This window comes from Tumebacillus flagellatus, assembly GCF_000714935.1.
Lineage (GTDB): Bacteria > Bacillota > Bacilli > Tumebacillales > Tumebacillaceae > Tumebacillus > Tumebacillus flagellatus.
Genome location: NZ_JMIR01000039.1, coordinates 1 through 44,067, shown reverse-complemented (window position 1 = coordinate 44,067; position 44,067 = coordinate 1). Strand labels below are relative to the sequence as shown.

General features: G+C 57.8%; 47 protein-coding genes. 9 read left to right on the top strand and 38 right to left on the bottom strand.

Annotation, left to right across the window (positions count from 1 at the left end; translation table 11 throughout):
* Nucleotides 1–127 precede the first annotated feature (127 nt).
* The 7 genes from EL26_RS20290 to EL26_RS24160 all read right to left on the bottom strand — a co-directional run bounded on the left by EL26_RS20290 (nucleotide 128) and on the right by EL26_RS24160 (nucleotide 6,990).
* On the bottom strand, nucleotides 128–967 hold the full coding sequence (locus EL26_RS20290; RefSeq protein ID WP_038093451.1) for an SDR family oxidoreductase: 840 nt from the start codon (nucleotides 965–967) through the stop codon (nucleotides 128–130).
* Nucleotides 968–974: 7 nt separating this feature from the next.
* Complete coding sequence (gene nadE, locus EL26_RS20285; protein WP_038093448.1) at nucleotides 975–1,805, bottom strand: ammonia-dependent NAD(+) synthetase; 831 nt, start codon at nucleotides 1,803–1,805, stop codon at nucleotides 975–977.
* Nucleotides 1,806–1,852: 47 nt separating this feature from the next.
* Entirely contained in the window at nucleotides 1,853–3,310 is a 1,458-nt protein-coding gene (locus EL26_RS20280) for a nicotinate phosphoribosyltransferase (protein WP_038093444.1), read from the bottom strand.
* Nucleotides 3,307–3,870, bottom strand: a complete 564-nt coding sequence (locus tag EL26_RS20275) for a cysteine hydrolase family protein (RefSeq protein ID WP_038093440.1) — start codon at nucleotides 3,868–3,870, stop codon at nucleotides 3,307–3,309. The genes EL26_RS20280 and EL26_RS20275 overlap by 4 nt, the downstream gene beginning before the upstream one ends.
* Nucleotides 3,871–3,923: 53 nt before the next feature.
* Nucleotides 3,924–4,697 carry an NUDIX hydrolase gene (locus EL26_RS20270; protein ID WP_038093436.1) on the bottom strand — a complete coding sequence of 258 codons (774 nt, stop codon included), beginning with the start codon at nucleotides 4,695–4,697 and terminating at the stop codon, nucleotides 3,924–3,926.
* Nucleotides 4,698–4,826: 129 nt separating this feature from the next.
* Nucleotides 4,827–5,525, bottom strand: a complete 699-nt coding sequence (locus EL26_RS20265; protein ID WP_038093434.1) for a uracil-DNA glycosylase — start codon at nucleotides 5,523–5,525, stop codon at nucleotides 4,827–4,829.
* A gap of 85 nt (nucleotides 5,526–5,610) precedes the next feature.
* Nucleotides 5,611–6,990 (bottom strand): GGDEF domain-containing protein, encoded by a 1,380-nt coding sequence (locus EL26_RS24160; protein ID WP_052036628.1) that lies wholly within the window; start codon nucleotides 6,988–6,990, stop codon nucleotides 5,611–5,613.
* Between the two features lie 137 nt (nucleotides 6,991–7,127).
* Between EL26_RS24160 and fadH the strand changes: the two genes are divergently transcribed.
* The 3 genes from fadH to EL26_RS20245 all read left to right on the top strand — a co-directional run bounded on the left by fadH (nucleotide 7,128) and on the right by EL26_RS20245 (nucleotide 8,990).
* A complete protein-coding gene (gene fadH, locus EL26_RS20255; protein ID WP_038093431.1) occupies nucleotides 7,128–7,895 on the top strand; it encodes a 2,4-dienoyl-CoA reductase in 768 nt (255 codons plus the stop codon).
* A gap of 44 nt (nucleotides 7,896–7,939) precedes the next feature.
* Entirely contained in the window at nucleotides 7,940–8,188 is a 249-nt protein-coding gene (locus EL26_RS20250; protein WP_038093429.1) for a hypothetical protein, read from the top strand.
* 121 nt (nucleotides 8,189–8,309) lie between these two features.
* On the top strand, nucleotides 8,310–8,990 hold the full coding sequence (locus EL26_RS20245) for a hypothetical protein (protein ID WP_038093426.1): 681 nt from the start codon (nucleotides 8,310–8,312) through the stop codon (nucleotides 8,988–8,990).
* A 66-nt stretch (nucleotides 8,991–9,056) separates the two neighbouring features.
* On the opposite strand, the gene EL26_RS20240 is transcribed toward EL26_RS20245, so the two are convergent.
* The 8 genes from EL26_RS20240 to EL26_RS20205 form a co-directional block, all read right to left on the bottom strand.
* Complete coding sequence (locus EL26_RS20240; protein ID WP_038093424.1) at nucleotides 9,057–9,314, bottom strand: HPr family phosphocarrier protein; 258 nt, start codon at nucleotides 9,312–9,314, stop codon at nucleotides 9,057–9,059.
* 70 nt (nucleotides 9,315–9,384) lie between these two features.
* A complete protein-coding gene (gene whiA, locus EL26_RS20235) occupies nucleotides 9,385–10,326 on the bottom strand; it encodes a DNA-binding protein WhiA (RefSeq protein ID WP_038093421.1) in 942 nt (313 codons plus the stop codon).
* A gap of 35 nt (nucleotides 10,327–10,361) precedes the next feature.
* Nucleotides 10,362–11,528 (bottom strand): YvcK family protein, encoded by a 1,167-nt coding sequence (locus tag EL26_RS20230; RefSeq protein ID WP_081857362.1) that lies wholly within the window; start codon nucleotides 11,526–11,528, stop codon nucleotides 10,362–10,364.
* A gap of 7 nt (nucleotides 11,529–11,535) precedes the next feature.
* On the bottom strand, nucleotides 11,536–12,402 hold the full coding sequence (gene rapZ, locus EL26_RS20225; protein ID WP_038093419.1) for an RNase adapter RapZ: 867 nt from the start codon (nucleotides 12,400–12,402) through the stop codon (nucleotides 11,536–11,538).
* A 113-nt stretch (nucleotides 12,403–12,515) separates the two neighbouring features.
* Nucleotides 12,516–14,564: a methyl-accepting chemotaxis protein gene (locus tag EL26_RS20220; RefSeq protein WP_038093416.1), complete on the bottom strand. Its 2,049-nt coding sequence runs from the start codon at nucleotides 14,562–14,564 to the stop codon at nucleotides 12,516–12,518.
* 142 nt (nucleotides 14,565–14,706) lie between these two features.
* Nucleotides 14,707–15,171, bottom strand: coding sequence for an 8-oxo-dGTP diphosphatase (locus EL26_RS20215; protein ID WP_038093413.1), 465 nt, complete (start codon nucleotides 15,169–15,171; stop codon nucleotides 14,707–14,709).
* 268 nt (nucleotides 15,172–15,439) lie between these two features.
* Entirely contained in the window at nucleotides 15,440–16,072 is a 633-nt protein-coding gene (locus EL26_RS20210) for an FMN-dependent NADH-azoreductase (protein ID WP_038093410.1), read from the bottom strand.
* Between the two features lie 43 nt (nucleotides 16,073–16,115).
* Nucleotides 16,116–16,817, bottom strand: coding sequence for a pirin family protein (locus EL26_RS20205; RefSeq protein ID WP_038093408.1), 702 nt, complete (start codon nucleotides 16,815–16,817; stop codon nucleotides 16,116–16,118).
* 160 nt (nucleotides 16,818–16,977) lie between these two features.
* Here EL26_RS20205 and EL26_RS20200 point away from each other — a divergent pair, with 160 nt between their 5' ends.
* On the top strand, nucleotides 16,978–17,307 hold the full coding sequence (locus EL26_RS20200) for a winged helix-turn-helix transcriptional regulator (protein WP_420802079.1): 330 nt from the start codon (nucleotides 16,978–16,980) through the stop codon (nucleotides 17,305–17,307).
* 53 nt (nucleotides 17,308–17,360) lie between these two features.
* Here EL26_RS20200 and selB read toward each other — a convergent pair whose 3' ends face one another.
* The 4 genes from selB to EL26_RS20180 all read right to left on the bottom strand — a co-directional run bounded on the left by selB (nucleotide 17,361) and on the right by EL26_RS20180 (nucleotide 23,062).
* A complete protein-coding gene (gene selB / locus EL26_RS20195) occupies nucleotides 17,361–19,253 on the bottom strand; it encodes a selenocysteine-specific translation elongation factor (RefSeq protein ID WP_052036627.1) in 1,893 nt (630 codons plus the stop codon).
* Nucleotides 19,250–20,194 (bottom strand): thioredoxin-disulfide reductase, encoded by a 945-nt coding sequence (gene trxB / locus EL26_RS20190; protein WP_038093401.1) that lies wholly within the window; start codon nucleotides 20,192–20,194, stop codon nucleotides 19,250–19,252. The genes selB and trxB overlap by 4 nt, the downstream gene beginning before the upstream one ends.
* 126 nt (nucleotides 20,195–20,320) lie before the next feature.
* Nucleotides 20,321–22,030 (bottom strand): tetratricopeptide repeat protein, encoded by a 1,710-nt coding sequence (locus tag EL26_RS20185; protein WP_052036626.1) that lies wholly within the window; start codon nucleotides 22,028–22,030, stop codon nucleotides 20,321–20,323.
* Between the two features lie 48 nt (nucleotides 22,031–22,078).
* Entirely contained in the window at nucleotides 22,079–23,062 is a 984-nt protein-coding gene (locus tag EL26_RS20180; RefSeq protein WP_038093398.1) for a ribose-phosphate diphosphokinase, read from the bottom strand.
* 124 nt (nucleotides 23,063–23,186) lie between these two features.
* On the opposite strand from EL26_RS20180, the gene EL26_RS20175 reads away from it, so the two are divergent.
* The 3 genes from EL26_RS20175 to EL26_RS20165 all read left to right on the top strand — a co-directional run bounded on the left by EL26_RS20175 (nucleotide 23,187) and on the right by EL26_RS20165 (nucleotide 25,268).
* Nucleotides 23,187–23,612, top strand: coding sequence for a rubrerythrin family protein (locus EL26_RS20175; RefSeq protein WP_038093395.1), 426 nt, complete (start codon nucleotides 23,187–23,189; stop codon nucleotides 23,610–23,612).
* Between the two features lie 97 nt (nucleotides 23,613–23,709).
* Nucleotides 23,710–24,297 (top strand): DUF3501 family protein, encoded by a 588-nt coding sequence (locus EL26_RS20170; RefSeq protein WP_038093390.1) that lies wholly within the window; start codon nucleotides 23,710–23,712, stop codon nucleotides 24,295–24,297.
* Between the two features lie 107 nt (nucleotides 24,298–24,404).
* The gene (locus EL26_RS20165; protein WP_152559347.1) at nucleotides 24,405–25,268 is read left to right on the top strand and encodes a hypothetical protein; all 864 of its coding nucleotides are present in this window, start codon (nucleotides 24,405–24,407) and stop codon (nucleotides 25,266–25,268) included.
* Nucleotides 25,269–25,442: 174 nt separating this feature from the next.
* Here EL26_RS20165 and EL26_RS20160 read toward each other — a convergent pair whose 3' ends face one another.
* Nucleotides 25,443–26,234 (bottom strand): histidinol-phosphatase HisJ family protein, encoded by a 792-nt coding sequence (locus tag EL26_RS20160; protein WP_338010868.1) that lies wholly within the window; start codon nucleotides 26,232–26,234, stop codon nucleotides 25,443–25,445.
* A 167-nt stretch (nucleotides 26,235–26,401) separates the two neighbouring features.
* On the opposite strand from EL26_RS20160, the gene EL26_RS20155 reads away from it, so the two are divergent.
* A complete protein-coding gene (locus EL26_RS20155; RefSeq protein WP_038093385.1) occupies nucleotides 26,402–26,695 on the top strand; it encodes an SAV0927 family protein in 294 nt (97 codons plus the stop codon).
* Between the two features lie 32 nt (nucleotides 26,696–26,727).
* Here the strand turns inward: EL26_RS20155 and EL26_RS20150 are convergent, their stop codons facing one another.
* The 4 genes from EL26_RS20150 to EL26_RS20135 form a co-directional block, all read right to left on the bottom strand.
* The gene (locus EL26_RS20150; RefSeq protein ID WP_038093383.1) at nucleotides 26,728–27,009 is read right to left on the bottom strand and encodes a hypothetical protein; all 282 of its coding nucleotides are present in this window, start codon (nucleotides 27,007–27,009) and stop codon (nucleotides 26,728–26,730) included.
* 48 nt (nucleotides 27,010–27,057) lie between these two features.
* The gene (locus EL26_RS20145; protein WP_038093380.1) at nucleotides 27,058–28,239 is read right to left on the bottom strand and encodes a glycosyltransferase family 39 protein; all 1,182 of its coding nucleotides are present in this window, start codon (nucleotides 28,237–28,239) and stop codon (nucleotides 27,058–27,060) included.
* 258 nt (nucleotides 28,240–28,497) lie between these two features.
* A complete protein-coding gene (locus EL26_RS20140; RefSeq protein ID WP_052036625.1) occupies nucleotides 28,498–29,151 on the bottom strand; it encodes a FusB/FusC family EF-G-binding protein in 654 nt (217 codons plus the stop codon).
* 166 nt (nucleotides 29,152–29,317) lie between these two features.
* Nucleotides 29,318–30,214, bottom strand: a complete 897-nt coding sequence (locus EL26_RS20135; protein ID WP_038093374.1) for a LysR family transcriptional regulator — start codon at nucleotides 30,212–30,214, stop codon at nucleotides 29,318–29,320.
* Between the two features lie 109 nt (nucleotides 30,215–30,323).
* On the opposite strand from EL26_RS20135, the gene EL26_RS20130 reads away from it, so the two are divergent.
* A complete protein-coding gene (locus EL26_RS20130) occupies nucleotides 30,324–31,127 on the top strand; it encodes an alpha/beta fold hydrolase (protein ID WP_038093371.1) in 804 nt (267 codons plus the stop codon).
* 64 nt (nucleotides 31,128–31,191) lie between these two features.
* Here EL26_RS20130 and hisIE read toward each other — a convergent pair whose 3' ends face one another.
* The 14 genes from hisIE to EL26_RS20060 all read right to left on the bottom strand — a co-directional run.
* On the bottom strand, nucleotides 31,192–31,854 hold the full coding sequence (gene hisIE / locus EL26_RS20125) for a bifunctional phosphoribosyl-AMP cyclohydrolase/phosphoribosyl-ATP diphosphatase HisIE (RefSeq protein ID WP_038093369.1): 663 nt from the start codon (nucleotides 31,852–31,854) through the stop codon (nucleotides 31,192–31,194).
* The gene (gene hisF / locus EL26_RS20120) at nucleotides 31,851–32,615 is read right to left on the bottom strand and encodes an imidazole glycerol phosphate synthase subunit HisF (protein WP_038093365.1); all 765 of its coding nucleotides are present in this window, start codon (nucleotides 32,613–32,615) and stop codon (nucleotides 31,851–31,853) included. The genes hisIE and hisF overlap by 4 nt, the downstream gene beginning before the upstream one ends.
* A gap of 1 nt (nucleotide 32,616) precedes the next feature.
* The gene (gene hisA / locus EL26_RS20115) at nucleotides 32,617–33,456 is read right to left on the bottom strand and encodes a 1-(5-phosphoribosyl)-5-[(5-phosphoribosylamino)methylideneamino]imidazole-4-carboxamide isomerase (RefSeq protein ID WP_081857359.1); all 840 of its coding nucleotides are present in this window, start codon (nucleotides 33,454–33,456) and stop codon (nucleotides 32,617–32,619) included.
* Nucleotides 33,453–34,073, bottom strand: a complete 621-nt coding sequence (gene hisH, locus EL26_RS20110; RefSeq protein WP_038093364.1) for an imidazole glycerol phosphate synthase subunit HisH — start codon at nucleotides 34,071–34,073, stop codon at nucleotides 33,453–33,455. The genes hisA and hisH overlap by 4 nt, the downstream gene beginning before the upstream one ends.
* 3 nt (nucleotides 34,074–34,076) lie before the next feature.
* On the bottom strand, nucleotides 34,077–34,667 hold the full coding sequence (gene hisB / locus EL26_RS20105) for an imidazoleglycerol-phosphate dehydratase HisB (RefSeq protein WP_038093362.1): 591 nt from the start codon (nucleotides 34,665–34,667) through the stop codon (nucleotides 34,077–34,079).
* Nucleotides 34,664–35,950 (bottom strand): histidinol dehydrogenase, encoded by a 1,287-nt coding sequence (hisD, locus tag EL26_RS20100; protein ID WP_038093467.1) that lies wholly within the window; start codon nucleotides 35,948–35,950, stop codon nucleotides 34,664–34,666. Before hisD ends, hisB begins: the two co-directional genes overlap by 4 nt.
* Complete coding sequence (gene hisG, locus EL26_RS20095) at nucleotides 35,950–36,597, bottom strand: ATP phosphoribosyltransferase (protein WP_038093360.1); 648 nt, start codon at nucleotides 36,595–36,597, stop codon at nucleotides 35,950–35,952. The genes hisD and hisG overlap by 1 nt, the downstream gene beginning before the upstream one ends.
* A gap of 20 nt (nucleotides 36,598–36,617) precedes the next feature.
* Entirely contained in the window at nucleotides 36,618–37,859 is a 1,242-nt protein-coding gene (gene hisZ / locus EL26_RS20090) for an ATP phosphoribosyltransferase regulatory subunit (protein WP_052036624.1), read from the bottom strand.
* 388 nt (nucleotides 37,860–38,247) lie between these two features.
* Complete coding sequence (locus EL26_RS20085; protein WP_038093358.1) at nucleotides 38,248–39,063, bottom strand: zinc ribbon domain-containing protein; 816 nt, start codon at nucleotides 39,061–39,063, stop codon at nucleotides 38,248–38,250.
* 31 nt (nucleotides 39,064–39,094) lie between these two features.
* Complete coding sequence (locus EL26_RS20080) at nucleotides 39,095–40,234, bottom strand: protein kinase domain-containing protein (RefSeq protein WP_052036623.1); 1,140 nt, start codon at nucleotides 40,232–40,234, stop codon at nucleotides 39,095–39,097.
* 13 nt (nucleotides 40,235–40,247) lie between these two features.
* A complete protein-coding gene (locus EL26_RS24155) occupies nucleotides 40,248–40,733 on the bottom strand; it encodes an FHA domain-containing protein (protein WP_052036622.1) in 486 nt (161 codons plus the stop codon).
* 11 nt (nucleotides 40,734–40,744) lie between these two features.
* Nucleotides 40,745–41,602 carry a PP2C family protein-serine/threonine phosphatase gene (locus EL26_RS20070; protein ID WP_052036621.1) on the bottom strand — a complete coding sequence of 286 codons (858 nt, stop codon included), beginning with the start codon at nucleotides 41,600–41,602 and terminating at the stop codon, nucleotides 40,745–40,747.
* Nucleotides 41,603–41,615: 13 nt separating this feature from the next.
* The gene (locus tag EL26_RS20065; protein WP_038093355.1) at nucleotides 41,616–42,686 is read right to left on the bottom strand and encodes a M48 family metallopeptidase; all 1,071 of its coding nucleotides are present in this window, start codon (nucleotides 42,684–42,686) and stop codon (nucleotides 41,616–41,618) included.
* Between the two features lie 489 nt (nucleotides 42,687–43,175).
* Nucleotides 43,176–44,067: copper amine oxidase N-terminal domain-containing protein (locus EL26_RS20060; protein ID WP_038093351.1), on the bottom strand; the 892-nt coding region annotated here is incomplete at its 5' end.

The following is a 44,067-nucleotide window of genomic DNA, read 5'->3' as shown; positions in this document are numbered from 1 at the left end:
GTCCTCCTACGACGACCTCGGCAGCTACGTTTCGCATTAAAACGCATGAAAAAAATCCCCTGCCAGGCACTCAGTTCTATCGCCTGCAGGGGATTTTTTTCAGAGTCGATCTTTAAAATGTATCTCCTTACATCCTCTTCGCCACCATCCGGTCCACCAGCCGTTGCGGCAAAAAACGCAACAGGAACAGAAGCGGCTTCAACCCTTTGCCCACCGGGTAGCGCAACACCGGGCGCGGGTCTTGCAGCACCCGCGAGATCAGCGTGATCACTTCGCGCGGGTCGGAGCCGCGGTCGTTCATGGCGGCGGCGTAGGCGGCCATTTTCGTCAAAGCGGGCGCGTAGGGCGAGTCCGAGTCAATCTCGCCGCCCCGCTCGATGCCCTTCGCCCAAATGTTCGTGCGGTACGACGCCGGTTCGATCAGCACGACGCTCACCCCAAACGGGCGCATCTCATGCCGCAACGATTCGCTGAACCCCTCCAGCGCGTACTTCGACGACGTGTACGGACTCATGCCGGGAAACCCGAACCGCCCGGAGATGGACGAGATCATGAGAATCTTGCCGCTGCGGCGCTCCCGCATCGACGGCAACACCGCTTTGGTCATCGCCACCGCGCCAAAAAAGTTCGTCTCAAACTGCGCCCGATACTCGTCCATCGAAATCTCTTCAATAAAACCGCCGTGCGCATACCCGGCGTTGTTGATCAAAACATCGATGCGCCCAAGCCTCGCCAGCACGTCGTCGACCACGGTTTGCACAGCGGCTTCCTCGGTGACGTCAAGCGCTTGCACCTCCATGTCGGCGAGCGACAACCCGGCTTCGCGCACAGCCTGTTTCAACGCCGCCGCTTTGCCGAGATCGCGCATCGTGGCGACCACATAATACCCTTCCCGAAGCAACGCCACGCTCGACAACAACCCGAACCCGCTGGAGGTCCCCGTGATCAAGACGACTTTGCGATTCATGCCGGGCCTACTTCCACCACGTATCGAACACCGACACCGGCGGACGGCGTTTGTGTTCGGTTGCGAGGTACCGCTTCTCGATGATCTCGACCGCTTCTTCCGCGATCGTCTTGCCTTCCAGATAATCGTCGATCTGGTCGTACGTCACGCCCAGCGCGTCTTCGTCCGGCAGCGACGGACGGTTTTCTTCCAGATCGGCGGTCGGTTTTTTCAGATAGAGATGCTCCGGGCAACCCAGTTCCTGCAGCAACGCCCGGCCTTGGCGCTTGTTCAAGCCGAAAATCGGCGTGATGTCGGCCGCCCCGTCCCCGTGCTTCGTAAAAAATCCAGAGATCGCTTCCGCCGCATGGTCGGTGCCGATCACCAGCGTCCGCGTGTGCGCGCCGACGTCGTACTGCGCCTTCATGCGCTCGCGGGCTTTGATGTTGCCCTTGAGGAAGTCGCTGAGCGTCTCGCCGGTCGCTTCCGTGAACGAGCGGTACGACGCGTCCACCGCCGGTTTGATGTTCACCGTCACCAAACGGGACGGCTCCATCCATTTGATCGCGTCTTGCGCGTCTTGCTCGTCGGCTTGCACGCCGTACGGCAGGCGCATCGCGATGAATTCATACGTGCCCGCGCCGTGCTCCGCGTTCAATTCGTTGATCGCCAACTGCGCCAATTTGCCCGAGAGCGTCGAGTCTTGACCGCCGGAAATTCCGAGCACATAGCCGCGAACACCGGTTTTCAGAGCGTAGTCTTTCAACAGATTCACGCGGCGGCGAATTTCCGCTTGCGGGTCGATCCGCGGTTGCACGCCGAGCGTTTCGATGATCTCCTGCTGCAGGTTCGTGGTCATTCTGGTATCCACTCCTTTTTTTCTCTAGTTTTAGTGTAAATGATTGGTTATTTCTTGTCATCCGCTCCGTGGTGTTCGTGGATCAGGCGCATCTTCATGTCCCACACTTTTTGCGAGAGGTCGACGGGGTAGATTTCCGGGTTCAAGACACGCAGGTATTCCGGCCAGAACAAGTTCTTCTGCTCTTCGTGGTGCTTGCGAATCTCTTGCAGAGACGGCAGCTCATACACTTGCTCCCCGGCCACAAAAATCGGCTTGAGCAGCTCTTGCGCTTCGTACTCCGTCACAAACTTGTGGATGTAGGTGTGCACCGGGTCGAACAGCTTGATGCGGCCGCCCTCGCGCACGTCCGTTTCCGAGACCAGCGCGATGTAGTCCGCTTCCGCTTTGCCGGTTTGCTTGTTGACGATGCGGTAGACCGTTTTAAATCCGGGAGTCGTGATCTTCTCCGGGTTGCCGGAAATCTTGATCGTCGGGACGTACCCGCCGTCTTTCTCACGGGCGACCAGTTTGTAGACGCCGCCGAGCGACGGTTGGTCCGCCGCGGTGATCAACTGCGTGCCCACACCCCACGTGTTGATCTTCGCCCCCTCCGACTTCAGATGCAAAATCGTGTGCTCGTCAAGGTCGTTGGACGCGACGATTCCGACGTAGTTCAAGCCCGCATCGTCGAGCATCTGGCGCGCTTGCTTCGAGAGGTACGCGAGGTCGCCCGAATCCAAACGGATCGAGCCCATGCGCTTGCCCCGCTGCTCCATGTGCTTTGCGACTTTGATCGCGTGCGGAACGCCCGATTTCAGCGTGTCGTACGTGTCGACGAGCAGCGTGACCGTGTCCGGCAGCGCTTCCGCAAACTTTTCAAACGCTTCCTCTTCCGTGTCGTGGTCTTGCACCCACGCATGCGCGTGCGTGCCTTTGGTCGGAATGCCGAACAGCATGCCGGCACGGACGTTCGACGTCGCGTGGAAGCCCGCCACATAGGAAGCGCGCGCGCCCCAGACGGCCGCGTCCGCTTCTTGGGCGCGGCGGGTGCCGAATTCCAGCAGCCCGTCGTTTGGCGCGACTTGCTTGATCCGAGCTGCCTTCGTGGCGATCAGAGTCTGGTAGTTCATGAAATTCAGCAACGCCGTCTCGATCAGTTGCGCTTCAAAAATCCGCGCTTCCACGCGCACCAGCGGCTCGTTGGGAAACACGATCGTGCCTTCTTCCACGCTGTACAAATCCCCGGTGAAGCGGAAGTTGCGCAGGGCGTCGAGGAATTTCGGGTCGTAGTTTTCTTCCTGCTCCGCGAGGTAGGCAATCGACTCCTCGGAGAAGTGCAGGTGCTTGAGGTACTCCACGATGCGCTCCAAGCCCGCGAAGACCGCATAGCCGTTTTTGAAAGGCAGCTTGCGGAAAAACGCTTCAAAGATCGACTTCTGGTTCTCCGTTCCGTGGAACCAGTGCGCGTACATCATGTTGATTTGGTATTTGTCGGTGTGCAGTGCGAGGTCGTGGACGTTCATTTTTTGATCTCCTCCGGACTTTCCATGCCGACCACGCGGGCTCCGAGCGACCCGGCGAAGTGGCCGAGCGCCCAGTCATGGCCCGCCGGGTTGAAGCTGGCGACAGCGTCGGCATGGACGGTGATGTGGAAGCCTTTGTTATACGCGTCGACTGCCGTGTGCAGGACGCAGATGTCGGTGCAGACGCCGACGAGATGCAGTTCGGTGATGCCCCGTTCGCGGAGCTTCAGTTCCAAATCGGTGCCCGCAAACGAGCTGTAGCGGGTCTTATCCATCCAGACGATCCGGTCTCGATGCGCTTGGTACACGTCGTGGAGCTTGCCGTAGAGATCGCGTCCGGCGGTTCCCCGGATGTTGTGCGGCGGAAACAACTTCGTCTCCGGGTGGTACGGGTCGTTTTCGTCGTGCACGTCGACCGCCATCACCACATAATCTCCGTTTTGCACAAACTCCGCCGTCAGTTCAGAGATACGCCCTTCGATGGCGATTCCCGGTTCGCCGACCGGCAGACGGCCCTCAACAAAGTCATACGTATAGTCAATCACAACCAAAGCTTTCATCCCGGTTCCCCTCCCGATGGGTACAGCTGATTGGCAAAGCAATTTGGCACAACTTATTGGTAGATCGAAACTTCCGGCTCAAAGCCTGTAAAGCGGAACAGTTGGGCGTGGCGCTGCGAGTTGCGGTTGGTCGTTTTTTTCTTGCCGTTCTCGTCGAGGACTTCCTCGATCAGCCCTTGGCGGGTCTGCGTCGCCGTCACTTTGCGTTTGAAGTTCGGCTCCTCAAAACCGGGGCAGACCGTCTGGATCACTTGGTAGAGTTCCGCAATCGTAAACTCCTCCGGCAAAAACTCCCGTGCAATCGTGGTGGTCAGCATCTTGTGCCGAACGCGTTGCAGCGCGTCCTGCAAAATCTCGCGGTGGTCAAACGCCAAGTCCATGCTCTGCAACGCTTTCTCCACGGAAACAAGCTTCACATCCGCCGCATCATCCGCCGCCTTGCGCGCGGCGAGAATCTGTTCCTGCACGAGCGCAAAGTAGGCGTGCGAGATGATCCAGCCCCTCGGATCGCGGTTGGGCGTGCTGTAGACGTTGAAGTATTCGAGGTACGGCGACTGCACGCCGGTCTCTTCTTGCAATTCGCGCAGGGCACTTTGGTACAGCGTCTCTTCCGGCGTGGAAAAACCGCCCGGCAACGCCCACTTGCCTTCATCGGGCCACTTCTTGCGCTGGATCAGCAAGACTTGCAATTCGCGGCGCGGCAGGGCTTTTGTCAGCGCCTGCGCCTCTTCGGACACGATGGTAAAAATCACAATGTCACAAGGCGCTCCATCCGGCGTGCGGTATTTTTTTGCGGTATAGTTTGCGGCATTCTCAGGCGTTCCCATGCAACCACCTCAAAGGAATTGATATTGTCGTTTTGATGATATCATTATAACCATATTATCCAAAAACGTGCAACCCAAATTGCGGAAAAAAAAGACCTGCCGCCTCCTGGACGACAGATCTGCCCTTCTCTACTTCTGTTTTGCGGGTTCTCCCAACAACTCCCGGCACTTCTCAAACACTCCGTACCACATCTCCCGCGTCAAAACGCCCGTGCGGGTGTTTTGCTGGCTCGGGTGGTAGGAGACGATCAACTTCGGGACGTCCGCTCCGAAATCGTACACGGCACCGTGGTTGAACTTCAAACCTTTGACATCGTGTCCCTGTTCTTTCAACAGCGAAAGGTACTGTTTGAACGCGAGTTGGCCGAGGGCGAGGACGACTTTTCGGCCCGTGAGCAGTTCCATCTCGCGGACGAAATGCCCCCGGCACGTCCGAATCTCTTCCGTGCTCGGCTTGTTGTCCGGCGGAGCGCAGCGGACGATGTTGTTGATGTACGCCCCGCGCAACTCCAGTCCGTCATCACGGTGTGTGCCCGTCGGCTGGTTCGCAAACCCGTAGCGATGCAGCGCGTCATACAGCCATACGCCCGACTCGTCCCCCGTAAACACGCGGCCTGTCCGGTTGGCGCCGTGCGCGCCCGGTGCGAGTCCCACGATCACCAGCCCCGCTTCCGGGTCGCCGAAGCCCGGCACCGGCTTGCCCCAGTAGTGGAAGTCGAGGTATTGTTTTTTCTTCTTGGCGGCGACGTCCCGACACCAAGTCAGCAGACGCGGGCAGGACTCGCAGGAGATGATCTCCAGACTCACTTGTTCCAACTTTCCTTGCATTCCTCCGCTCTCTCCCTTCGATTCAAGTCTCGTCTCTCTAGTATACGAGATTCGAAGGTTGCGAACTTTGGGATTTTACGGAAAATCAAGAACGTCTGCGGTCGTTTGCGGCGACATCCTCGCTCGCGCTCTCGTACACGCACACTTGGTTGCGCGCTTCCTTGGCGCGGTACATCGCCAAATCCGCATGCTGCACCAAGCTCTCCACATCCAGCCCGTGCAGCGGATAGATCGCCACGCCGATCGACGTGGTCACCATCAACTCGTGCTCTTCGATCAAAAAGGGCCGCTGGATCGCATCGCGAATGGCGTCCGCCAAGCGCGTCGCTTCCTTCGAGTCCGTCACGATGGGCAAAAGCACCACAAATTCATCGCCGCCCAGCCGCGCCACCGTGTGATCCGGCTTCACGCACTCCCGCAGGCGCTGCGCCGCTTCAATCAACAGCAAATCGCCGATCGTGTGCCCCAGCGTGTCGTTGACGAGCTTGAAGCGGTCGAGGTCGAGAAACATCACGGCAAACTGACCGACCGTCGCCAAGGACGTTTCCACCGCTTCATGCATCCGTTCCTTAAACAGCATCCGATTCGGCAGCCCCGTCAACGCATCATGGTACGCTTGGTGCTTGATCGCCGCTTCGTTGGCTTGGATCTCCCGGCGGTGGCGCTCGACGATGCGCGCCACCGACGTCAGAAACGTCACGATGTAAAACGAGTACAACGTCAGCAAAAACGCCGCAATCAACAACAGGGACGTGAAGCGCGCGATCAACAGATTCGACTCCAACGTCGCCACATCAAAATCGACGCCCAAGATCCCGTCCTGACGCCCGTCCGGTCTGTAGACGGGCACATACGCCGAAATCGACTCCCCCCAGAAGTCGGTGTTCGGCTTCGATTGAAACATCCGCCGCCCGTTGAACGACTCGTCCAACTCGGCGATGTTCGGATCATACTCCGCTCCGATCGCCACCCGCTGTTCCCTTGGAGCATCAATGCTCCCATCGCGGTTGTAATCGGTCTCCGGCGCGACGATAAACATCGTTCGTCCATCCGAGGTCTTGCGCATCGTGTACAGCGAATCAATCTGCGGGTTCAACCGCATCCAGTTTTTCATCGTCTCGATCAAAAGCAGATAGTGCGGGTCGTCCGGCGAGGTTCTCGTTGTGATCTGCCAATGTCCGAGCTGCTGCAATTCGTAGGCCATCGTCGGCGCAATGCCGGCCAGCAGTTCTTGCGTGTGACGGCGTTCCACACCCTCCGCGCGCAAGACGACCAGATAGCCCAGAACCAGCGTGACCGCCGTTGCCGCAAACATCAACCTCGGCCCCCAACCCAGAATCGAGTTCGGCAAGTTCCGGCGGTGCAGGTACCTACGCATGCTGCGCCTGATCACAAAAAACGCCAGCAGGATCAGGGCGGAAAACAGCGCATACGTGCCGTTTGTCTGAAACAGCACCTCCACCATAATGGAACTATCACCTCTGATTAAATTTAACTAACAGCTTACTTCCCTCCATTATAATCTTGTTCGGGAGGAAAATGGAAGTCAGAAGCGAAATTTAGACGGAAGAGTCTACTTTTTGCCGAGGGGGTTTTTTTCAGATGAAAGACAAAGTTGTGATCGTCACAGGCGGCAGTTCCGGTATGGGCAAAGCGATGGCGCGAAAATTCGCCGCCGAAGGCGCGTTTGTCACGATCACCGGGCGCAACGTTGAGAACTTGGAAGCGGCAAAAGCGGAGATCGAGACGTTTGACGGTCAAGTGCTCTGCGTGCCGATGGACGTGCGCGATCCGGAACTGGTGCAGCAAATGGTCGACCGAACCAAGCAAACGTTTGGTCGAATCGATTATCTCGTCAACAACGCGGCGGGCAACTTCGTCGTCCCGGCGGAGAAGCTGTCGATCAACGGTTGGAATTCCGTGATCAACATCGTCCTCAACGGCACGTTCTACTGTTCGCAGGCGGTGGGTCAGCATTGGATCGAAACGGGCACCAAGGGCGCGATCACGAACATCCTCGCGACGTACGCTTGGGGGGCGGGCGCGGGCGTCATCCACTCGGCGAGCGCCAAAGCGGGCGTCATGGCGATGACCCGCACCCTCGCGGTGGAATGGGGCTCCCGCTACGGCATCCGCGTCAACGCGATTGCGCCGGGCCCGATTGAAAACACCGGCGGCATGGACAAATTGGTCATGTCGGAGAAGCACTACGCGGCGATGATGCGCTCGATTCCGATGGGGCGCCTCGGCAAACCGGAAGAGATCGCCGAACTCGCCTACTTCCTGTTCTCCGACGCGGCGGCGTACATCAACGGCGACATCATCACGATGGACGGCGGTCAGTGGCTCAACAACATGATGTTCCTCTGATTCGCATACCCTAGTCATACACGATACCAGGAGGTGGCTTTGTCATGGAGGAAGCGGAAACCAGAAGAGACCCGAAAGTGTTCCTGATCCTCGGCTGGATCTTCGCCGTCGTGACGCTGTTTTTCCTGCCGATTCTGTTCGGTCCGGCGGCGATCGTCATGGGCGCGCTCGCCATCCCGCGCGGAGCCAAGGTGCAGGGGATCTTGATTATCGTCCTCGCCATCGTCTTCATGATCCTCTCCATGTTGTTGGGCGTTCTCGCCTTCTCGTACTTCTCTTCGCACACGCCGTAGGCGCGGCAAGCCGCATTTCGGATCTGCGGGTTCTTCGGCCCGGCGCTTCATTCACCACCGCTTCGCCTCGTGCATAGGGTAGGTAGTAGCCCAACGAGTTGAACAGGAGGTGAGCAGTCGAGTGAGTACCATTGGACTGCTTGAAGGCTGGGCGGAAGGCCGACCCGTGCGCTATGTGGCAGCCGGGCTCACCCCGCTGACCTTGGCCGGGATGTACGTCCTGATCCGAGGCTACGACCCCAAAGGCGGGCCGCTTCTGCTCGCCCGTCATAAACAAATCCTCGACTCGGTGCCGGGGATGTCCGGGTACAGTTCTCTGCGCGTGGTGCACTTCGTCGAAGCCCCGCCGGAACTGCCGCCCGATTCGATCAAAAGCGTGCAGGACGTCATGCGCCGCGGACTGCGGTTGCGCACACCCGGCATGATCGTTAACGCGCCGGTCGTCGCGCTCGATGCGAAGAGTCCCGTCTACCCGGTCGTTCCGGCGTGGCACGAAGGCCAGTTGACCGGCTACCTCGACATCGGCCCGACGCCGATTCGCACAGGAAGCGTCTACCAAGCAATCCGCGGCATCGACCGCGCAACCGGCAAGGTCGTCCCCGTCCCGGATGCGAAACTGATCTTCGACATGTTGCCGAGTCACCCGATGTACAGCCCGATCTGGCGGTTGCACTATGTGCGCGTGCCGGAAGAGTTCGACGTCGACAAACTGCGCAGCGTCCAGCATATCGCCGAACACAAACTGGCAGTTCGCCCGACGACGCTGTTCCTCAACCTGCCGATCCCCGACGTCGGAGTCTAAAAAAAAACCACGTTCCCGATCACTCGATGCGGAACGTGGTTTTTTGCTGTTGCCGTTTCGGACGGATTACTGTTCGTTCTCGATCAGTTCCGCCAGTTTGTTGACCGCTTGGTCGGCGTCGTTGCCTTCTGCGCGGATCACCACTTCGGCGCCGTTGGAAATCGCCAACGACATGATGCCCATGATGCTCTTGGCGTTCACTGCTTTCCCGTCTTTCTCCACAAAAACATCGCTTGCGTACTTGTTCGCTTCTTGCACGAACAGAGCAGCCGGTCGCGCGTGCAGACCGGAACGCAAGCCAACGGTTACTTTTTTCTCTGCCACCGCTAAGGTCCCTCCTCAACGTCACTTACGTTTAGTATACCATATGAGGAAAATTTTATGACGAAAAAAGTTACTCGCCTTTATTCCCCGCTTTCACCCGTTCCGCCATGTCGTCCAGCTTGCGCAACCGGTGGTTGACGCCCGACTTCGACACTTTGCCGGGCAACATCTCCCCGAGTTCCTTCAAGTTGATGTCGGGGAACTGCAAGCGCATCTCGGCAATCTCGCGCAGTTTCGGCGGCAGGTTTTCGAGGCCGACGACTCTTTGCAAGAGCTTGATGTTCTCGATCTGGCGCACCGACGCTTCGATGGTCTTGTTCAAGTTCGCCGTCTCGCAGTTGACGAGGCGGTTGACTTGGTTGCGCATGCCCTTGACGATGCGCACGTCCTCGAAACGCAACAGCGCCTGGTGTGCGCCGATGATGTTGAGAAACTCGATGATCTTCTCCACTTCCTTGAGGTAGACCACATAGGTGTTCTTGCGGTCGATCATCTTCGCGTTCAAGTCGTACGCGTTCATCTGGTCGAGCAGCGCTTGGCTGTGGTCGAGGTCGGTGGAGGAGATCTCCAAGTGGTACGACGACCCCTCGGGATCGTTGACCGACCCGCCCGCCATGAACGCGCCGCGCAAGTAGGAGCGCTTGCAGCAGGGTTTCTTGATCAGCGCCGGGTTGATGCCGGCGATAAACGTGAGATTCTCGTTGACGATGCACAGCTCTTGGAGAATCTCCGGCGCGTTGTACGGCACGCGCATCATGTAGATGTTGTTTTTCTTCAGGCGCATCTTCTTGCGGACGAGCAATTCGGCATGGACGCCGAACAGCTCCTTGAGCAACGTATACATTCGGCGGGCGATCGCCGCATTCTCTGTCGTAACGTCCAGCGAAAAACGTTTGTTGGCGATGACGACCGCGCCGTTCATTCGGATCATCGCGGCGAGCTCCGCCCGCTTGCAGCACGGTTTGAGGTCAAGCATGGTCAATTCCTTTTTCGTGCGCGCGGCGAAAGACATGGTCGTACACCTCCTATCGAAACCGGTTCTTGGGATTATTTGCGCAGTTTGTTCGGGTCGCGGCCCATCAAAGCGAGAATCTGCTCGGAGATGCGGCGGGCATCGTGCCGGGCGTAGATCGAGTAGTGCAAAAAGTTGCGGGCGATCACGTTCAGCCCCATGTTCTGCAAGTTCCAGAGATCGGCGACCACCGGAGCGGCCTCCTTCTCCCGGTACTGGTCGACGGCGGCGGGCGGAATCGGAGCGGAGTTGACGAGGATGTAGTCAAACAGCTCCACGCCGACATGGTCGTAAATCGCTCGGACGTGGTCGGACGCGGTGTAGTGGTCCGTCTCGCCCGCCTGCGTCATCACGTTGCAGACGTAGATCTTCTTGGCGCTCGCTTCCTTGATCGCATCGGTCAACCCCGTGACCAGCAGGTTCGGCAAGATGCTCGTGTACAGCGAGCCCGGTCCGATGACGATCGCGTCCGCCTCGCGAATCGCTTCCAGCGATTCCGGCAGCGGGTCGAGATTGTTCGGATGCACTTCCACGCGCTCGATTTTCTTGTTGGCTTTGGGAATCTGCGACTCGCCTTCGACGAACGTCCCGTCCGCGAAGAACGCGCGCAGAATCACCGCCTCGCGCACGGCGGGCAACACGCGCCCGTTGACGGCCAAGACTTGCGACGACTGCTTGATCGCCGTCTCAAAGTCCCCCGCCACATCGGTCATCGCGGCGATGAACAAGTTGCCGAAACTGTGTCCCGCCAAGCCTTCTCCGCCCTTGAAGCGATACTGCCACAGCTTCTCCATAAACGGCTCCGTGTCGGAGAGCGCGACGAGACAAGCGCGGATGTCGCCGGGCGGCGGAATGTCGAAGTCGGAGCGCAAACGCCCGGACGATCCCCCGTCGTCGGCGACCGTGACGATGGCGGTGATGTCGATGTCAAACTCCTTCAAGCCGCGCAACAGCGTCGAAAGCCCGGTGCCGCCGCCGACGACGACGATGCGGGGCTTGCGTTTTTCCAGCAACATCTGCGTACGGGTGATCTGCTCATCCCGCCACCAGCCGAACGCAAGCAGGCCTGAGCCGAGCAAGAGACAGACGAGGCCGATGACCGACGATTGGCCGGGCACGCTGTGGATTCCGATGCCGGCCGCGATCAGACCGAGTCCGAACGAGCAGACGGTCCACGCGAGGAGCAACCAATAGCGCACCATCGGCGAATCAACTCTTTTCCGAATCGCGGTGAACGACGGTCGTCCATTCGCGGTCTTTGATGTGTTCGTGGAGATATTCGGCAAGCGCGACGGAGCGATGCTTGCCGCCCGTGCAGCCGATGCCGATCACGAGCTGCTGCTTGCCTTCCTTGCGAAACTGCGGGAGCAGGAAGTCCACCATGTCGGTCAATTTGCTGAGAAACGCCGTGGTGATCGGCCATTTCATCACATACTCGTACACCTCGGCATCGCGTCCCGTCTTCGGACGCAGATGATCGACATAGTGCGGGTTCGGCAAGAAGCGCACGTCGAAGATCATGTCCGCTTCGATCGGAACGCCGTGCTTGAAGCCAAACGACATGATGTCCACCTTGAGGTGCTGCTGGTCGATGTGCGAGAAGCGCTCGACGATCTGCTGGCGGAGGGCGCTGGCTTTCAAGTTGGTGGTGTTGATGATCAAATCGGCTTTGCCGCGAATGTCATCGAGCATCCGGCGCTCTTCGTGGATGCCTTCGACGACGCGGCCGTCCTTGGCCATCGGGTGACGACGGCGGGTTTCTTTGAAGCGGCGCACGATGGTCGAGTCGTCCGCTTCGAGGAAGACGATCTGGTAGTTGACGTGCCCCTTCTGTTCCAACTCTTGCAAAGCATCGAACACCGTGTTAAAAAAGTCCCCGCCCCGCATGTCGCAGACCAGGCCGACTTTGGTGACTTTGCCTTGAGACTGCAAAATCAGATCGCCGAACTTCGGAATCAAAGCCGGCGGCAGGTTGTCAACGCAGAAAAAACCGATGTCCTCCAGCGCATCGATCGTCACCGATTTGCCCGCACCGGAAAGACCCGTAATGATCAGTAAATTGATCTCCGTTTGCATGGTGTTCACCCCGCTTCACTCAGAATCCATACCTCCTAGTGTAACAGAACCACTACAGGAAAGGAAGAAAGAGCCTGCAACACGCTTGTGTGCAGGCTCTCTCCAGATGATCGTTATTCGTCTTCGTCAACCGCTTTCGCTCGTTCGGAGGTGTCTGTTTCATCAGCGTCGGCGCTTTCGGTTGCTGCGCTTTCCGCTTGGTCGTCTTCCTCCATCTCGTCGGCGACTTCCTCCACCGTCTCGATGAAGAGACCTTCGAGGTCTGCCAACGCGGCGGCGGAAGCGATCGCCAATTCCGCCGGCTGGTCGCTGTCCTCAGCGGCATCCGCCGCCTCCGTCGTGTCGAAGAACGACGTGTTGCCGTAGAGCGCTTCTTCCATTTTGAAGCGGCGCACCGAATGGTCAAGCTGTTCGGCAAGACCGGCCAGCACCAGCGCTGCCGAGGAAATTTCCTGCATGCCCGCCAATTGCTCTTGGGTGGCTGCCGAAACTTCTTCGACGCTCGCCGCCGCCTCTTCGGTGATCGCGGCGACGTCCTCGATGTTGCCGAGCACTTGCTGCGTGGATTTCGCAATGGCGTCGGTCGTCGACGCGACCGATTTGACCTGCTCCTGCATCTCTTCAATCGAAGCCAAGATGACTTCAAAACTGCGGTTGGTCTCGTTCATCGCGCGCACGCCTTCGCCGACGCGCTTGTTCGTTCCGGCGAGCGCCGCTTTCATCGTCTCCATGCCCGCTTGGGAATCGCTGACGATTTCGCGAACTTCGTTCGCTGCTTTCGACGATTGGTCGGCGAGCAGTTTGACTTCGCCGGCGACGATCGCAAACCCGCGTCCGTGTTCGCCCGCGCGCGCCGCTTCAATCGCGGCGTTCAGCGCCAGCAAGTTGGTCTGCGCGGCGATCTCCGTGATCACGTTGACGATCTCGATGATGCGGCCGAGCTGACGGTACATCTCTTCAAACGCTTCCACCGTGTCGGTGTTGGCGTCGCGGATGCCGTCGATTTGCTCCGACGTCGTCTCCAGCACTTCGCGTCCGATCGAGGCGACTTGCGACGTCTCTTCCGCCATGCCGACGATCATATCCATCGTCGTCGTGATCTCGCCGACCGCATGAGCCAACTCGTTCATCAGGTTGGCGCTGTCTTGGGAACGTTCGACTTGGCGGGACGTGCCTTCCGCCACCTCTTGCACGGTCACGGCTACCGATTGTCCGGCGCGGTTCGACTCTTCCGCCGAAACCGCCATGCGCTGCGAAGCGGCCGCGACTTGGTACGACGCTTCGCCGACTTGGCCGATGATCACGCGCAAGTTCGCGATGACCGCCGAAGTCGAAGTCGCCAGTTGCCCCAGCTCGTCATGCGCGCGAATGTTCGGGTCGACGCGCAAGTCGCCGTCTGCCAACACTTTGTTGACTTCGACCAAACGGTTGATACGCTTGAGGAAGTACCGGTTGGTGGCGAGACCGAGGGCGCCTGCGAGCAACGCGATCACGGCGATGACGATCAGCGTGATCACCCACGAAGAAACATACGTGGAATGCAGGACGCTTTTGGAGTTTTGAATGACTTGAACGTTTTTGTTGTTGATGTCGTCAAGCGTCGAGGTCAGTTTCTTGTAAGAAGCGGAGAGGTTCCCTTCCCACAGCTGAAACGCGACAACCGGGCTGTTGAGCGACTGCTCGATGACTTTGTTTTGCGCATCGGAGTAGGCTTGCCAGTTTTTCTTGAGCTCGGCGACTTTCTTCTGATCATCGTCCGTGGTCGCAATCTTCTCGTACGACTCCATGTTTTGTTTCATCTGGAGATTGAGTTTTTCCAAGGAGGTTTGCAAGACCTTGCGTCCGTCGTTCGTGTCTGTGCGGATGTAGTTCACAATCAAGCGGTCGTACTGCGAAAGCTGCACCTTCATGTCTTCGGCCAAACTCATCGCGGCCAGGTTCTCCGTCAAAGCTTTCTCCATATCGCTGTTCAGGCGCGACAATTGGACAATCGACGTGGCCCCCACCAAGACGATCCCACAAAACGTGACGAAGATGATGAGTCCAAGTTTTTGACTGAGACGCATCTTGAATCGACTGTCGATTCCTTCATAGAAGCGATCCAGCAGCGATAAGATTCCCGACTTCTTCAGGGCAGTTCGGAAGCGTTTCTTAGTAGTCATAGCTCTCCACCCCCTCCAGCCATAGAGAATAAATGTAAACTCCCATTACTTCTCTACAAGCGATTCCATTTCCTGCACGCTTACCAGCTTAAATTTTTCGCAATTCTAAAAAAGCTCACTTAATAAACATCGAGTTCGACAGTTACTTCCCGGAGTCGGGACGCCACTCGATCAGTTCATACTCCGGGGTGTAGCGGAACGTGCCGGTCACCAAGCCGCCGTCGAGAATCTTGGGCAAAAACTCCCGATCTCCCGCTGCCATCGGCCGTTGCAGCCATTCGTCCAGACCCACCCATTCCAAAATTCCTTCCTCGCATTCGCTTACCAGTTCGCCCGTGTAAGACGTGGCGGCAAACGTGAACAGCATCCAGTGCTTGACGACAACGCCTTCCTCTTCGACGAGGATCGTGAACACGCCGCGCAGCTGCGGGTCTTGCACCGTCAGTCCGGTTTCTTCGCCGACTTCGCGGATCACAGCCGCTTGGAGCGATTCCCCGACCTCCACTTTGCCGCCGGGCACCACCCACCATCCGCGGCGCGGCTTCTGCAGCATCAGCACTTGGTTTTTCATTTTATCTTCGAGTACGCAATGAACCACTGCTTGCATCTTCTAATCACCTATTTTTCAGAATAACACCGCTTCTTGAAATAAAAAAGGGGCGAGGAACTCTTTTCAAGAGTATCCTCGCCGTCTAAACACGTTCTATACATTGTAAAGGGGGGTCAATGTGATATCTACACTATAGCGCAGGATTATTTCACAGATGTTACAACCCAGTTAACAAACCGTGACAATTGTTCATAATTCGTCACAAAAAAAGCCCGGCTCACGCAACCGCGCGCTCCGGGTCCTTTTTTGTGCCTGGCAACAGGGTTTAGAAGTTTTTCGCGAGCGCTTTTGCTTGCTCGACGCCCTTCGCTTTGATTTCTTCCGCTTTGTCCGGTTGAGCCGCTTGGCCTTCTACGAACATGGATTCCAAGGAGAAGCCGAGGAAGCCGGCGATGGTAGCCAAATAGCGGTTGCCGAAGTCGAGGTCGCGGCCCGGGCCTTCGGAGTACACGCCGCCGGAAGCTTGGATGTGCAGAGCTTTCTTGCCGGACAGGAGGCCGATCGGGCCTTGTTCGGTGTACTTGAAGGTTTTGCCTGCCACGCAGATGGAGTCGATGTACGCTTTGAACACCGGCGGGAACGAGAAGTTCCAGAACGGGGTGACGAACACGTACTTGTCAGCGCCGACAAACTCGTCGACGAGTTCGTTCAGACGGGAAACTTTCGCTTGCTCGCCTGCGGAGAGGGTGGAGAAGTCCGCGCCGGAGCGCAGTTTGCCCCAGCCGCCCATGACTTCTTCGTCGATCGCCGGGATGTTCAGTTTGTACAGGTCGAGGTGGACGACTTCGTCGTTCGGGTTTGCTTCACGATAGGTGTCGACAAACGCTTGACCTGCAGTCAGACCGAAGGAATGCGCAACCGGGTTCGGGTTGGCGGTGATGTAGAGAACTTTTGCCATTGGAGATTCATCCTTTCCTGTTGGAGAAATTCAAGTGTAATAATTAGACGAGGTCGATCAACATGAATTCAACCCCGTCGGGACTGCCGAGGGTGAGGTGTTGCACGTCGGAGATTCTCGCTGCATCGCCCGCTTGCAGCAGCTCGCCGTTCAGATCGAGCGCACCGCGAATGACAAACGCATAAAAGAGCCGGTTCGGGTCTTCTGCAGCGTACTTTAAGATCTGACCTTTCTCTAAGTTAGAAAGGTAGACCGTCACGTCTTGATTCATGTGCAACGCGCCTTCCGCTGCGCGACCGGAGACGACCGGCAAGAGCGTGTTCTGCTGCTGTTCTTTCGTAAATTCCTTCTGTTCCCACGAAGGGGTCAAGCCTTGGCGGTTCGGCAAAAACCACAGTTGCAGGAAGTGCACCGGCTCTGTCTGCGAATGGTTGTACTCCGAATGGTACACGCCGGTACCGGCGGTCATCCGTTGTACTTCGCCCGGACGGAGCACGCCGATGTTGCCCATGCTGTCTTGGTGTTCCAACGCGCCTTCGATCACATACGTCATGATCTCCATGTCGGCGTGCGGATGACGGCCAAATCCTTCGCCCGCCTGCACGGTGTCGTCGTTGAACACGCGAAGAACGCCAAACCGCACGTTTTGCGGATCATAGTACTCCGCGAAAGAAAAGCTAAATCGAGACGTCAGCCAGCCGTGCTCGGCCGTATAGCGCTCGTTGGATCGAATGATTTGGATCATCTGTGTCACCCCTTGTCTATCATGTCCGTTTTTGTGTCCAAGCAACACGTTGATTTTCACTAACGAAAAGTAAGTTTCGAACTTTATGTGAGTATCATAGAGGATACCTCTACCTTTTGTCAAGGGTGTTGTGTTACACTAGGGGTAGGAGATGATGAGCATGGAACACGATCACACGCTGTGCCCGAAGTTTGAGACGGCGTTCAACCTGCTCGGGAAGCGTTGGAATGGATTGATCATTCGGGCGTTGATGGAGGGGCCGTCTCGGTTCAAGGAGATCTCCGACCTCATCCCCGGCATGAGCGACCGCATGCTCGCAGAACGCTTCAAGGAACTGGAGGCTGCGGGCATTCTGATTCGTCGTGTGTTCCCGGAGACTCCGGTGCGCATCGAATACGAATTGACCGACAAAGGCCGCGCGCTCGAGCCGATCATGAACGAAGTCCAACACTGGGCTGATAAATGGGTGGACCACAACCCGACCACCTAACGAAACGTGAAACCTACAGGAAAAAGGCACTCTCTTTCGCGAGAGTGCCTTTTTTATACGATCATGCGCTTGTCTTCCACGCGCTTGCTGAATTTGATTTCGTCGAGGTACTCCAAGATCAGCACGGCAAACTTGCGCGACGTGCCGACCCAGTCGCGGAAGTCGGCGACGGAGTACGCGCCTGTCTCGTTAAACTTCTCGCGCAAAATCGACTTCGCAAGCTCCAGAAACTCGCTGTGCAGATACACGCCCGCGCTCACTTCGATGAGCGTCCCGCGCTCTTTCAGGTAGTGCAGGAGGCCGAGGAGCGTTTTTTCCAACGCTTTGGTTTGCGTGCGCACGTCCTCGACGGACGGCGGTTGAAAACGCCCATCGCGGTAGAGGGTTTCGATGTTCTGCAACAGCTCGCGGTCGCGGATCGTGAACGGCACTTCGTACCCGCGAATGCCCAGCTTGTCGCGGTGCACTTCAAACCTGGCAAGCCCCGCGCCGGAGCCGAGCAGCGCGTCCAACAGCTTCGGCTTCATTCCAAGTTGGGACAGCACCTGCGCTTTCGGCACGGTGAAGTGGTACTTCTCCTTGGCAAAGTGCGCCCGCATCCGCTCTTCGATCTCGTCGAACACGCGCATCGACCAATCTCCCGCGACATAGCCGCCCGCAATCGGGACGACGTCACCGTTTGGAATCATCTGCTCCAAGCACTTCTGCAGAGCGTCTTCCGTCAAGTTGACTTTCGCCGCCAACTCGCGCATGCCGATCCCCGGCTCATCGTTCAGCGTTTGCAGTATCAACTGCTCCGGCCCGCCCTGTTCGCGCAGCAAGAGGTCTTCCAGCACGTACTCTCGACGGCGGCGGTGCTCCCGTATCGGAGCCGGGTCGATCACCGTCCCGCCGCCGATCGTCAGCATCGGCGAATACGAGCGTACGATGAAGCGGTCTTGCGGCGCACAGACGACCGGACTTTCCAGTGCGATTTGCACCAGCGCGTCTTCGCCCGGCAGCAACTCGTCGCGCTCCAAAATCGAAACCCGACCCAACACTTCACTCGCCCCGATGTAAAAACGGATCCGCGTCGAATGGGCCAAATTTCTCGGCGAATCGGCAAGCAGGTGCAACCGGACGTCGAGCAAGCGCGTCGCCCGATACACGCCCGGTTTGGCGACGACCATCCCCCGTTCGAGGTCGGAGCGCTCCACGCCGGCGAGATTGAGCGCCGCCCGCTGGCCGGCTTGGGCGCGCTCGACCGTTTGGCCGTGCACTTGAATCGTGCGCACGCGGGCGGGCAAGCCCTGCGGCAGCACTTCCACGACTTCGCCCGTCTCCAGGCTTCCGGCAAATACGGTTCCCGTGACGACCGTCCCGAATCCCGGCACGGAAAACACGCGATCCACCGGCACCCGCAGCGGCGCCGTGACTTCGCGCGGCTTCACTTCCGAAGCCAATTGCCCGATCAAATCGCGCAGCTCGGCAATCCCCTCGCCGGTGTACGCCGAAACCGCCCGCATCGGTGCACCGGCGAGAAACGTGTCCGCCAAGCCCTCGCGAACTTCTTCCTGCACCATGTCCAGCCAGTCGCGCTCCACGGTGTCCGCTTTCGTCAGCACGATGATGCCCTTCTGGACGTGAAGCATCTCCAAGATGTGCAGATGCTCCACCGTCTGCGGCATGATGCCTTCGCCCGCATCGATAACCAGCATGATCAAATCGATGCCGCCCGCGCCGGCCAGCATGTTGCGGATAAACCGCTCGTGCCCCGGAACGTCAATCACCCCGAGGCTTTTGCCGTCGGGGAGAGTGAAGGGGGCAAACCCAATGTCGATCGTGATGCCCCGTTCCTTTTCTTCCTTATGAATGTCGGTGTCAATTCCGGTCAGCGCTTTGACCAACGACGTTTTGCCGTGATCGATGTGTCCCGCTGTGCCCAGAATGATGAAATCCTCCGTCACTCGCCATCCTCCGTCCACATTTCTACATAGTGACCCGCATAGAACGCCGCAATCGCGCCGTCCCCCGTCGCCGTGACCACTTGACGCAACACGGTGTCGCGCACGTCGCCCGCCGCGAAGACGCCCGGAATCTTGGTCGCCATCTTGGCATTGGTCGGGATGTAGCCGGACTCGTCGAGCAAGTTTTCCGCTCCGGTCAAGAAATCGGTGTTCGGCTTCATGCCGACGTAGATGAACACGCCGTCACACGGATATTCCGAAGTCTCGCCCGTTTTCACGTTCTTCATAAGCACTTTCTCCACTTTGTTCTCACCGGCGATCTCTTCGACGACGGTGTCCCAGATGAAGGAGATCTTCTCGTTGGCGAACGCGCGGTCTTGCAGGATCTTCTGCGCTCGCAGTTGGTCGCGGCGGTGGATGATCGTGACTTTCGACGCGTGGCGGGTCAGGTAGATGCCTTCCTCTACAGCAGAGTCGCCGCCGCCGATGACGACCAGTTCCTTGCCGCGGAAGAACGCGCCGTCGCAGGTGGCGCAGTACGACACGCCGCGCCCGCGCAGTTCGTCCTCGCCCGGAACGCCCAGTTTCTTCGGTTCCGCGCCCGGCGTGAGCACGATGGTTTTGGTGAGATACTCGCCGCGCGATGTGATGACTTTCTTCATCTTGCCTTCGATGTTTTCGATGCGCTCGACTTCTGCTGTGATCATTTCGCAACCGAAGTCGGTCGCTTGCTTGTGCATGATCATCGCAAGGCTCGGGCCGTCGATCGACTCCACGCCCGGAAAGTTTTCGATCAAGTGCGTGGTCGAAGCTTGGCCGCCCGGCATGCCGCGCTCGATCATCGCCACTTTCAAGTTGGCGCGACCTGCGTATAATCCTGCCGTCATCCCCGCCGGACCGCCGCCGACGATCAGCACGTCATACAGTTGTTGTTCGCTCATTTGATATGAGACCTCCTATATAAAACCGAAATCCTATGGTTTGTAGTATGAGAAAAAAGGGCGAAGAGATACTCTCTCTCGCCCTTTCAGTATAACGGGATTCAATTTTACGTGATGTGACGATTGCTACAAATCTGTCGGCTCTGCCAACATACGGGAAATCTTCGAGACCGAGCCTGCCGTCACGCCGTAGCGCGCCGCCACTTCGGTGTATGTCGCTTTGATTCCCTGCCGGCGCAGCACGGTGTACTCCAGTGCGGCCGACCACGCCTGCGTCTTGCCGATGCGCGGCGGCGCCGTGAACGTCCGGTGCAGAAATTGCGTCCAGACGTCGCGGGCGAGCAGGCACGCTTCGTCGCCGTAGACGGAACTCATCTGCGAGACGGCAGTGTCGAGCACTTCCTGCCACTCCGGACGCAAGGTCAGCAAATCATCCTGCGGCATCGATTGCACGCGCCAGAGGTGTTCTTCCTGCTCCAGATGCACGTGGAACGGTCCCTCCGCGCCCATGTGGCGCAACACATAGAGCGCGTGCCGCTTCAATTGGTCGCTCTCGGCGGGGTTTTTGACGAACTCGCGCAGGGCGTGCTCGACTTCCTTATCCGCAATCAACGCAAACGCTTGGATAACTTGGCGTTTCGTCTCACCGTCTCCGTGGCGCAACGCCCAGAACAGCGAAGAGCGCACCATCGGATCGGTGTGCCACGCGCCGAGTTGCCCGCTTTGCAGTTGCACTTTCATCTGCTTGAACTGCTCTTGGAACGGAATGTGGTATTGATAGGAAATCGGTTGTGCCAGACGGCCGGTGCGCTCGGCGTCATGGACGCGGGCGAGGAAGAAATCGGCGACCTTGGGGTCTTCGTCGAGGTTTTTGATCTCTTCCCAGATCCGTTCTGCTTTTTGATAGAAGCCCAGATTCGCCGCCGCCGCCGCCACGCAGTGCAACAACTGCGGATCTTGGCGGTCGCTCCAGCGCAAGAGCTGGCGGAACAGGCGGTACGCCGCGGAGTGTTCGCCGAGAATCCCCATCGTCGTCGCCAGTTTGTACGTATGGTCGAAGTACAGCGGGTAGAGTTTGCGCAGGCATTCCAAGATGTCTTGCAGCGCTTCTTTCTTGCCGAGATGTTGGTAGAACACGGCGAGGTTGCACAGCGCGTGCACGTTGCTCTGGTCGAGTTCCAACACTTCGATGGCGACGTCGATCGCTTTCTCCAACTCGCCTAAATAGTAGTACGCAAGCGACAAATTGTTGCGCGGCGCGGTGTTATCCGGATGCTCGGCGATCGCCTGCTCCAAATATTCCGACGCCTCCATGAACTTGCCTTCCTCCAGCAGTTGGCGGGCGGTGTCGTGGTCGCGCTGTTCCGCTTCTTTGCGTTCGGCGCGCTCGTGCAGGACTTTGCCGCCGCCGAACTCTTGGACGAGAATTTGAAGCATCTCTTCGGCGTCCGATGCAAATTCCCCCTGCGGCTCGGCATCGAGGTAGCGTGCCGCATACTCTTCCGCGAGGTCATACTGGCCCAAGTTGGCGTAGTTGTTTGCCATATAGAAGAAACATTCGACCATGTCCGGGTCGATGTCGCTGAGGATCTTCAAGAGGATTTGGTTGGACTGTTCAAATTCGCCCAACTCGGAGAGAATACCCGCGAGATTGCAGTGGTTGACCGGGTTATCCGGCTCCAACTCCGAGGCCTTGCGAAAGTTCTTCAGTGCGTTTTTGAGGTCATGTCGATCCAAGTAATGAACGGCCCGTTCAAAATAGAACGTGGCATCCACCTGAAACGGGATCACGTTGTTTCGTCCGGTGCTTACCTGTTGGCTCTTCGGTTGGTCCACTTGCGGTCACCTCCTTGGGTCTCAGTATACCATAACGGTCAGGGGGTGTCATGATTCGCCATTTTCACACCCTTGATACGAAGATTCGGCAAACAGCATCGACATCGAGCGGTTGTGATGGATCCGATTGATCGCTTCGGCAAACAGCGGAGCCGCGGAGAGCACCGTCAACTTCGGCGCGTGCAGTTTTTGGATCGGGAACGTGTCGGTCACGATCACTTCTTGAATCGCCGGATGCTGGATGCGCTGGGGCGCCGGGTCGGAGAAGATCGCGTGCGTCGCGCACAGCAGCACTTCCGGACGCGCGCCGTGTTCGACCAAACTCTCGATGACTTTGATGATCGTGCCGCCGGTGTCGATCATGTCTTCTATTATTATGGGCACTTTGCCCTCGACCTCGCCGATGACGTGCGTGATTTCCGCTTCGTTGTGCTTGGGGCGGCGTTTGTTCATCAGCGCAACCGGCAAGTCGAGGTAGGTCGCCAGCCGTTCGGCGGTTTTGGCGCGCCCGGCGTCCGGCGAAATCACGATGGCGTTGCTGAGGTCCTTCGTTCGTAAGTAATCGGCGATCAAGTCGAGCGCCGTCATGTGGTCGACCGGTATGTTAAAAAAACCCTGAATCGCCGCCGCGTGCAAGTCCATCGTGATCACGCGTTGTGCGCCGACAGTGGTGAGCACGTCCGCCACCATCTTTGCGGTGATCGGTTCGCGCGGCGAATCTTGCTTTTCTTGGCGTGCATAGCCGTAGTAGGGAAGGATGACATTAATCATGCCGGCTGAGGAGCGCTTGAGCGCGTCGATCATCACCATCAACTCGACGAAGTTTTCGTTGACCGGATGGCAAAAAGACTGGATGACATAGACGTCCGCCCCGCGAACGCTTTCTTTGATGTTCACGTAGATTTCGCCGCTGGTGAAACGGGAGATCATCACTTCACCGAGCGGAAGTCCCAAGAGACGGCAGACATCCTCGGCGAGCACCGGGTTGGACGAGCCGGAAAAAATCTTCACATCGTCGCGCAAACGCTTCATGTCGAGCAGTCATCCCCTTTTTTTGTCGAAATGTGATAGAGGTTACATACTGAACGGTCGATGTTGAGTTAGTCTAAGTTTAGACTTATTACACACGTTCACAAACCAAGGAGGAGAAACAATCATGGCAAACGTAAAAGGCACCAAAACCGCAGACAACTTGAAAGCAGCATTCGCAGGTGAATCCCAAGCAAACCGTCGTTACCTGTACTTCGCTGAGCAAGCGGACACCGAAGGTCTCGAAGAGATCGCTTCCCTGTTCCGCAACATCGCAAACGGTGAAACCAAGCACGCATTCGGTCACTTCGACGCGCTGCGCAACAACGGCGAGGGCGACCCGGCAACCGGTCTTCCGGTGAACACCGCGAAAGAAATGCTCGCTTCCGCGATCGCAGGCGAAACCTACGAATACACCGAAATGTACCCGGGCTTCGCGGCAACCGCTCGTGAGGAAGGCTTTGCAGAAATCGGCGAGTGGATGGAAGTCATGGCGAAAGCAGAACGCGTTCACGCGCAACGCTTCCAAAAACTGCTCGACTCCCTCGAATAGTTTTTGATTCCCTTTTTTACCCTGCTTCAAAAACGACTGTCCTGTACATCATACGTGCGGGACAGTCGATTCATATCGCAACGGAGGTGGATTTTTCATGGCAACCGCAATCACCCGCAGCGACCTGGTGGCGCTTTCGACGTACCGCCAAGGCCGTGATGAGTATCTGCAGAAGATGATCCAGTACAAAAAGTCGCGCCGACTGAAGCTGGGCCAAGACATTTCTCTCTTGTTTGAAAACCGTCAGACGGTGTTGTTCCAGATTCAAGAACTCGCGCACAGCGAAGACCTGACCGATCCGAAAGAACTCGACGAGTACATCGACATCTACTCCGGCATGCTCCCGGGCGACGATGAGCTGTCGGCCACCCTGTTCATCGAGCGCGACAACCAAGAGGAGCTGTCGAAACTGTTGGCGAACCTCAAGGGCATTGAGCAGCACTTGTTCTTGCAAGTGGGCGATGAGAAGTTGAAAGCGGTGTTCGAAGAAGAGCACGACGACCGCGAGTTCACGACCAGCGTGCACTACCTCAAGTTCCCGTTGACGGGCACGGCGAAAGCGTACCTGACCAACGGCTCCTACGAGCACGAGACGGTCCGCGTGATCCTCGATCACCCGAACCTGCAAGTCACGACCCCGCTCGACGCCGACCACGTCGCGTCGCTTGCCAAGGATCTGGCTTAACTTCATACGCAAGATGAACAGTCCACTCCGGTTGCAGGAAGTGGACTTTTTTTCTAGACATGTTCCCCTCCGTTCAAGCCACACTAGTTCACAGGGGGTGAGCATGTATGACACTAATCATTGTTGCGTTGGCGATTCTTGCTGTGATCTTCTTTGCAGGGTTCTACTTTGCACGTCGAAACCGGATGGCAGCTGGAGAGGGTCGTATGCGCCCGACGACGACCCGTGCGACGGCGTACGGCTCTGAAGTGGGGACGATCGGCGAGCGTGAACAAGAACGTGAACAACAAACGCCCGCTCCGATCCGCATGCGCCAACAAGATGGCACGCTGAACAACGACAATGTCGAAATCGGCTCCATCGGCGACTTCAAGCAAGGCCTGATGAGTCAGTACGGTTTGGCTCCGAAACAACAGGGCTTCGCGTCCTCGCAAGTCCAACAGCAAGCCCGTCGAGACGCCCAGCAAGCGTTCTCTTCCGAAGTCGGCACCATCGGCCAAGCGGGTCAACAACAGCAAAGCCAGCAATCCGGCTCGCAGGCGTCTGCCGGTCAGCAAGGCCAGCAAGCTCAAGGCGGCGCGTTTGCTTCCTCACAAGTCCAGCAGCAGATGCGCAGCGACGCGCAACAGGCGTTCAGCGCGGAAGTCGGCTCCCTCGACGGCTCGCAAGCGTCGGCCGGACAGAACAGCCAAAACCCGACCCGGACCGCTCACCAAAGTCAGAACCAAATCGGCGCGGTGCATCCGACGGGCAGCGCCGACATGCAGAAGTTTACGGTGGAAGCAGGAGACATCGGCTCGGTTGAGCAACTCAGCTTGATCGACGGTCAAGGCAACACCCTGCTCCCGAACATCATCCCGGGCACCAACGGGATGGGGTACTTCCCGCCTCAGGCGGCTGACGCGGAAGTCGGCATGATCGGCGAGTCGCAAGGCCAGTCCCAAAAGAAGAACCGAAACAAAACTCGCTGAGTCCCGCAGCACGTCAAGCAAACCTCCATGCACGAAAAAACACCCCTGCCCATCCGGGCGGGGGTGTCTCCACATACATCCATCCTTCGGAGAAAACATGAGACGGTCAAGATCCCTCCTGCCGCCCCGATTGGACAGTCAGTCATGTCGTCCTTGGGTGCGCCAGTTCATTTTTTACAACTCGATCTCGTAGCGCTTACGCCCGGTGAACCCGTGGATTTGCGTATACCCCACGTGCTTCAACAACTCATACACCGTCGCAAACCCTTCCGCCACGAATCCCGGCTGGTGCGCGTCAGAACCAACGGTCAGCGGCACGTCATGCGACTTCATCATCTCCAGCACCCGTCTGCTCGGAAACTGCTCCGCGCACGGATAGCGCAGCCCCGACGCGTTCACTTCCACGCAAACGCCCGCGTCGCGCACGGCGACCACCGTTTGCTCCAACAGCTCGTCCACGCTCCGCTCCGGTTTCACGCCAAAGCGCTTGATCACGTCGAGATGACCGATGATGTCAAACAAACCGCTCTGCGCCGCCAACTGCACTTGGCGGTAGTACTCTGCGTACGTCTCGTACACATCGCGTCCTTCCCATCTCGCCAATTCCGCGCTGTTCGTATGATCCCAGTCGCCCAAGAAATGCACCGACCCGATCACATAATCAAACGGGTACTGCAAGAGCAACGCGCGCACCTGCTCGCCGTATCCTTCCACCCAATCGGCTTCCAGTCCAACCTTCACGTCAATCTGCCCTCTGTACTGCTTCTGCAACAGCAGCGCTTCCTCAACGTATCCCGGCAATTCCTCCATCCGCATCGCCGAGCCTTCCACATGCGGCACATGAAGCAATGGCTGGTGATCGCTCAATCCAATCTCCCGCAGCCCCTTGGCAATCGCCGCTTCAATATAGTCTTTCAACGCGCCGACCGCATGCCCGCAACGTTCATGATGCGTGTGATAATCCACAAACAACAACCCAAACTCCTCCTCTTCACTCCGGTAGCTAAGTAAAGTATACCACAAAGAATAGACAGAAAATTTACAAGTGGACGTACATAAAAAGGATGTTTTTTCCGTACTGTATGGTAGATGTCGCCGACATACATCAATCCTGAGAAAAGAGGTGGATGATCATGCCGCGTCATATTTACAACGAAAGCTACGAAGAGTGCCGTTCCCGTTTTGTCACCTTGGTGACCGATTACTGCCAGTATGATTTGGTGGTCAACTACACATCCCATTTCTATGGGAAGGCGTTGATCCTGCATGTGCAAACGAAGCGGTTCGGTGTGTTCGACATTCATGAAGTCCGCGATTTGCAACTGCTCTGCGACAAACTCGGCATCGCCAATCTGGAGGACGCGCAGATCGTCAGCGACTACCTCGAAGATGTCATGCCGACGGTGTACAAAACCCACGAGATCTAATTCATACGCCATATGAAAGCCCTTCCCTGGGATTAGGGAAGGGCTTTTGTGTTTCCATCGCCAAATTCATACATAAACCCCATCCGATACACCACATACTGCCGGATCATCTGGTCGCGAAACGAGCCGCTGTTCGCCTGCACGAACTTCTCCCAAAACTTGATGTCCCGCTCTTTCTCATCATCTTCAAACTCCCGAATCCGGCGCATCGGCCCGATCTCCGCTTCCACAAGCTTCTCCAGCCTCCGCAACTTCCGCTCGATCATTCTGGATTGCTCCGGGCTGTTTTGGCCATTCCCAGTCCCATTCGGCATCCCGCATCGCCCCCTTACCGCCAATATAGGCAAAAAAAGACCGCGTCGTCACCTTGCGACACGGTCTTTTTTGATAAGCGTTACGATCACGACCGCCCCCAGCACCATCAACAGCGGCACGCTGACGAACCCGTAGCGGGTCAGCGGCAAGAACACCAGTTGCAGCGCCGTCGGGATCACCACCAGCAAGATCAGCGGGCGAATCCGGACGTTCCTCAGATAGAGCAACAGCGACGCGAATCCAAAAAACACACTCATCGCATGGATCGGCTTCCAGAAATCAAAGTGCCCCCCGTGCGGCACTTCCCACAAGTTCAAATACAACTCGCGCAGTTTCCCCACGGTGAACCACGCCGCCCACGTCGCCGGATGCTGCGTGAAGCCCTCGCGGATCCGCTGCCACGCCAACGCTTGCTGGTCGACGCCCTGCAGGTTTTGAAACAACTTTTCCCCCTCCGTAAAGTAAGGGTCTGTTCCCGCGAGCAACGGATTGCCCGTCTGCGTCGCCAGCGCGACGAAGTGCCCGAGCGTCACCGTGTTGCGAATCCACCACGGCAACATCACGATCCCAAACGCCGCCAGATGCCAGATCGTCAACTGTATCGGCTTCTCGATGCGGCGCACCAACCCCCAGTAGATCAGCGGCATCACCGCGAGCGGCGCGACAGACGGGCGCACCAGCACCGCCAGCGCGAGCACCGCCCCCGCCGCGGCCGTCCACCAGCGGGATTCGCGGTCCATCGCGACCAAGAGCACGTAGGCATACGCCGTGAACAGAAAGATGTACAGCGTCTCCGTCAACACGAGCGTGGACGCCCAAATCGCCGTCGGATACAGCGCGTACGCCAACGCCGCCAACCCGCCCGCCAACGCGTTGCACACGCGGCGGCCGATCAGATACAACCCGAGCACCGTAAGCGTCGAGAGGAGGATCTGCGCCCCGTACACCCACATCAGCGGATCGTGCGCCGAATGCCCAAACACTTTGAAAAAAAACGCCAAGAACAACGGATACCCCGGCGTCACATACGCATCCGGTTGCCCGCCCCAGAAACTGTACGCCCCGGTGTTGACCAGCCGTTTGACCATCGCAACGTAATTCGCCGCATCGCCGGAGAGCGCCGGTTGTTCAAACACTTTCATGTAGTAGAGGCGCACCGCAAACGCCAGCGCCATGATCAGTGTCGCCCAGATCGTCTCCGCCCGCGTGACGGAGGCTTTTTTCCACATGCGACCGAACTCCTTCCGAGATTCTACTCTACGTTGTAGTCAGTTCCCTTACTTAGTATTCCATTTCGTTCCAATCAGCGCAATCAAATAAGGACGAAGGGCGGAATTCCCCCTCGTCCTTTGTTGCAATTTCTTGAACATGAACGGTGCTCGGCAGGATGCAGGTCTACGTTGTCCGCGGCCCTTGAGAAGCGACCCTGCATCCCGACAGCGACAGCCGTTCCCAGCGCCACCGGGATTGCGCGCTGTCGCCCTGCCTTATCGAGCGGTCGACAAGAACTTCTCCAACTCCGCCGGAGAGGTCATGAATTCGTTGCATTTGTGGCTGTCGAGGCAGATGTGATTGCCGAAGACTTTGTAGCCGTCTTGGATTTGGCGGTTTTTGACCTGTGTGGTCACCAGCGCAATCTCATCGCCGCCACAACTTCTGTTGCACCACGTGCAATGGAAACTGCGGTTTTTCGGTCCGTTCACGTAGTTGCATTCCGTGCCGACCCACTTGCCGTTCAAGCGGTAGACGACGTACAGCGACTTCGTGGCGATGTCCCGCCAACCGAGGTACGTCAGTTTGGAGAAGTCGATCGCCTGCAAATCCAGAAGGACCAGCTTTTTGACCTTGGGGAACAGCTTGCGAATCTCCGCTGCCGTGATTTCCGGGAAGGGGATGATGTACGGTTCGAGGCGCTTCAAGTAGGCTTTCAGTTCGTCCTTATCCCGCACTTTACCCGCTTCGGTCAGCAGATCCCGCTGTTCGGGCGTCTGCCAGGGGACCTCGTCGTACAAATTCTGCAAGGCGGTTGCCCTCGTCGCGTCCACCACCCGGTAGTCCCCGGCAAAGTTGAACGCTCCGATCAGCAGATTGACTTGCGAGCGGATCAGGTTGATATGATACGGGTGCAAAAAGTGTTCCATCGTCATACTCCTCCTGTTTTCTATTCAATTTTGAGGTTGATTAGAGACAGTAAGGGCGTATGATACGCATACACTTAGGCCCCCTTTAACGAGTGAGAGTGGTAAATATTCAATAAGTATAAGACATATCCCGTCATCCGTCAATTTCTGCCAATTGTAAATTCAACTACAAAGTCAGAAACTCCATGATCTCCAGCCAGGTCGGGGCGTGGACGTCGTTTTTTCGGTAAATTCCGTAGAGCGGGATGACGGGTTGCAGCGGCAACTCGATCACGACCAGTTCACCGCTCTCCACTTCCTCGGCGACTTTGGAGTACGGCAGGAACGCGATGCCGTGGTCTTGCTGAACCAGGCTCTTGGTCACGCCCCAGCCGTAGCACTCGATCTTGGAGCAAGGCGAGATGCCGAGTTCCGCCATCGTGCGCTTGGTCAGTTGGTCGATCTGCGTGATCGGGTCAAAAAAAGTATCCATCTCGGTCAGCATCAGCCACATCGCCCCCGAGAGCACGTCCGGGTTGGAGGTGAGGCCGTGCGCAAACCACTGGCTGCCCGCGGCGGTGACGAGGACGAACGGGTCTTCGTGGAGCAGGTGGTAGCCGAGGTTGGGGTTGTCGTCCTTGAGAAAGCGCACGCCGATGTCCGACTCGCCCTTCACGACGGAGACGCTCAATTGGTCGTCGTTGAGCAAGCGCAACTCAAAGCTCTCCACGTTGGAGAAGCGGCGTTGCAGCTCCATATACTTCGCGGAGAACGTCGTCCCGGCAAGCGTCGTCGACAACACCAACGTCACCTTGGAAAAAACGCCCTGTCTGCGTTCGAACGCGCGCTTCAACTGGTTGACGGAATCCAGCACGTCTTGGGCGTAAGGCACGAGGTCGCGCCCGGCGGCGGTGAGGAGGAGCGAGTTGCCGACTTTTTCGAACAGTTTGTTTTGCAGTTCTTCCTCTAAACGGCGGATGCGCCGGGAGATGCCCGGCTGGGTCAGGTACAGCGTTTTGGCCGCTTCGGTGAAAGAGCCGGTTTGTACGATTAAGAGAAACGTTTCGAGGTCTTTGATTTCCATAGTCATAATTATCAGTTATGGGTTCGGTAAAAGCAAGTGATTGGAAATTTTGGCGGCGGGGTTTTAGTATGAAGGTAGAACTTGGGAAACGACAAAGGAGGAACCACAGATGACAACCACAGTGGAAAAAGGCTTTGCGAAGAAGAGCGGCTTGTACTACGAGCGACTCGGTTCGGGAACTCCGATTCTGTTGATTCACGGAATGAATTTGGATACGCGGATGTGGGACGGAATTTTTGAGGATTTGGGGAACGACTTTCAAGTGATCCGCTTTGACCTGCGCGGGTTCGGTCAAAGCCCGGAGCAGAAAGAGCAGTACGCGATCTACGAAGACATCCGCGATCTGCTGGATGAGTTGGGGATTGAGAAGACGTACATCGTCGGACATTCGCTGGGCGGCGGGATTCAGTTGGAATTCGCCTGCGCGTATCCGGAGCGGGTGTTGGGGATGGTGCACGCGTACGGGGCTTTGTTGGGGACGCCGCGTTCGGAGATCAGTGTGAAAAACCATGAGAAGATGGTGGAGTTGGCGCAATCCGGCGATATGGACGCGTACATGGAGCATGACCTGTATTCGTTGCTCGACGGGTTGAACGCAGAGCCGGGACGCGTCGGCGGTACCGTGCGCGAACGCGTGCGGGAGATGCGGGCGCATGCGAACGGTTTGAACTTCGATTTCCGCTTGCTGAACGTACTGGAGCCGTTGCCGATCGCGCGTCTGGAAGAAATTCAAGCGCCGTTGCTGACGATCTACGGAAACTACGACGCTCCGGATTTTGAAACCATCTCCAACACCCTCGTCGAACGCATGCCGAACGCCAAGCAAGTGTTCCTCGAAGGGACTGGACACATGGGCCCGATGGAGAAACCGGTGGAGTTCGCGCAGTTGGTGCGGGGGTTTGTGGGGAAGTAAATCAGCAGAGATTCAGTAAAAAACACCGTGTCCATCCCCTGCGATGGTCACGGTGTTTTTTTCCTTACACCTGCTTGTTCTTGATGTCCTTTTTCGAGTGCCGTGCCTCCAGGAGCTTCAGCACCTCGTCGAACGACAGCTTCTGCTCTTGCAGCAGCACGAACAGGTGGTAGATCACATCCCCCACTTCGGCGGTCAGTTCTTCGCGGTCGCCTTTCATGGCGGCGATGACGACTTCGGTGGATTCTTCGCCTACTTTTTTGAGGATTTTTTCAAGACCTTTTTCAAAAAGGTAGGTGGTGTACGCTCCCTCCGGTCGCTCGGCGTCGCGCTGGGCGATCGTCGTCAGCAACTCGTCGAGGATCGCGTAGCGGTGCGGCGTGCGGGCCGCTTCGTCGCCGTACGCGTTTTCAAAAAAGCAACTGTACGACCCCGTGTGGCACGCCGCGCCCGTTTGGTTCACTTCCGCCAGAAGCGTGTCGCGGTCGCAATCATACGAGAGACGCACGACTTGCTGGAAGTGACCCGACGTCGCGCCCTTGTTCCAGAACTCTTGGCGCGAGCGCGACCAGAACCAAGTGGTGCCGGTCTCCAGCGTCTTCAAAATCGACTCGCGGTTCATGTACGCGAGCATCAGAACTTCGCGGCTCTGCACGTCTTGAACGACGCACGGGAGCAGTCCGTTATCGTCAAATTTCAGGGTTTCCACCCAAGTCGTATCGCTCATCGGATGCTCACCCCGCGTTCTCGGAGATAGTTTTTGACTTCGGTGACGGTCGTTTCTTTGAAATGGAAGATCGACGCGGCGAGCGCGGCGTCCGCTTTGCCTTGCTCGGAGAACACGTCGTAGAAGTGCGACTTCTCGCCCGCTCCGCCGGATGCGATCACCGGAATGCGCACCGATTCGGACACGCGGCGGGTGAAATCGAGGTCGAAGCCGTTTTTCTGACCGTCTTGGTCGAACGAGGTCAGGAGGATCTCGCCGGCTCCTCGCTCTTCGCACTCGCGCGCCCACTTGATCGCGGAGATGCCGGTGGAGACTTTGCCCGCGTTGATCATCACTTCCCAGTCTTGCATCTCGACGTTCCACTTGCCGTCGATGGCGACGACGATGCATTGGGAGCCGTACTTTTGGGCGCTTTCGGTGATGAGCTGCGGGGTTTTGACCGCAGCTGTATTCATGGAGACTTTGTCAGCGCCCGCCAAGAGCAGCTCGCGGATGTCGTCGACCGTTTTGACGCCGCCGCCGACGGTGAACGGGATGAACACTTGGTCGGCGGTGCGGCGCACGATGTCGAGCATCGTGGCGCGGCCTTCGTTCGTGGCCGTGATGTCGAGGAGGACGAGTTCGTCGGCGCCTTGCTCCTCGTAGATTTTTGCCAGCTCGACCGGGTCGCCCGCGTCCCGCTCGTTGGTGAGGAAGGAGACGTTTTTGACGACGCGGCCGTTTTTGATGTCAAAGCAAGGGATGATGCGTTTGGTTAGCACGTTACGCTCTCCCTTCTGTGGATACGGAAGCTGCGCTTCCTTGCGTTTCCTGAGGTGGGAGGCCCAGTGCCTCGTTGCCATCTTGAATTGCGTTGCTCGTTCCGAGCGCCGCATACACTTCACGAATTGCGTCACGCAACTCGATGTTGCCGTTGTAGATCGCTTTCCCGATGATCGAGCCGATCACGCCCTTGCCTCTGAACTTCGCCAGCTCCAGCAGGTCGTTCGTTTCTTTGATCCCGCCGGACGCGATCACGCCGAGGCCGGTTTTTTCCGCCATCTCCACAATCGCGGGGATGTTCGGGCCGGTCAGCGTGCCGTCGCGGGAGATGTCGGTGAAAATCACGCGGGTCGCCCCCGCGCCCTTCAACTCGCGGCCCAAGTCAATCGCCGTGATCGCCGACGTTTCCAGCCAGCCGTTCACCGCGACCATCCCGTCCTTCGCGTCAATCCCGATCGCGATCTTCTCGCCGTACTCTTTCAGCGCCGCCCGCACAAACTCCGGCTCGTTCACCGCCGCCGTGCCGAGAATCGCGCGCGCCACTCCCAGCGAGAACAGCGCTTCCAGCGTCTCGCCGTTGCGAATCCCGCCGCCGACCTGCACGGGAAGGCGAGTTGCCTTCACGATCGCTTCAATCACCGGACGGTTCTGCTGCGAACCTTCCTTCGCCCCGTCCAAATCCACGACGTGCAGGAATTTCGCGCCCGCTTCCTTGAACCGCACCGCCACAGACGCCGGATCGCTGTCGTACACGGTCATCTGGTCATAGTCGCCCTTAAACAGACGAACCGCTTGTCCGTTTCTCAAATCAATCGCCGGATACAGCAAAAACTCGCTCATGCCCGCACTCCTTCCCGTACCAGTTCCACAAAGTTGCCAAGCATCGTCAGTCCCACGCGGCTCGATTTCTCCGGATGGAACTGGATGCCGAACACATTGCCCTGCCCCACGATGCCCGGCACTTCGCCGTAGTAATCGGTCGTCGCCAACAACACGCCGCGATCCTTCGGCTCCACCACCAGCGAATGCACCCAGTACACGTAATCGCCCGCCTCGACACCTTGGAGCAACGGGCTCTCTTGATGCAAGGTCAGGTCGTTCCAGCCGATATGCGGGATTTTAAAATCCCCTTGGAAGCGGCGCACATGCCCCGCAATCAAATTCAAGCCTTCGTGGAAGCCGTGTTCCTCACTCGACGTGAACAACAACTGCATCCCCAAGCAAATTCCCAAAAAAGGCGTCCCCGCCGCCGCCACGTCCTGAATCGCGGCAACCAATCCTTGGGCACGCAAATTCTCCATCGCGTCGCCGAACGCGCCGACCCCCGGCAGAATCACGCCGTCCGCTTGGCGAACCGCAGCCGGATCTCCGGTGACGACGACGTCGGCGCCGAGGGACTGCAGCGCTTTTTCCACCGAGCGCAAGTTGCCCATGCCGTAGTCGATGATCGCGATCATGTCTTAGAGGACCCCCTTGGTCGAGAGCACCCCGCGCACGTTCGGATCGCGGAAGACCGCTTCGGAAAGCGCGCCGCCAAACGCTTTGAACACGCCCTCGATCATGTGGTGCGTGTTCGTGCCGTAATGCACGTTGATGTGCAACGTCACGCCGGCATTGCCAACGAACGCGCGGAAAAACTCCTCGACGAGCTCCGTGTTGAACGTGCCGACATACTCCTTTGGAAACTCCGCGTGGAACACGAGGAACGCGCGGCCGGAAATGTCCAGCGTGACTTGCGCCAGCGCTTCGTCCATCGGGGTGAAGCGGTTGCCGTAGCGCTTGATCCCGGCTTTGTCCCCGATCGCAAGCTTTACCGCTTGGCCCAAGCAGATCCCGATGTCTTCCACCGTGTGGTGGTCGTCGATGTCGATGTCGCCGCCCGCTTTGATGTTCAAATCAAACCCGCCGTGCTTGGCGAACAGATCGAGCATGTGACGCAAAAACGGAACCGGGATGTCCAGTTCGCGCCGCCCCTCTCCGTCGAGGTTCAGCGTCAGTTCGATTTGCGTTTCGGTGGTGTCGCGTTTGATCTCTCCGATGCGTGCAGTCATGACTGGTTGCGGCCTCCTTCTTTGTCCAAACGAATCCGAATCGCGTTGGCATGCGCTTGCAGACCTTCCGCTTCGGCTAAGGTGATGATTTTTTCTCCGTTTTCCAGCAGCGCCTGTTTGCCGTACTGGATGACAGAGGATTTTTTGACAAAATCGTCGACGTTGAGCGGCGAGGAAAACCTTGCCGTGCCCGACGTCGGCAACACGTGGTTCGGCCCGGCGAAGTAATCGCCGACCGGCTCCGAACTGTATCGTCCCACAAAAATCGCGCCCGCGTTCTCGATGCGTCCGAGAACCGACGTCGCGTCTTCGATCATCAGTTCCAAGTGCTCCGGCGCGATGCGGTTGGAGACGGCGATCGCTTCGTCGAGGTTCTCCGTGACCACGATGGAGCCGTAGTTGCGCAGCGACTCTTCCGCGATTTCGCGGCGCGGAAGTTTTTCCAACTGTTCCACGAGCGATTGGGCGACGCGGCAGGCGAGGTCGCCCGAAGGCGTCACGCAGATCGCCGCCGCCATCGGGTCGTGCTCCGCTTGAGACAGCATATCCGCCGCCACGTAGTCCGGGTCGGCACTGTCGTCGGCGATGACGAGAATTTCCGACGGCCCCGCGATCATGTCGATCGCCACTTGGCCGAATACCGCCTGCTTCGCGAGTGCCACGTAGATGTTGCCGGGGCCGACGATTTTATCGACGGCACCGATCGTTTCCGTGCCGTACGCCAGCGCCCCGACCGCTTGTGCGCCGCCGATGCGGTACGCTTCGGCGAGGCCCAGTTCCTTGATCGCGACGAGAACGCCGGGGTTGAGCTTGCCTTCGCGGTCCGGCGGCGTGACGAGCACGATCTCCGGCACACCCGCCACTTGCGCGGGAATGACGTTCATCAAAACGGACGACGGATACGCCGCGCGCCCGCCCGGCACGTAGACGCCGACGCGCTTGAGAGGTCGGATGATCTGGCCGAGGACGGAGCCCTGTTCGTCCGGAAGCATCCAGGACGGACGCTTCTGCGCTTCGTGGTAGCGGCGGATGTTTTGGATGGCCGCGCGCAGAGCTTCGAGGAATTCGTCGCCCACTTCCGCGTACGCTTGCTCAAACAGAGCTTCCGGAATGCGGAAGTCGTCGAGCTCCACCCCGTCAAAACGCGCCGTGTACGCGCGCACCGCCGCATCTCCCTGTGCTTGCACGCGGGCGAGGATTTCCTTGACGACGGCGCGTTCCGTTTCGTAGACGTCGGTCTCTTCCCGCTGCAGCGAGAAGTCCTTGGCTTGGATCACCTTGATCATTGAGCTGCCTCCTTTTGCTCGACCACGCCGCGCACGAGCGAGACAAATTCGTCGATCACGGTGCTCTTCAGTCGGAACGACGAGCGGTTCGCAACCAGGCGGGTCGAAATTTCCATGATGTCTTCTTGGACGACGAGGCCGTTTTCTTGGAGCGTGCGCCCGGTTTCCACCACGTCGACGATGCGCTCCGCCAGTCCGATCAGCGGCGCCAATTCAACCGACCCGTTCAAAAAAATCACTTCCACTTGCTGGCCGCGCCCTCGGAAATACTCCGTGGCGATGCGCGGGTATTTCGAAGCGATGCGCGGCATCGACGCGTGCGGAGCGGTGTTCGGGAGACCCGCCACCGACATCTTGCACGTGCCGATTCCCAAGTCGAGCAGTTCGTACAGATCGCGGTCCGCTTCGACGAGCACGTCCTTGCCGACGATGCCGAGGTCGGCGACGCCGTACTCCACATACGTCGGCACGTCGACCGGCTTTGCGAGGATGAAGTCAATTTCGCCGTTCGGCGTGCTCAAGATCAGTTTGCGCGTCGAGTCGATGTCTTCCGGCACCGGAATGCCCGCATCGCGCAGGATTTTCAAAGTTGAGTCCATGATCCGCCCCTTGGAGAGGGCGACGGTTAACCCTTGGATCGTCATCTAGTTGCGCCCCTTCCGCGTTAGATCGAAAACATATGGCTAAAGTCCGTGAACATCGCTTGGACGAGTTTGTCTCGGGTAAGCAGTTTGCCGTTTTGGAACACGATCGGCATGAAGTACGGCGCGCGCGCTTCGGCGGCTTTCTCCAGCGGGTCGTCGCAGCGCTGCGCCGTGACGATGAAGCCCTTGGAGCGCAAAAACACCGTGAAGCCGATCGTCGGATAGCGGTCGGCTTCGTCGTAGAACACGAGGAAGTGTTCCTTGGTCTTGCCGGGCAGTTCCTTCTCCAACACTTCGAGCACGCGCTCGACGCCGATCATGAAGCCGGTCGCCGCTGCCGGTCGTCCGAACTTGCCGAGCAGCTCGTCATAGCGTCCGCCGGAGCAGACCGGGAAACCGACGTTCGGAGCATAGCCTTCAAAGACCGCTCCCGAATAGTAGTGCTGCCCGAGCAGCAGGCCGAGGTCGAGTTGCAGGTAGTGCTCGACGTTGTGCAAGACGAGCACTTTCCAGATCGTCTCCAAGTTGTCGAGCGCGGCAAGCGCCGCTTGGTTTTGCGTCAACGTCCGCGCTTGTTTTAAAACTTCCACGCCGCCGCGCAGCCGCACGACGGTGAGCAACACGGTGCGGGACGTTTCTTCCGCAATTTCGGCGTTGACGATGCGCTCATACGACACGAAGTCTTTTTGGGAGAGGGCGACGGAGAGACGGGAGCGCACGCTCTCGTCGGCGATGTGCTCTTCGAACAGTCCCTTCAAATAAGCAACTTGCCCGATGGCGATGCGATAGCCGTTGACGCCCGCCGCCGTCAGCGCGTGGCAAGCCAGCGCCATCACTTCCGCGTCGGCATCCGGCGTTTCGTCGCCGATCAACTCCACGCCCGATTGCGTGAACTCGGCGTCGCGGCCGGCGTTGTTTTCCTGCTGGCGGAAAATCGAAGCGTTGTACGACAGACGGATCGGCAGCGGATGTTCCTTCAATAAGGAAGAAACAACGCGCGCGATCGGCGCGGTCATGTCCGGGCGCAAAACGACAGTCTTGCCGGAGCGCTCGATAAATTTGAACATCTGGTCTTCGTCGTCGCGATACGCCCCGTTCAAGAACGTCTCCGCATATTCAAACGTCGGGGTCGTGATCTCTTCAAAACCCCAACGGGTAAACACTTTGGCGATCTGCTTTTCCACTTCGCGCTTGCGAGCGGCCAGAGGAGGCAATACGTCGCGCACACCGCGCGGTTTTTCAAACAAAATCGGTTTCTGCATAGGTTTTTTCCGCTCCCGACGCTTTAGTCTGCTAATATACTAAAGGATTGCTATTGCTATCCTACCACGAGCATACCTGAACGGTCAACGAAAAGAAAACAGCCACGGCCCGATGTTGAGCCGTGACTGTTTTCGTAAGTTAGGAACACGAAACTGCGCTTCCCTCGTCAATCTTTCCCATTCGAGAAAGAGCCCCCCGGCAGACTCGGTGCCGCAACAGTTAATTAAAGACATCCACCACAAGTAGCGATGCTTATCTTTGGTGTTTGATTATTTATTTCTGCGTGCGCCGGGATTTTCCTTCTGCGTGGTTAGGAAATTCGCACTATTTTTACAGATTTTTGTAGATCAAAAGTAGGAATGATTCTACGACTTTTTGCCCGGTGATTTACTCGTACAACATCCCGAGAAACGCGTTGGAATCGTCGATCCAGATGATGATTCCCGCCGTGCCGTCGGTGATCGTGGTCGGCTCGACTTTCATGTACGTGCCTTCGCTGACGATTTGGATCGGGTAGGTGGAATCGCCCGTCGCTTTCCATGTGCCCATCTCATCCAGTTGCCCGGATTGCGAGAACGCAAACGATTTGTCCGCACCGATCGCAATCGCGCCGACCCATTCGCCCGGTTTGGTTTGGTAGACCATGTTCGTGGACAGGTCGAGTTTGGCCTCCGAGAGCACCCAGGTGTGGTAGAAGTAGTTCAAGTTGCTGACTTGAGTCGGTTTGTTGGCGACGTCGATTTTTTGGTTGGCGTTTTGCGGGGTCGGAATCGGCGTGGATTTGCCGGTGGTGGTGCCTGTGCCCGTGTTGGTGTTCGCGGGCGGCGTCGGCTGGGCGACCGGTTTGGACATTGATTTGTAGATCCAGAAGCCCCCTCCTGCCAGCACGAGCACCAGTGCGACGAGGCCGATGATCAGGGGCAGGGGACTTTTTTTCGGAGCGGGCGGGTAGTACGTTTGCGGTTGGTGCGCGTGATGTTGCGGCTGCGCATGCAAGTTGTTCGAGAGCGATGCAGTGACCGGCGTTCCGCATTGGATGCAGAATTTGTCGGACGGGTGCAGTTCGGCGTGGCAGTTCGGGCAGGCGCTGTGCACCGGCTGTGTGGCGGGTTGCACGCCACCTTGATTGAGCGGCGTTCCGCAGGCGATGCAGAATTTTGAATGGCTGTCGTTCTGGGTGTGGCACTTCGGGCAATTGGCCATCGAGGTTCCCCCTTGTGAGTAGGCGTAACTCTTACGCGTGCGGGACGTGCCCGCCGCACTCGCGGCAAAACCGAGTCTCTCTGCGGTTGGCGGTGCCGCAGTTCGGACAGAAAAGTTGCGAGAGGGAAGAGGGCGAAGCGGACGGGGTGTTTTTTTCCGAAGTGGAAGCGAAAGCGGCGATCAGTTGCGAGACGGCGTCGTCGCGGCGGCGGTGTTGGTGGAGCGATTTCTCCACGTCGGGCGCGAAGGCGAGGAGTCGGCGGCGCACGTCTTGGACGGACGGCGGGCGTTCTTGCGGCGAGACGGCGAGCATGCGGTGCACGAGCGCTTCCACGTCCGGCGTGACGCTCGGGTTCAGCGTACGGAGCGGCGGGAAGTCGAACGGCATCTCTTGCTGCGGGTCGCGGTTGGTGAGCAGGTGGTGCAGGGTGGCACCCAGCGCGTAGATGTCGGAGAGAGGCGAGACGAATCCCTTGAACTGCTCGGGCGCGGCGTATCCCTGTGTGCCGATCTTGGTGCCCGCCTGCGCGCCGTGCGTGGATTTCGCGATCCCGAAGTCGACGAGTTTCAAGCGGCCCTCCGCGGTCAGCAAGATGTTCGCCGGCTTGAGGTCGCGGTGGATGATCGGCGGCTCCAACCCGTGCAGGTATTCGAGGACGTGGATCAGCGAGCAGAGGATTTCCAGCACGAGATCTTGCGGCAACGGTGTGCCGTAGAGTTCCGCGTGCTTCTCGACGGTCTTCTGCAAGTCGAGCCCCCTGATGTGCTCCATGACGAGGTAATATCGATGGTTGAACAAAAAACGATCATACACCTGCGGGATGCCCGGATGGTTCAACTGCGCCAGTGTATCCGCTTCGGCGAGGAAGCGTCTGTGCGCGTACTGCTCTTCCGTCTCGTTGTTGAAAAAAGCGATCATCTCTTTGACGACCACCGTCTTGGACGTGAACGTGCGGTCTAGGGCGAGGTACACATTCCCCATGCCGCCGCGCCCGAGTTGTTCGAGGATTTGATAACGGCCGCCCAGCACCGTTTGCATGGACAGGCGGCCGGACGTGGGAAGCGCAGGAGCAGGCGCGGGACTGACAGCGACGGCGGGCAACGTGCCTCCGCAAGACGCGCAGAAACGGGCGTTTTGCTTGTTCGGGGATTGGCAGCTTGGGCAAAACATAAGAACTCCTCCCCTAGCGCAGTTCGAACGTGACGGTCACGGTGGCAAATTGGATGCGGTCGCCCGGCTGCAAGAGCGCTTCCTCTTGCTGGGCGAGGCGTTTCCCGTTGAGGGTCGTGCCGTTGCGGCTGCCGAGGTCTTGGAGCACGTACTCGCCGAAGCGCGCTTGGATTTCGGCATGCTGGCGGGACGTGTGGAATTTCGGGTCAAACGGCGTCAAGTCGAGGTCGATGCGGCGCTGCGGCTCTTCCCTCCCGATGCGAAGCGCGCCTTCCAACGGGAGTTCCAGCGTCCGGCCGTCCGGCAGCAGGAGGGCTCCCGAGAGCAGCGGGCGGGTTTCAAATCGTTGGCTTTGCGGCGTCGAAGCGGGCGTGAGGCTGTCGACGGCGTGAACCTCGTGTGCCGCGCTGACCGGTTCCGCGCTTTCCACTCGCGCCCCGCATCCGTCGCAAAAAACGGCGTCTGTCATCAAGGACTGTCCGCAAGATGTGCAAAACATGGGCTGCCCTCCTAGTGGCTCGGAATGTGCCAGACCGGTTTTAAGTAGAGAATCGTGCAATTGTCATACCCGCCGTTGGCGTTGGCGAGACGACCCAAGCGCTCGACGGCCGATTGAGCGGCGGTTTCACTGAGGACGGCGCGGAGAATCTCACGGTCCTCCACCATGTCGACGAGGCCGTCGGAGCACAGCAACAGCTCTTCGCCCGGTTGCAGCGTGAACGTGAACACGTCCGGCGTCACGTCTTCCTTGAGGCCGACCATGTTGTAGATTTCGTTTTTTCGCGGGTGGGTGCGCGCTTCTTCGCGCGTAATGTGTCCGAGTTCGACGAGGCGGGAGACGAAGGAATGATCCCGCGTGACTTGGCGGATGGTGTGCTCCTCCGGCTTGATCAGATACAACCGGCTGTCCCCCGCGTGAAAAACATCCACATCCGGCCCCGTCAGCCGCACTCCGGTCAGCGTCGTGCCCGCTTGCTCGTCGGCTTGCTGGAACTGGAGGTAAAGCGTACGGTTGACCTGTTGGACGGCGCCGGTCACTGCCGTCAAGTCGACGGACGGCGGGAGCGCTTGCAGGAGCGGGAGCAGGCCTTCGATGGCGCCGGCGCTCGCTTTTTCCCCGACGTCGAGGCCGCCCATGCCGTCGCAGAGGATCGCGAGGCAACTGATTGGAACATGAGTGCCCGACTCTTGGCGGCAGTACCACGCGTCTTCGTTGTTGGCGCGCACCATGCCGTGATGACTCCAGATGCCGGTTTCCAGGCGGATCAGCGTCGGCGGGCGGTGTTGCCCTTCAGACGGTAACGGCGGCGCAAGGTCGGGATTGAGTTCGCGGGTGACGGGGGCTTTGTTTTTTTTACGTTTCCACATAGAGAGGCCTCGCTTATTTCAGTTTGGTGCCGCACTTGAAGCAGAACGCCGATTGGGTTTGATTCGCCGTGCCGCAGAAAGGGCAAAACGCTTTGGCGGCCGGGGTTGCCGGGGCTGTCGTTTGAGCGTGCGCGAATTGCGGAGCGGGCGCGGTGCGTGTTTGCGGGTGGAGTTGTTTTTCAGCTTGGGGGGCGTACTTGTCGACGACTTTGTCGAGCAGGTGCAGGGTGCCTTGGAGCGGTTCTTGGAGGATGGAGGTGCCGCCTTCGCCGAGCCGGGTTTTGATCGCTTGGTACTCGCCGGTGCGGTAGTAGTGCGCGAGGGCGCGGATGCGGTAGACGGGCAGCGGGTGCGTGCGTTGGAGATCGTTGAGGAGGTTCCAGCGGTCTTTCGAGGCTTCGTCCATCTGGCGGAAAAATTCCTTGAGATTCATCTGCTGGAGCATTTCGCGGCCGATCATCAGCTTGAGTTGCGCGGTGACGGCGGAGTAGATTTCGCCGCACGCGATGAGACCTGCGCGGTCGGCGGAGTATTCGTTTACTCGCGACATGAACAGCACGGCGAAGTTCAGCACCCAGCGCAGAGACGCGAGAAACGGGTTGTTGAAGCCGGTGCTGGCGATGATGCGGTAGACGCTGTGGTTGCCCTTGATGTGACCGAGTTCGTGGCCGATGACGAATTGCAGTTCCTTGGGGGTGAGGGCTTGAATGATCGCGGTGGTGAGCACGACTTCATGGCGCGATCCGAAGCCGAGCGCGTGGGCGTTGATCTCCGGGCTTTGGTTGACGTAGAGGTGGGGCATCGGCAGGTCGAGGCGTTTCGCCGCTTCCACGGTGAGCGCGTAGATTTCCGGGAACTGGTTCGGCCCGACCTTCACGTAGTTCGCCAAACCCCCGCGCAGGGTGAGATAGATGGTAAAAAACACCCCCAGCAATCCGACCAGCAAACTGAGCGCGACAATCCAGTTCACCCACAAGAGCAGTGCAAAACAAGCAAGTCCGACGACAAAATACGTGATGCGAACGGCAAATTCGTACCTGTGTCGATACTCGGCTGCATTCAAGGAGTAATTCGTGAATTGCATGGCCCGTTAACCTCCTTCATGTCGACAATGATTTCACGATAATGTATTGCCAAATTTCGAATCCTAGTACCTTGAACGGGCAAAACACCCTCACAAAATTGCTCATGCTGTCGAACATGAACAGAGTATGTAGAGGACAGGTTGTGCGTGAGATAAAAAAGACCCTGCCAGCGGCGGGTGAGTGCCGGGCAGAGTCTTTTTTTTGTGCGGTTCTTTAATGCGGGACACTGAATCACCCCATAATCGCCAGTATTCGGATTGCATTGCGCCTTTCCCTTCGTGCATTTAGGAACTCCCTGAATGATCCAACCAGTAGTTACATAGCGTATCCCCGTGGTTGCCACTGGGTCAGTTGTTATGAACTTGATGATACCCTGTTCAATCATTACGTTTACCTGTGCATTCGCTTGTGCGGGATACAGTAGAAGTAACGAAAGACAAAGAATCAGATATGCAAGGTAATTAAAAATACGTTTCATTAGAGATTCGTTACTCCATCGGATGAATCATAGAATTGTCGAACAAACTTGCTGTGTTATCTACAGCCAAATGCGGCCCCCAATTCCCCATAGTGGTCGTCCCCATAGAAATATCCGCATAACCGCTGTACCACTTTCCTTTTTGGAAAACACCAGATTGATACATGGGATCATAGAGTACTTTGCTGTCTTGATCAAAATTCAGAATCCGAAACTTTACTTTCATCCGAATGTTGTACCCCACCCAGTTATGATAGATGATAGAAGGTTCCGGTTCCACAGACCCTTCGATTTGAATGTGATTTGACTTTACCCAATCAACGTATTTCGTGAAGTCAGGTAAATATCTTCCCCCTGTATTGTTCGTGTCGTACAGTTGGTTCGCCCAAGAATAGTCGATTGTGCGATAATCCGCATTAAACACCAATTGATAGTGTTTTTTCAATTTATCCACCCAGAGGTCGATGTTGGATTTTTTGACCTCTGGAACCGTTGCAAAAACTTCTATGGGCACAACCACCCTCTCATTTGAAATCTGTAGATATGGCATCTCATACATCTCATTCGGCACGTCATTCAAGATGTACGGGAAATCGGCTGCGTTCTTTGGAAGATTGGTCTTGCGCACTTGTCTTCCCCACAGGTCACCTGAAGTCGGGGACGGCTGCGCGTCCGGGTTGTCTCCGGCACTTCCGTTAAATGAAAGGACCACCATGTTTTGCGCACCGTCCCACTTCACGTCAGCGCCTAACGTTTCACTGACAAAGCGCAAGGGTACAAAGACACGGTCATCCTTCATGACAGCTTTTGTATCCAACTTGACGGAGGCTCCGTCGATTGTCGCAGTGTCTTTCCCGATTCGCAGATTGATATCCTTGCCTTGCAAGTTGATTTCCACCATA

Bases quoted from the DNA above. Each gene is read 5' to 3' on its own strand.
- EL26_RS20145 (WP_038093380.1), bottom strand. From the start codon at position 28,239: ATGTGGAAAAAAGCCTCCGTCACGCGGGCGGAGACGATCTGGGCGACA.
- hisZ (WP_052036624.1), bottom strand. From the start codon at position 37,859: ATGCAGAAACCGATTTTGTTTGAAAAACCGCGCGGTGTGCGCGACGTA.
- EL26_RS20230 (WP_081857362.1), bottom strand. From the start codon at position 11,528: ATGGTGCGCTATTGGTTGCTCCTCGCGTGGACCGTCTGCTCGTTCGGA.
- EL26_RS20170 (WP_038093390.1), top strand. From the start codon at position 23,710: ATGGCAACCGCAATCACCCGCAGCGACCTGGTGGCGCTTTCGACGTAC.
- whiA (WP_038093421.1), bottom strand. From the start codon at position 10,326: ATGTCTTTCGCCGCGCGCACGAAAAAGGAATTGACCATGCTTGACCTC.
- EL26_RS20065 (WP_038093355.1), bottom strand. From the start codon at position 42,686: ATGCAATTCACGAATTACTCCTTGAATGCAGCCGAGTATCGACACAGG.
- EL26_RS20210 (WP_038093410.1), bottom strand. From the start codon at position 16,072: ATGGCAAAAGTTCTCTACATCACCGCCAACCCGAACCCGGTTGCGCAT.
- EL26_RS20275 (WP_038093440.1), bottom strand. From the start codon at position 3,870: ATGAAAGCTTTGGTTGTGATTGACTATACGTATGACTTTGTTGAGGGC.
- EL26_RS20290 (WP_038093451.1), bottom strand. From the start codon at position 967: ATGAATCGCAAAGTCGTCTTGATCACGGGGACCTCCAGCGGGTTCGGG.
- EL26_RS24160 (WP_052036628.1), bottom strand. From the start codon at position 6,990: ATGGTGGAGGTGCTGTTTCAGACAAACGGCACGTATGCGCTGTTTTCC.
- hisIE (WP_038093369.1), bottom strand. From the start codon at position 31,854: ATGAGCGATACGACTTGGGTGGAAACCCTGAAATTTGACGATAACGGA.
- EL26_RS20070 (WP_052036621.1), bottom strand. From the start codon at position 41,602: ATGTGGAAACGTAAAAAAAACAAAGCCCCCGTCACCCGCGAACTCAAT.
- hisA (WP_081857359.1), bottom strand. From the start codon at position 33,456: ATGAGCGAGTTTTTGCTGTATCCGGCGATTGATTTGAGAAACGGACAA.
- EL26_RS20130 (WP_038093371.1), top strand. From the start codon at position 30,324: ATGACAACCACAGTGGAAAAAGGCTTTGCGAAGAAGAGCGGCTTGTAC.
- EL26_RS20200 (WP_420802079.1), top strand. From the start codon at position 16,978: ATGGAACACGATCACACGCTGTGCCCGAAGTTTGAGACGGCGTTCAAC.
- EL26_RS20220 (WP_038093416.1), bottom strand. From the start codon at position 14,564: ATGACTACTAAGAAACGCTTCCGAACTGCCCTGAAGAAGTCGGGAATC.
- EL26_RS20080 (WP_052036623.1), bottom strand. From the start codon at position 40,234: ATGTTTTGCCCAAGCTGCCAATCCCCGAACAAGCAAAACGCCCGTTTC.
- EL26_RS20180 (WP_038093398.1), bottom strand. From the start codon at position 23,062: ATGAAGCGTTTGCGCGACGATGTGAAGATTTTTTCCGGCTCGTCCAAC.
- rapZ (WP_038093419.1), bottom strand. From the start codon at position 12,402: ATGCAAACGGAGATCAATTTACTGATCATTACGGGTCTTTCCGGTGCG.
- hisG (WP_038093360.1), bottom strand. From the start codon at position 36,597: ATGACGATCCAAGGGTTAACCGTCGCCCTCTCCAAGGGGCGGATCATG.
- fadH (WP_038093431.1), top strand. From the start codon at position 7,128: ATGAAAGACAAAGTTGTGATCGTCACAGGCGGCAGTTCCGGTATGGGC.
- EL26_RS20270 (WP_038093436.1), bottom strand. From the start codon at position 4,697: ATGGGAACGCCTGAGAATGCCGCAAACTATACCGCAAAAAAATACCGC.
- EL26_RS20085 (WP_038093358.1), bottom strand. From the start codon at position 39,063: ATGGCCAATTGCCCGAAGTGCCACACCCAGAACGACAGCCATTCAAAA.
- EL26_RS20205 (WP_038093408.1), bottom strand. From the start codon at position 16,817: ATGATCCAAATCATTCGATCCAACGAGCGCTATACGGCCGAGCACGGC.
- EL26_RS20265 (WP_038093434.1), bottom strand. From the start codon at position 5,525: ATGCAAGGAAAGTTGGAACAAGTGAGTCTGGAGATCATCTCCTGCGAG.
- nadE (WP_038093448.1), bottom strand. From the start codon at position 1,805: ATGACCACGAACCTGCAGCAGGAGATCATCGAAACGCTCGGCGTGCAA.
- EL26_RS20250 (WP_038093429.1), top strand. From the start codon at position 7,940: ATGGAGGAAGCGGAAACCAGAAGAGACCCGAAAGTGTTCCTGATCCTC.
- EL26_RS20215 (WP_038093413.1), bottom strand. From the start codon at position 15,171: ATGCAAGCAGTGGTTCATTGCGTACTCGAAGATAAAATGAAAAACCAA.
- hisH (WP_038093364.1), bottom strand. From the start codon at position 34,073: ATGATCGCGATCATCGACTACGGCATGGGCAACTTGCGCTCGGTGGAA.
- hisB (WP_038093362.1), bottom strand. From the start codon at position 34,667: ATGACTGCACGCATCGGAGAGATCAAACGCGACACCACCGAAACGCAA.
- EL26_RS20140 (WP_052036625.1), bottom strand. From the start codon at position 29,151: ATGGAACACTTTTTGCACCCGTATCATATCAACCTGATCCGCTCGCAA.
- EL26_RS20155 (WP_038093385.1), top strand. From the start codon at position 26,402: ATGCCGCGTCATATTTACAACGAAAGCTACGAAGAGTGCCGTTCCCGT.
- EL26_RS20280 (WP_038093444.1), bottom strand. From the start codon at position 3,310: ATGAACGTCCACGACCTCGCACTGCACACCGACAAATACCAAATCAAC.
- trxB (WP_038093401.1), bottom strand. From the start codon at position 20,194: ATGAGCGAACAACAACTGTATGACGTGCTGATCGTCGGCGGCGGTCCG.
- EL26_RS20135 (WP_038093374.1), bottom strand. From the start codon at position 30,214: ATGGAAATCAAAGACCTCGAAACGTTTCTCTTAATCGTACAAACCGGC.
- EL26_RS20150 (WP_038093383.1), bottom strand. From the start codon at position 27,009: ATGCCGAATGGGACTGGGAATGGCCAAAACAGCCCGGAGCAATCCAGA.
- EL26_RS20175 (WP_038093395.1), top strand. From the start codon at position 23,187: ATGGCAAACGTAAAAGGCACCAAAACCGCAGACAACTTGAAAGCAGCA.
- EL26_RS24155 (WP_052036622.1), bottom strand. From the start codon at position 40,733: ATGTTTTGCACATCTTGCGGACAGTCCTTGATGACAGACGCCGTTTTT.
- EL26_RS20165 (WP_152559347.1), top strand. From the start codon at position 24,405: ATGACACTAATCATTGTTGCGTTGGCGATTCTTGCTGTGATCTTCTTT.